This is a genomic window from Kribbella koreensis, assembly GCF_039525325.1.
Lineage (GTDB): Bacteria > Actinomycetota > Actinomycetes > Propionibacteriales > Kribbellaceae > Kribbella > Kribbella koreensis.
In genome coordinates, this window is sequence record NZ_BAAAHK010000022.1 from 1 (window position 1) to 54,927 (window position 54,927).

The following is a 54,927-nucleotide window of genomic DNA, read 5'->3' on the forward strand; positions in this document are numbered from 1 at the left end:
CTGGCTGCTCCCGCCCCGGCCGGCCCTGGCCCGGCTGCTCCCGCCCCGGCTGCTCCCGCCCCGGCCGGCCCCGCCCTGGCTGCTCCCGCCCCGGCCGGCCCTGGCCCGGCTGCTCCCGCCCCGGCTGGGCCTGGACCGGTTGCTCCTCCAGCCGCAGGGACTCCGGCCTCGGGCCCGCCGCCCGCAGCTCCTGCCAGGGTTGCCCCTGGGCAGCCGGCGGTGTCTGATCACGGGCAGGCGACTCGTGTGCTTTCTGTGCCTGCTGTCTCAGAGTCGGAGGTGTCCGCCGGAGCTTCCGTGGCCGGCCCACCAGTCGGGCAGGCGTCGGACGCGCCTCCTGCCGCGTCCCCGGCCACCCCGGCCACCCCGGCCGCCCCGGCCGCCCCGGCCGCCTCGGCTGTCTCGGCGGGGTCGGCTGGTCGTCGGAGGGGTGAGGCGCTTGTGGGGTTGGGGGTTTGTTTGGTGATAGCGGCCGGGATCGGTGCGTGGGTTGTGTTCGGGCCGGACGACGATCCTGGGCAGAGTCAGACGCCGGGCGCGGCGCCTACGGTCGTTGCGAGCACGCCGGCGCCACGTACTACACCGACAGCCTCTACGAAGAGCAGCAGACCCCCGAGCAGTGCGCCCTCGTCGACTTCGGTCCCGCCCAGCCGGTCCACGAAGGCGACCACCCAGCCGACTCGGTCGACGGGCGCCGCGGTACCGGCCGGCTTCGAGCGGCACACGGATTCGACGGGCTTCTCGGTGGCGATACCGAGCAACTGGACCGTGCAGCGCGACGGCGGGCGCGTGTACTTCCGCGAGCCCGGGGGATCGCGCTTCCTCCTCATCGACCAGAGCGATCAACCGAAGCCCGACCCGGTGGCCGACTGGCGTCAGCAGGAGAAGGCGCGACGCGGCGGCTATCCGGAGTACCGGCGGGTCCGGCTCGAGGCGGTCGACTACTTCGAGAAGGCTGCCGACTGGGAGTTCACCTATGCGGTTCGGGGCGGACGGCAGCACGTACTGAACCGCGGGGTCGTCACCAGCCCGCACCAGGCGTACGGGATCTATTGGTCGACCCCGGACGGTCAGTGGGCGTCCAGCCAGACCATGCTGCGCACGATCACCGCCAGCTTCCGTCCGGCTTCCTGACCCCTGACCGGCACCCGCTCAGGGGGTGGGCGGGGGAGTTGGGGGCGATCCCCGATTGGTTTCGGACCTTCCGGGTGCTGGACTGGGGTACATGAGCGATCAGAGCAGTCAGAGCGACTACGACCGACGGGTCCGAACCATCCTCGACCGAGTCGCCGCCGGCCACCTCACCACCGAAGAAGCCGCGACCCTGATCGCTGCCCTCCCCAGCAACACAGCTCCCACCACTTCCGCGCCCGCCGCCGACTCAGCTCCGAGCGACTCGGCTCCGGCTGACGGGAGTTTCGCCGGCCCAACGGCGGATTCCGCTCCCACCGACTCGGCGGCCGCTGATTCGACTGCTGCGGATGACTCGCCCTCGCCGTCCGTCTGGGCCGAGGTCGTCGACACTCCGACCCCCAACGGGTCGCCGAAGCACGCGGCTGAGCCGGCTGCCGACGCCACTGAGGGCGAGGGCAGTGTGGTGGACGAAGCTGCCGTAGTACCGGATCCCGCACCGGCCGCCGCCGAGCCTGCGCCCGCCGAGCCTGCGCCCGCCGAGCCTGCGCCCGCCGGGCCGTCGGCTGCTTCAGAGCCGGTGCGTGCTCCTGCCGCCGAGCCGGTGGCTGAGGAGGATGTGCTCCACAGTGATCTCGTGGTGCCTTCGGGGGTGCGGCGGGTGACTATCCGGGCGATCGGGCGGCGGGTGCGGTTGATCGGGGAGCCTGCGGTGACCGGGGTCGCCGTGGACGGGCCGCACGTGATCAAGCGCGACGGGGACACCCTGGCGATCAACAGCGAGGGGGACATGGGGGTCTCGATCGACGGGCTGAGCATGTTGCGCAACCCGACTGACCTCAAGTCGCACGTGAACGGCTTCGCCAAGGAGCTGTCGATCCGGGTGAACCCGATGCTCCAGGTGGAGATCGAGGTGACCGGCGGAAGCGTCACCGCCGAGCGTCTGCCGGGTCTGTCCCGGGTCCGCGTCACCGCCGGTACTGCGAAGGTGACCGACGTCGACGGCCCGATCGACCTGCTCGTCCAGGCAGGTACCGCCACCCTCGACGCTCAGATCACCAAGGGCCGCTCCCGCGTCCGGGTCGAGTCCGGCTCCGCCAACGTCACCCTCCGCCGGGGCTCCGACGTCCGCGTCCACACCGAAGCCCAACTCGGCCGGGTCTCCTGGACCGGCGCAGTCTCCGGCCAATCCAAAGACGTCGAGATCGGCCGAGGCCGAGCAGCTCTGGACGTAGAGGTCCTGGTCGGCTCAGCTCAGATCACCTCCGACTAACCGCGTCGCCCCGCCCTCCGGGCGGGACGTATGCGGGCTGCCGCAGCAGCAGGCGCGGAGCGCGGAGCGAGCTGTCGCCGGCTTGGAGCTAGCTGGTGGAGTGGGCGGGGGCTGGGAACGAGCGGAGTCTGCGTAGGGGAAGTAGCCAGCTTGCGCCGAGCAGGGTGGCTAGGCCGGCTGCGAGGAGGGTGGAGCGTAGGCCGACGGCGGTTGCGGTTAGGCCGCCTAGGAGGCTGCCTATGGGGGCGGCGCCCCAGCTGACGAAGGACATGGTGGCGCTTACCCGGCCTTGGAGGTCGGGTGGGCAGAGGCGTTGGCGGGCGCTGATGGCGACGATGTAGCTGACGATGATGCCGATGGCTGCCAGGAGAGTGCCCAGGACGTACCAAGCCAGGCCCCAGCCAGGAGTGGTCAGCGCCTGCAGGGTGAAGGCGACTCCGATGGCTACCGAGCCGAGTACTAGCGCCCGGGCGTCGCCGATCCGGGTGCTGAGGCGTTCGGTGAACCAGGAGGCGGCCAGGGCGCCCAGTAGGCCGGTCATGCTGAGCACGCCGATCAGGCTGGGCGACAAGTGGATCTCCCGGACCAGGAACACGATCATCACCGCACCGCTGGCCGCCTGGAACAGCATCGTCGTGGTCTGATTCAACGCGATCGGCCGCAGCAGCGGATGCGTGAACACATACCGCAGCCCCTCACCGATCTCGCGCCGCAGGTTCGGCCGCTCAGCCGGGGCCGGCCGCGGTTCCGGCGTACGGATCGAGCGGAGCCAGATCGCCGACCACACGAAGCTGAGCGCGTCGAGCCCGAGTGTGACGGCCGCACTCAACCACTGGACGAGGAACCCGCCCGCACCCGCTCCCACCACCGCAGCGACCGAGTGATTCGCGGCCAGCTTCGCATTGCCCGGCAGCAGTTGCTCAGGCGCGAGCAACCGCGGCGGATACGAGCTGTGCGCAACATCGAACAGCACCGTCAAGAGTCCGGTCAGCGCTAGTACGACGTACAGCTGGGCAAGAGTCAGTACTCCGAACCAGGCAGCGACCGGAATTGACCCGAGCAACAGCGCCCGCCCCAAGTCCGCAGCGACAAGCACTGGCAGGCAGCGGACGCGGTCGACCCAGGCGCCGGCGAACAGCCCGAGTACTAGCCAGGCGGCCGTCTCGCTGGTGCGCAGGAGGGAGACCTGCAGCGTGGAGGCGTTCAGGGTGAGGACGGCCAGCAGGGGAGCGGCCATCATGCCGAGGCGGCTGCCGAGCTGGCTCAGCAGGTCCGCGATCCAGAGGCGGCGGAAGTCGGGGTGGCTGAGGATGCCTGGGCTGGAGCTCATCTGGCGACGGTAGAACGCAGACTTGAGCCTTGTCGACTCAATGTCAACAAAGTTGAGCCCCTCAGACTCAAGGTTATGCCAGGCGCTAAACCTCTCGAAATTTGTCGGCCGGCTCCGACAGGATGACGTGCATCACATCTGGAAGGAGCGGCTGCGATGGCTGCAATCGAGGCGACCGGCCTCGTGAAGACGTTCAAATCCCGCAAGAACACGGTCAAAGCGCTCGACGGTATCGACCTCGAGGTCCCCGAAGGCAGCGTGCTCGGCCTGCTCGGGCCGAACGGCGCGGGCAAGACGACGACGGTCCGCGTGCTCACCACCCTGATGCGGCCGGACGCGGGCAGCGCGCGGGTGCTCGGCCATGACGTGGTGAAGGAGGCCGACACCGTCCGCGGCCTGGTCGGGCTCTCGGGGCAGTACGCCGCTGTCGACGAGCTGCTCACCGGCCGGGAGAACCTGTGGATGTTCGGCCGGCTGTACCGGCTGAGCAGTGAGCAGGCCAAGCGGCGGGCCGAGGAGCTGCTCGAGATCTTCGACCTGACCGAGGCGGCCGACCGGATCCTGAAGACGTACTCCGGCGGGATGCGGCGCCGGCTGGACCTGGCCGGGTCGCTGATCGCGCATCCCAAGGTGCTGTTCCTGGACGAGCCGACGACCGGGCTCGATCCGCGCAGCCGGCTCGACCTGTGGCAGATCATCCGCGACCGGGTCAGCGAAGGGGTGACGATCCTGCTGACCACGCAGTACCTGGAAGAGGCCGACGAACTGGCCGACAGCATCGCGGTGGTCGACCACGGCTCGGTGATCGCCCGCGGGACGGCCGACGAGCTGAAGGCGAAGGTGGGCGGCGAGCGGATCGAGGTCGTCGTGCACGAGCCGGACGAGACCTACCGGGCGCTCGAGTTGCTGACGGCGGCGCTGGAGATCACCGATCCGGAGTCGACCACGCTCGACAAGCACAGCAAGCGGCTGACGATGCCGGCGCCGGGTGGTTCGGAGGCGCTGGTCGGGGTGATCCGCACGCTCGACGGGGCCGGGATCCGGATCGCCGACATCGGGCTGCGCCGGCCGACGCTGGACGACGTGTTCCTCAGCCTGACCGGGCACGCGACCGAAGAGGACGGCCGGCCCACGGACGAGGCAGTCGGCAGTACCGATCCGAAGAAGGTGAAGGCATGAGCACGACCGGTACGCCGGTGAAGGTGAGCTCGATCGGACGGGCGGTGACGGACGCGGGCATCCTCGCCTGGCGCAGCCTGAAGCGGATCCCGCGGACGCCGGACATGCTGATCTACGCGACCATCCAGCCGATCATGTTCGTGCTGCTGTTCGCGTACGTCTTCGGCAACGCGATCCCGATCCCGGGCTTCCCCGGGGCGCGGGCGTATCGCGAGTTCCTGATGTCCGGGATCTTCGCCCAGACGATGGCGTTCGCGGTCGCCTCGGCGAGCGTCGGGCTGGCCGACGACATGTCGAAGGGGCTGATCGACCGGTTCCGGTCGCTGCCGATGGCGCGCTCCGGGGTGATCGCCGGGCGGGTGATCGGTGACGTCGTCTTCAACGCGTTCGTCATGCTGGTGATGGTGATCTGCGGCTTCATCGTCGGTTGGCGCTGGCACAACGGGATCGGCAACGCCCTTGCTGCGTTCGCGATCCTGCTGCTGTTCGCCTTCGCCATGCTGTGGGTGGGCGCCTTGATCGGATTGTCGGTGGGCGGTCCGGAGGTCGCCGCCTCGGCCGGCCTGATCTGGCTCTTCCCGCTGACGTTCCTGTCGAACGCCTTCGTCCCCACGCCCAACCTGCCCAGCGGCCTGCAACCGGTCGCCGAGTGGAACCCGATCTCCTCGATCGTGGCCGCCTGCCGTCACCTCTTCGGCAACCCCAGCCCCTTCGCCAGCCCCGACGGCTTCCCGGCCCAGCACCCGGTCTGGCTCTCCCTGATCTGGTGCACCGCCATCATCGCCGTCTTCGCCCCACTGGCGGTCAACAAATACCGCCGGGCCACCGGCCACTGACCCGCCAGAACTGGCGACCTTGAACACGAAACGGCGACCTTGAACAAGTAATAACGTGTTCAAGGTCGCCGCTGGGTGTTCGAGGTCGCTACAGGTGGATCAGGGTCAGCCCTTGAAGGGGACCGCGGCGACGATCTCTACTGTGACCGGCTTGCCGTTGGGGGCTTCGTAGGTGGCTTTTTCGCCCTTTTTCTTGCCCAGGATGGCTGAGCCGAGCGGGGACTGCGGCGAGTAGACGTCGATGTCCACCGAGGAGTCCAGGGCGAGCAGTTCGCGGGAGCCGAGCAGGAACGTCTCGACGTCGTCGTCACCGGCGAACTTGATCGAGACCTTCATGCCGGGCTCGACCTTGCCGCCGGCCTTCGGGGTCTCGCCGACCCGGGCGCGGCGCAGCATGTCCTCGAGCTGGCGGATCCGGGCCTCCATCTTGCCCTGCTCGTCCTTGGCGGCGTGGTAGCCGCCGTTCTCCTTCAGGTCGCCCTCGTCGCGGGCGTCGCTGATCCGCTGGGTGATCTCGGTCCGGCCGGGACCCTTCAGCTCCTCCAGCTCCGCCTTCAGCTGGTCGTAACCATCCTGTGTCAGCCAGACAACGCTGTCCTCGTCGATCTTCTGCGTCATGGCTGCTCCTTTGTCGATGGGATGGGGTGAGAAAAGGCTGAGGCCGCCGTCGTCGACGGCGACCAATCCACTGAGCGTAGCAAGACAGCGCTCAGAACCCCACAGTTCTTCGCTTTCTCAAACACTTGGCAAACGCTTACCGACGCCGGCGAGGCAATCGTTTACCTCGCCTGTGAAACGGGTATACGGGATTAATTCGGCCGATGTGCGTCAGCGGTCGTGCAACCGACCAGTACGACGGCCGTCGCGGCCCGCTGCGTCGTCACTGTGGCGTCGATCGTCTGCTGCCGCGCGGAGTCCGGCGCGACCGTCACGGTCAGCTCGCCGACGATGGAGAAGTCGGCTGCCTTGGCCTGCAACCGGCACTGCGCCTCGACCGATTTGCTCCGGTCGACCTGGAACGTCGCCGTCGCCGTCGTCGCCGACTCGATCTTGAAACCGATCATCCGCGACGAGACCGGCGGGTTCGACGCGATGAACGCGGCCCACAGCAACCACACCAGCCCGGCCAGCGCCAGCATGCCGACCACGGCGAAGATCAGCACCCTGCGGCTGCGCCCGGTCCGGCCGTACCGGGCGTCCAGCGCGGCCAAGGTGCCGGCGTCCGTACCAGTGCCCGTACTGGCCTTCGCGCTGGCGTCGGTACCGGCGGTTCGGACGGCTGGGTGTGGGTCGGTCACTGGTTCTCCTCGGGCTTGGAGGACCATTGTGTCTTGTGACTGAAGATCTTCGCCTACTGCATGTCCACGCACACCCTGACGACGAGTCCAGCAAGGGCGCCGCCTCGACCGCCAAGTACGTCGCCGAGGGCGTCGACGTGATGGTGGCCACCTGTACCGGCGGGGAGCGCGGCTCGATCCTCAACGCCAAGATGGATCGGCCCGAAGTACTGGCGAACATCACCGAGATCCGCCGCCAGGAGATGGACGCGGCCCGCGAGATCCTCGGCATCAGGCAGGAGTGGCTGGGCTGGGTCGACTCGGGCTTCCCCGAGGGCGACCCGCTGCCGCCGCTGCCGGAGGGCTGCTTCGCCTCGCTCAAGGTCGAGGACGCCGCGGCGCCGCTGGTGAAGCTGATCCGCGAGTTCCGCCCGCAGGTCGTCACGACGTACGACGAGAACGGCGGCTACCCGCACCCCGACCACGTGATGTGCCACCAGATCACGGTGGCCGCGTTCGAGGCGGCCGGCGCCCCGGACGCGTACCCGGAGCTCGGTGCGCCGTACCAGCCGCTGAAGCTCTATTACCACCACACTTTCCACCGCGAGCGGATGAAGGCGCTGCACGACGCGATGGTCGCCCGCGGCCTCGAGTCGCCCTACGCCGACCGGCTGAAGGACTGGAAGCCGGATCCGGAGAACGAGAAGCGGATCACCACCCGGGTGGAATGCGCCGAGTACTTCGCGATCCGCGACCGCGCCCTGCTCGCGCACGCGACCCAGATCGACCCCGACGGCGGCTGGTTCACCGTACCGTTGGAGGTGCACCAGCAGGCCTGGCCGACCGAGGACTACGAGCTGGCCCGCAGCCTGGTGGACTCCGAAGTGCCCGAGGACGACCTCTTCGCGGGGTTGCGCTGAGGGCGGGGACAGCCGGTGAGAGACTACAGAGGTGACAGCGATGACCCGACTTCTGACCATCAGCCCGCCGATGACCGAGATCGATCCGAACTCGGTCAAGCCCGGCTGGGTCGCGCTGCTGATCGTCCTGGTGCTTGGTGGCGCCACCGTCCTGCTCTGGCGCAACATGGGCAAACAGCTGAAGAAGATCGACTTCGACCCGGACGCGGGTGCGCGCGACCGAGCACCGTCCGACGTCCCGCCGACCACGGGCAGCTCAGCGGACCGGGCTGGCGCTGCCGGGCCGGCGGCGGCGACGACGAATGCTGCGGCCGAGACGCCGGATAAGTAGGCGCGCCGCAGCCGATCGGTGACGTGGGGTAAGGGGCCTCACGGGTAGATGCCTCTGGCAACGGGTTGGCTGCTGCGCGGGGTGGCGGCGGGACGTCGAGATCGCCGAAAGTCACGGCTGGGCAACCGTTTGGACCCGGCTGGTCACGAGATGGTGTCATGCGGGGACTCTGTTAGATAGCTCACCTATAGTGTGCGCGTGTCCATCCATGAGGCCGAGGGCGGGAACGCTCGGTGACGACGACCCGCGCCACGCGCGTCGCCCGGCATCGCGTGCCTGGCGGCCGGCTGGTCGCGGGAGGCACGCTCGCGGTCGGCGTCGCGGCCGTGACGATGGTGATCGCCCTGTACTCCGCCGGCAGCGAACCGAAAACCGCCGATGACGGGCTCGGCGGTCCGGGCCTGCTGGTCGAGTGGCTGCTGCCGTTCTTCCGGTTGCTCGCCACGATGGCGACCGTCGGCTGCGCCGGTGCGCTGCTGGCCGCGGTCGTGTTGCTGCGTACTGACGGCGGCCCGCTCGGGTTGCAGGGCAGACGGGCGATCCGCGACGCCAGCAACTCCGCGGTCATCTGGGCCGTCAGCTCCTTCGTCGGCGCGGTCCTCACCGCGGCGATCCTGCTGGCCACCCCGGTCAACCTGCTCCGCCTGCGGTTGGACGACGCGCTCGCCGTCCCTGAGGTGAAGTCGCTGCTGATCACCGGCATCCTCGTCGTCGCGCTGGCCATAGGCATCCGCCGCGCCGAGACCGCCTCCGCCGCAGGACTCGGCGTACTGGTCGCGATCGCAGCCCTGGTCCCCAATGCGCTGACCGCCTTCCCGCGCAACGAGTCGTACGTCGTTCTCGCGGGCGCGGCCCTGGTCATCCACGTCATCGCCGCAACCACCTGGGTAGGCGGCCTCGCAGGCCTGGTCCGCTACGGCCGAGCCAGCCGCACCGGCCTCCCGCTGGTCCTCGAACGCTTCAGCCAGGTAGCCCTGCTGTCGTCGATCGCAGTCCTCCTCAGCGGCCTCATCAGCGCCGCCGGCCGCCTGGCAGCCAAAGGCGGTGGCTTCGACAAAGCCCTCGACGTCCTCACCTCAGACGCCTACGGCGCCTTACTCCTCGCCAAAACCGTCGCCTTCCTCATCCTCATCACCGCCGGCTGGTTCCACCGCCGCCACACCATCGCCGACCTGGACACCCCCGGCACCCGCTTCTGGCAGTTGGTAGCCGGCGAACTCCTCCTCATGGCCATAGCCATAGGCCTCTCCATCGCCCTGGCCCAGACCATCTAGACCCGCTGCCGGGATCAGAGCGAGCCGAGGTCGATCTCCACCGGGAACGGCAAGGAGGTCTTGATGACGCCGGTGCAGACGTCGCCATCGCGGTAGACACCGCTTGCGGGGTCTAACACGTAGGTGTAAACCACCGGCACGCCGGTAGCTGCCCGCTCGACACGCCAGTAGAAGGCGATACCTGCCTTCGCGTACTGGCCCGCCTTAACGATCCTGTCTGTGGTCTCCGAGCCGGGCGACACGACCTCGACAATGAGCAGCACGCGTTCGGGCCTCATCGGCAACATGTCGATGCTGTCGGCACGATAAACCACGACGTCCGGACGGCGATTGGTCAGCGGGACATCCTGCAATCGAACGTCGAAGTCGGTATCGGCGTTCCATTCCGGACCTGCGGCGAGCTCCAGCCCGTTCGCCAGGAAGCGACCCACTCGGTTGTGCCGCGGGGCAGCGCTCGGCGTCACGACGACCATCCCATCCACAATCTCGATACCTGCACACTGCTCGGCGGACCAGGAGTCGTACTGCTCTGCGGTGATCTGGGAATGCATCCAGGCTGGAGCGATCATTTCCGCTGTCACGTGTCTACCTCCTTGGTGCAGCGACGGGCCGACTACTGGAGTCAGGATACTCGGGCCGACTGCCTAGGGTGGGTGTCATGGCCTCCAACGAGCTCGGTAAGTCCACTTCGCCCTATCTGCGGCAGCACGCTGACAATCCGGTGCACTGGCGGGAGTGGTCCGATGCGGTTTTCGCGGAGGCTGGTGAGCGGGATGTGCCGGTGTTCTTGTCGGTGGGGTATTCGGCTTGTCATTGGTGTCACGTGATGGCGCACGAGTCGTTCGAGGACGAGGTGACGGCTGCTTATCTGAACGAGAACTTCGTTTGTGTGAAGGTGGATCGGGAAGAGCGGCCGGATGTGGATGCGATCTACATGCAGGCGACGGTGGCGATGACCGGGCAGGGTGGGTGGCCGATGTCGGTGTTTCTGACGCCGGCGGGGGAGCCGTTCTTTTGCGGGACGTACTTTCCGAGTGAGCCGCGGCATGGGATGGCGACCTTCAGGCAGGTGCTGGAGTCGCTGGTCGGGGCTTGGCGGACCAAGCGCGAGGACATCGACAAGGTCGGGCGGTCGGTGGTCGAGCAGTTGGGGGCTCGTGGGGCGGTGGCCGAGGGGGCCATGGATGAGGCGACGCTGGAGCGGGCCGTTGCCTTGCTGAAGGTGGATTTCGATCCGGTGGATGCCGGGTTCGGGCGGGCGCCGAAGTTTCCGCCGTCGATGGTGCTCGACTTCTTGTTGCGGAACCATCGGCGGACTGGTTCCACGGAGGCGTTGGAGATGGTCGCGCAGACGTGTGAGCGGATGGCGCGAGGTGGGATGTACGACCAGTTGGCGGGCGGGTTCGCGCGGTACAGCGTCGACGGGCAGTGGGTCATCCCGCACTTCGAGAAGATGCTCTACGACAACGCGCTGCTGCTGGACGTCTACACGCAATGGTGGGCGATCACCGAGGAGCCGCTGGCTGAGCGGATCGCTGTCGAGACGGCTGACTTCCTGCTGGCTGAGTTGCGGACGCCGGAGGGCGGGTTCGCTTCGGCGCTCGACGCTGACACCGAGGGAGAAGAGGGCCGGTACTACGTATGGTCGGCCGCCGAGCTGCATGACTTGCTCGGTGAGGATGCCGACTGGGTTGTAGACCTATGCGACGTCACCGGGACTTTTGAGCATGGGACGTCTGTGCTGCAGCTCCGGCGGGATCCGGACGATCTGGGTCGGTGGCAGAAGGTTCAGGCGGTACTACGGGACGCACGGCGCGGTCGGACGTATCCCGGCCGCGACGACAAGGTGGTGGCCGCGTGGAACGGGTTGGCGATCACTGGGCTTGCGCGGGCGGGCGTCGTACTGGACAAGCCGGAGTACGTCGAGGCAGCTGTCGCCGCGGCTGAATTGGTCCGGGATGTGCACCTGGACGGCAACGGGATCTTGCGTCGGACGTCGCGGGATGGAGTGGCCGGGTCGGCGCATGGGGTGCTGGAGGACTACGCGGCGTACGCGCAGGCGTGTCTGACGTTGCTGGGTGTCACGGGGGAGCCGTCGTGGTTGGAGCTCGCACAAACCCTGCTGGACCGGGTTCTTGAACAATTTGTTGCCGATGGCATCTTCTACGACACGGCCGCGGATGCTGAGACGCTGATCTGGCGCCCGCAAGACGCCACTGACAACGCCAGCCCCTCCGGAGTCTCCCTGGCCGCCGAGGCTTTCACCACCCTCGCCTCCCTGACCGGATCGACCCGCTACGAATCCGCCGCCCAGCAAGCACTCCAACTGTCCGCTTCCATCGCCGGCAGGGCACCCCGCTTCGCGGGGCGAGCTCTGGCGGTAGCCGAAACCATCGCAGCAGGCCCCCTGGAGATCGCCATCATCAGCGGCCCCGCGGGCCGCGTCGATGGAAGTGAAGGCGAGGTGTCGCGAGGTGCGGGGGGAGGCGGGGATTTCGCTGGGCTGTTGCGGGTTGCGGTGAAGGAGTCGCCTTGGGGGACCGCTGTGGCTACTGGTCTGCCTGGGTCTCTGGTGCCGTTGCTCGAAGGGCGCGGGCTGGTGGATGGGCGATCCGCGGCGTTCGTGTGTCAGCGGTTTACCTGCCGGTTGCCGGTTGTGTTGCCGGAAGACCTTCGGGGTGAGTTGAAGACCACGCTCTGAGCCCTTGCAGAAGTGCGGGTTTTCCCTGTCATTTCGGCAGAATCGCTTGACTCCTGCTCCGGCGGAGGACAGAGTCCTCCCTCAGTCGGATGTAACAGAACTCGCATGTACTGACACACAGTGTCACAAGTAGGCAGTGGCACTGCTGGGCCAGAACATCCGGCGTCCCCCCAATGAATTGGTCGTTGCGCCCAAACAGCGACCACACCGTGAGGAGATGTTGTCTTGAAACGACTGACATCAGCAGGGGCGGTGGTCATCGTCGCGGCAGCGGGGCTGGCGATGTCGCCCGCAGGAGCCGCCAACCGTACGGCCCCGCTTCCGGCATCCGGCTTCAACCAGCCGGCCGCTGTCCAGGCAGAGTCGGCGCTGACCGCGCAGACCGCCACCGCTCTCGGTCTGGCCGGCGGTGAGGTACTCAAGGTTCGCGACGTCGTCAAGGACGCCGACGGGAGCGAGTACGTCCGCTACGACCGGACCTTCAACGGCCTCAAGGTGGTCGGCGGCGACCTGATCGTGAAGCGCGACGGCTCCGCGATCAGCCACGTCACCTACAACCGTGGCGCGAAGGCCGTCGGGGTCACCTCGACCAAGCCGACGCTGTCCCAGGCCGCCGCCCTGGCCAAGGGTGCGAAGTCCGCCGACTTCAAGGCCACCAGCAACAAGGGGACGCTGGTCGTCTTCGTCACGCCGACCAAGCCGGTGCTCGCCTACGAGGTCGTCACCACCGGGGTCAAGGCCGACCAGACCCCGTCGGTCCTGCACTCCTTCGTCGACGCCAAGACCGGCGCGGTGCTGGACTCCGACGACGAGATCAAGACCGGTACCGGTAACTCGATGTACTCCGGCACCGTCACCATCGGTACGTCCGGCAGCTCGGGCAACTACTCGATGACCGACACCGGCCGTGGCGGCAACTGGACGACGGACCTCAACGGTGCGACGTCGGGCAACGGCACCACCTTCACCGACCCCGACGACACCTGGGGCAGCGGCACCACCGCGAACCGCCAGACCGCCGGCGTCGACGCCCACTACGGCACGCAGCTGACCTGGGACTACTACAAGAACGTCTACGGCCGGAACGGCATCTTCAACAACGGCCAGGGTTCGCGCTCCCGGGTCCACTACGGCAACGCGTACGTGAACGCGTTCTGGGACGGCACCCAGATGACGTACGGCGACGGCTCGGGCAACACCCGGCCGCTGACCTCGATCGACGTGGCCGGCCACGAGATGAGCCACGGTGTCACCGAGGCGACCGCCAACCTGAACTACTCCGGGGACGCGGGTGGCCTGAACGAGGCGACCTCCGACATCTTCGGCACCTCGGTCGAGTTCTACGCCAACAACGCCTCCGACGTCGGCGACTACCTCATCGGCGAGAAGATCAACATCAACGGCAACGGCACGCCGCTGCGCTACATGGACAAGCCGTCGAAGGACGGTGCCAGCAAGGACTGCTGGACGACCAGCACCGGTGGGCTCGACCCGCACTACTCCTCCGGGCCGCTGAACCACTGGTTCTACCTGGCCTCCGAGGGTTCCGGCGCCAAGACGATCAACGGCGTCTCGTACAACAGCACCACCTGCGACGGCGGGACCGTCACCGGTGTCACCCGCGAGGTGGCGGCCAAGGTCTGGTACCAGACCCTGACCACCAAGCTGACCTCGGGCAGCACCTACAAGGACGCCCGTGAAGGCGCGATCTCGGTCGCCAAGGCCCTCTACGGCGCCAACTCGTCGCAGTGCCTCGGCATCCAGGCCGCGTTCAACGGCATCACCGTCCCGGCCGGTGCCGAGACCTGTGGCGCGGTCATCCCGCCGACCGGTTCCGAGCGTCTCGTGAACGGTGGCTTCGAGTCCGGCACCGCGAGCTGGACCGGTACCTCCGGTGTCATCGTCAACGGTGGCGCCAAGCCGGCTCACGGTGGTACCTGGAAGGCCGTGCTCGGCAACAAGGGCACCACGTCGACCGCGAACATCGGCCAGTCGGTCGCCATCCCGGCCGGCAACTCCTCGGCGCAGCTGTCGCTGTGGCTGCGGATCGACACCGCTGAGACCACCACCTCGACGGTGTACGACAAGCTCCAGGTGCAGATCGTGGACGGCTCGACCACCACGACGCTGGCGACGTACTCGAACCTGAACAAGAACACGACCTACACGCAGAAGACCTTCAATGTCGGCGCCTACTCCGGCAAGACGGTCACCGTGAAGTTCCTCGAGAACGAGGACTCCTCGCTGCAGACCAGCTTCGTCGTCGACGACGTGTCGCTGATCGGCTAGTCAGCACCCTGCTGGTCCCGAATCACCGGTCCGGGGGTGGGCCGCCGCCCTGGTCTGCCCCCGGATCGATCCCAGTTTCCTCCCGTTGCGCGGGAGTGATCCCTGCCGCGAAAGCACGTGTACCAAGCGAAAAACGATCGCTGCGCCCATTCAGCGACGAAACCGTGAGGAGTGCTGTTGTGAAGAGATTGACATCTGTAGGGGCAGTCGCCGTTCTGGCGGCCGCGGGCCTGGCCATCGCGCCGGCCGGCGCGTCTGTCCGCTCCGCCCCGTTGCCCGCGTCCGGCTTCGACCAGCCGGCCGCCGTCCAGTCCGAGCAGACGCTGTCCGCGAAGACCGCGGCCGCGCTCGGCCTGGGCAAGGGTGAGGTGCTCCAGGTCAAGGACGTGGTGAAAGATGCCGACGGCACCGAGTTCGTCCGGTACGAGCGGACCTACAACGGCCTGAAGGTCGCCGGCGGCGACATGATCGTGAAGCGCACTGGTGACGGCGCGATCAGCGGTGTCACCTACAACCGCAACGCGACCGGGGTGGGCGTCAAGTCGACCAAGCCCACGCTGTCGCAGTCGGCGGCGCTGGCCAAGGGTGCGAAGGCGGCCGGCTTCAAGGCCACCGGCAACCAGGGCACGCTGGTCGTGTACGTGACGCCGGCCAAGCCGGTACTGGCCTACGAGGTCGTCACCACCGGGGTCAAGGCCGACCAGACCCCGTCGGTGCTGCACTCGTTCATCGACGCGAACACCGGTGCGCTGCTGGCCTCCGACGACGAGGTCAAGACAGGCACCGGCAAGTCGATGTACGCCGGCACGGTGACGATCGGTACGTCGGGCAGCGCGCCCAACTTCGTCATGAAGGACACCTCCCGTGGCGGCAACTACACCACGGACCTGAACGGCGGCTCGTCCGGCGCCGGCACCACCTTCACCGACGCGGACAACATCTGGGGCACCGGTGCGGCCTCGAACCGGCAGACCGCCGGCGTCGACGCGCACTACGGGTCCCAGCTGACCTGGGACTACTACAAGAACGTCCACGGCCGGAACGGCATCTTCAACAACGGCCAGGGCGCTCGCTCCCGGGTGCACTACGGCAACGCGTACGTGAACGCGTTCTGGGACGGCACCCAGATGACGTACGGCGACGGCTCCGGCAACACGCACCCGCTGACCGCCATCGACGTGGCCGGCCACGAGATGAGCCACGGTGTCACCGAGGCGACCGCCAACCTGAACTACTCCGGCGACGCGGGCGGCCTGAACGAGGCGACCAGCGACATCTTCGGCACCATGGTCGAGTTCTACGCCAACAACGCCTCCGACGTCGGTGACTACCTGATCGGCGAGAAGATCAACATCAACGGCAACGGCACGCCGCTGCGCTATATGGACAAGCCGTCCAAGGACGGTCGCAGCAAGGACTGCTGGACGACCAGCACCGGCGGTCTGGACCCGCACTACTCCTCCGGCCCGCTGAACCACTGGTTCTACCTGGCCTCCGAGGGCACCGGCGCCAAGACGATCAACGGCGTCAACTACAACAGCACCTCGTGCAACGGCACCACGTTCGCCGGCGTCGGCCGGGACGTGGCCGCCAAGGTCTGGTACCGCACGCTGAGCACCAAGCTCAGCTCGGGCTCGACCTACAAGGATGCCCGCAACGGAGCGATCAACTCCGCCAAGGAGCTGTACGGCGCTGGATCCGCACAGTGCAAGGGCATTCAGGCCGCGTTCAGCGGCATCTCGGTTCCGGCAGGCTCAGCAGTCTGCTGACACTTGGTCCCGGCGCGGGTCTCATCAGGGCCCGCGCCGGGACCGTTCCTTTGTGAGGCAAAGGAGTATCCGCCCATGCTCAAGTCCCCCCTGTACGGCGTACTCGGCACCGCTCTGGTCGCCACCGCCGTCCTCGTCCCCGGCAGCCCCGCCCAGGCCGTCGACTCACCCGACATCTCCGTCACCAACACCAAGGCGCACCTGGACCAGCTCCAGTCGATCGCCACCGCCAACAGCGGCAACCGCTACACCGGCCGCCCCGGCTACCTCGCCTCGGCCAACTGGGTGAAGTCGAAGCTCGACGCGGCAGGCTTCACCACCACGCTGCAGTCGTTCTCGACCTCGGCCGGTACGTCGTACAACGTGATCGCCGAGTGGCCGCAAGGCGACGCGAACCACGTCGTGATGACCGGCTCGCACCTCGACAGCGTCAGCGCCGGCCCTGGCATCAACGACAACGGCAGCGGCAGCGCGGGTGTCCTGGAGACCGCACTGGCGTACGCCGCGAGCGGCCAGGTGCCCAAGAACCGCTTGCGTTTTGGCTTCTGGGGAGCTGAGGAACTGGGCCTGCTCGGGTCGAAGTACTACGTGAACAACCTGCCGTCGGCCGAGCGCGCCAAGATCGAGTTGTACATGAACTACGACATGATCGCGTCGCCGAACCCGGGTTACTTCATCTACGACGACAACCCGGCCGGCAACGGAGCGCGGGACGATCTGAAGAGCTACTTCACCGGGAAGAGCATCCAGACCGAGTACATCGACGTACAGGGCCGGTCCGACCACGCGGCGTTCCGGTCGCTCGGCATCCCGACCGCCGGGACCTTCTCCGGCGCCGAGGAGATCAAGACGTCGGCCCAGGCGACCAAGTGGGGCGGTACGGCGAACACCGCGTTCGACGCCTGCTACCACCGCTCGTGCGACACCATCAACAACCTCAACCTGACGTCGCTCGACCGGCAGATCGACGCGATCGGCCACATGGTCTGGAACTACGCGCAGAAGGACTACGGCGGCACCGTACCGCCGACCGGCCCGAACCTTATCCAGAACCCCGGCTTCGAGTCGGGCGCGGTGAACTGGACCGGTACGAGCGGGGTCGTCACCAACAGCAGCAGCAAGCCCGCGCACGCCGGCACCTACAAGGCCTGGCTGCAGGGCAACGGCAACACCAGCAGCGAGAACATCGGCCAGTCGGTGGCCATCCCGTCGACTGCGACCGCGGCAGCGCTGTCGTTGTGGATCCGGATCGACACCGCCGAGACGACCAGTTCGACGGTGTACGACACGGTGAAGGTGCAGGTGGTCGACGGATCGACGACGACCACGCTGGCGACGTACTCGAACCTGAACAAGAACACGACGTACACCCAGAAGACGTTCGACGTCCTTGCTTACAAGGGCAAAACGGTGACCGTCAAGTTCCTCGGCAACGAGGACTCGTCGCTGCAGACGAGCTTCGTGATCGACGACGTGGCCCTCACCACCGGCTGAGCTAGACCGGCTTGCACAGACCGCCGGGTTTGGTGGCTTCGGTGAGCAACGTGCCCACCGGGGCCACCAGCGGCTTCAGCTTCGGGTCGTCGAGCCGGGCCAGGCCGCCGCTCGCGGAGACCGCGATGATCATGTCGTCGGGGTGCCGGACGGTCGGCTTGGTGACGCCGACGGAGGCCCAGTCGACCTGTTTCACCGCGTCGGTCAGCGTGTTGAGGAAGCCGGTTTCCAGCTTGCACTTGCCGGGCGCCTTGCCCATCGAGCTGACGCTCGCGACGCCGTCGGTGCCGACCACGACCTGATCGTTGAAGCCGGCGAAACCACCTGTCCGGCTGACTGTCAGCGGGAGTCCGTTGCCGGTGGTGGTACTCGGCGATGGCAAGCTCGCGATCGGCGTGCTCGGGTTGGTGGAGGCGGACGGTGTGCCGCCCGCGCTGGAGTCGTCACCGCATCCAGTCATGATCAGACCGGCGGCGGCTGCCAGTAGTACGAACCGAATGTTTTTCACACCCCATGCATACCCAACTTCGGGGTGACGGCAGACTTCGTGCATGGGCTGGTACACGAATGTCATCCGCTCGTTAGGGCATCGGCAGTGGTTCGCGGTGGCAGGCCGCAATTTGGTACCAATAGACCGCTGGCTGCAACGAAAGACGAACGGCCGAATCACCATCCTCGGCCGATCCGCCTTGCCTACTTTGCTTCTGACGACGCGCGGGCGGAAGTCGGGGCTGCCCCGAACCGTCCCGCTGATCTATGCGCCGGACGGCGACGGCTTCGTCGTCACCGCGTCGAACTGGGGCCAGGAGCACCATCCGGCCTGGTCCGCAAACCTGCTCGCCTCCAGCGAGGCGACCATCTCCCTGGAAGGCGGTCGCGACGTCCCGGTCCGCGCCGCCCTCGCGGAAGGAGCGGAGCGGGACCGGGTCTGGCCACTCGTCACCAAGGTCTGGCCTGCTTACGACACGTACGTCGAACGCAGCGGCCGGGCGATCCGCGTCTTCGTGCTGACCCCCACTAGTTGATCGTCGACACCAGGTTGACCAGGGTGCGGGTCAGCCGGACCCGTTCCTCGAAGAGCTCGAGCCCGCACTCGCTGTACTTGCCGAGCTCTTCCAACGGCAACGCGGTGAAGGTCGCGCGCGCCATCAGCGAGCCGAGGTAGCCGTACAGGACCTCTTCCTTCGACACCGTCATCCCCTCCGCGGCCACTCCCTCCATGAACGCCGAGACGATGACCGTATGGATGGTCGGCAGCTCCTCCGGCGCGAGCTCGCCGGCGTGCGCGAGGCCGACCAGGAGCTGGCCGAGGTCGAACCCGATCGCCTGCGGGCAGTCGAAGCCCCAGTCGATCACGACGAACTCGTCCTGCTTGTCCTCCGGCACCAGCAGGTTCTGCGGACTCGCATCTCCGTGCTGATACGTCTGCGGCAGCGTGTCCAAGCGATCCAGTACGCCGGGCAGCCGGTTCGCCAGCTCGAGTAGCTCGTCCCGCAGCCCGTGGTCGCCGGTCGAGCAGATCGCCTGGGCCAGCAACGGGTGCTGCCAGGTCTGGTCGTCGGCGAGCAGCGGGACCGCTCCGTTCAGCACGCGGCCGCCCGTGTAGTACCGGAGTCCGATGCCGGGGATCTGGACGTTGCCGCGCGGGAACAGCGGCTCGACCAGGTGCATCTGCCGTCGGGCCGACAGCTGGCCGAGCAGGTACGCGGCGTGCTCGAAACGGCCGAGCGGCCAACAGCCCGCCGCCTGGTGGACGTTTTCCATCCACAGGGTCGCGCGATCGTCGTCGTACTCGTCGGCCCGGTACAGCGTCGGCAACCGGAGGCCGTCCGGGAGCACGGCCGCGATGTCGCTGCGGTGGACTTTGAGTTCGAGCTGCCAGGGGAGGTTCTGGATGAATGCCTCCTGGAACTCCTCCGGGACCACGTGGAGCATCGGCCAGTGCCGGACCGACGCGAGCTTCTTGACGAAGACGGACCACTCGACGGTCTCGCCGGAGTGCAGCTCGGCGGTGCCCAGGACGCGCAGCAGGGCCTCGGTGCTCGGCGTACCGATCTCGTAGTCGACCGGTTCGACCCGGGCCGAGGTCGGCACGGCGCCAGGCAGGCCAGTGAGGTCGCGGACCAGGCAGGCCAGCGCGCCCTCGTCGGGTGCGTCCCGGCCGAGCTCGCTCAGTCCGTCGCTGACGGTGGTGGTGTTCATGGGTCCCCCCGGGGTGTTCGGTTCTCCCTCGAATGCTGCCGTCGACCCTTCAGCTCACCTTAAGATCGCGCCGCGCCGAAGAAGTAAAGCAGCCTTACTACCGAGATAGTAAAGTTGCCTTATGACTTCCGTCAACGCCCTTTCGGGCCACGCTGAGGGCCTTCGTGGGCTGCACATCGCCGGGTTGCTCGGGCTCGCGCTCAAGCGGCTGCGCGAGGAGATCCTGGTCGACGGAGAGCAGCAGTTCCCGGGGTTGCGGGTGTCCCACTTCCGGTTGCTGGAGCTGATTCCGGACAGTGGGGCGCGGATCACCGACCTGGCCGAGATCGCCGGCATGACCAAGCAGGGGCTCGGGCAACACGTCGACTACCTGCAGGAGCGCGGGTACGCCGAATCCGAGCGGGTGGCCGGGGATCGGCGGGTCCGGCTGGTCCGGCGTACCGCTGAAGGGGACCGGGCGATGGAGTTCAGCCGGGCGTCGATCGACCGGGTCGAGCAGGAGTGGAAGCGGCGGCTGGGCGCGGAGAAGTTCGAACTGCTCCGCGAGACGCTGGTCGAGGTCTGCGGGCCCCTCGATGAAGAACTCGAGTGGCTTTCGAGGCCCTAGTCAGCTCCGGTACGTCGCGATGCTGACCGCGACGTAGTGGCAGATGAAGGCCGCCACCGTGCAGGCGTGGAAGATCTCGTGGAAGCCGAACCACAGGGGTGACGGGTTCGGCCGCTTGGTGCCGTAGATGACCGCGCCGATCGAGTAGAGCCCGCCGCCGATCGCCAGCAACGCCACCACGGACGCGCCGCCCAGGTGGTAGAAGTCGCCCATCCAGAAGATCGCGACCCAGCCCAGGGCCAGGTAGATCGGGGTGTAGAGCCAGCGCGGGGCGCCGACCCAGAAGATCCGGAACAGGATGCCGATCAGCGCGCCACCCCAGGCCAGGCTGAGCAGCAGGATCCGGTCGTCGCCACGCAGCAGCACCACGCCCAGTGGGGTGTAGGTGCCGGCGATCAGCAAGAAGATGTTGCTGTGGTCGAGCCGGCGCAGGATCGCCTCGCCGGTCGGGCCCCAGTAGAACCGGTGGTACAGCGCGGAGATGCCGAACAGCAACATCGAGCCGAGCGTGTAGACGGCGGCCGCCCAGCGGGCGCTCGTGCTCGGCGCAAGGCAGATCAGCACGATGCCGGCCGCGGTCGCGAACGGGAAGGTGCCGGCGTGCAGCCAGCCGCGCAGTTTCGGCTTCAGCGGCGCGAGCTTGTCCGCCAGCTTGTGCCCGAGCTCGTGGGAGGCGGCTTCCGTCGGGGTGCTGATCGCAGACTTGGCCGTCATCGCCATCCTCTCGTGCGGGCGGAGTTGTACCTACGCAACCGTAACCTACGGAACCGTAGGTTCAATCGTCCGGAAGGATGAATGTAGGCCAGATCACCGGCCTTCAGCAGGTGCCCGGAGTGTCCGACGCGCAAACTCCGGTAAAAGTTCGATCACTCTACGGCAGCGGAAATGTCGGCTAGCCTCAGAAGCCGGAGAGCTTTTGAGGAGAGCACCTGCCCATGCGGACACCTGGCAAGGCAAAGCTGCGCGACGTGGTCTACGGGCTGTACGAGCGCCGGCTGGCGCGCTCGCTGTCACCGGACCGGATGCCCCGCCACATCGGCGTGATCATCGACGGCAACCGGCGCTGGGCCCGGGCGACGGGTGATCCGGTGTCGCGCGGCCACGAGGCGGGTGCGACCAAGATCACCGAGTTCCTGCACTGGTGCGACGAGGTCGGCGTCAAGGTCGTCACGGTCTGGATGCTGTCCACCGACAACCTGACCCGGCCGGCCGAGGAGCTCGAGCCGCTGCTGCGGATCATCGAGTCGACGGTCGAGGAGCTGACCACGATCGGCCAGTGGCGGATCCACCCGGTCGGCGCCCTCGACCTGCTGCCGGCCGCGACGGCCGAAGTGCTGAAGGGCGCCGAGACCGCGACCCAGAACGTCGACGGCATGCTGGTCAACGTCGCGGTCGGGTACGGCGGCCGGCGCGAGCTGGCCGACGCGGTCCGGTCGTTGCTGCTCGAGGAAGCCGCGAAGGGCATCTCGATCGAGGAGCTGGCCGAGCGGGTCGACGTCGAGCACATCGCCGAGCACCTCTACACGAAGGGCCAGCCCGACCCGGACCTGGTGATCAGGACATCGGGGGAGCAGCGGCTGGGCGGCTTCCTGCTCTGGCAGAGCGCGCTGAGCGAGTTCTACTTCTGCGAGGCGCTCTGGCCGGACTTCCGGCACGTCGACTTCCTCCGCGCTATTCGGAGTTACGCCCAACGAGAGCGCCGCTTCGGGACGTGAGTACCGCGGCCTCTGGCGCACCCCGGCCGCACCGGCGGCACGTAGTACGGCGTCTGAGGTAGTACGCGTAGGTAGCTGCGCCTAGGGCTGCGCCCCAGACGACCCAGAGGGTGCCGGGGAGTGCCAGGCCCCACTCGGAGCCTGCGTTGTCGCCGGGGAGGCGGATGTTCATCAGGCCGGCTGGGATCAGGACGACCGCGACGATCGACGCGGGGATGAGGGCCAGCAGGGGTGGGACGCGGCGGCCGGCCTTGAACCAGATCCAGCGGGGGTAGACCTCGCCCCAGCGGTGGACCAGGCCGTGGGTGAGGATGCTGCCGCCGATGCCTAGCGTGGCCATGGCGAGGCCCATCTCGAGCATGCCGGGCGTGTCGACCATCATCTGGTGGAACTCGTGGGTGATGCCGAGTTCCCAGCCGAAGTACCAGGCGACGCGGGTGAACTCGTAGGGGATGTTGGCGACGACGGCGATCAGCACTGCGCGGCGTCCCCAGCGCAGGGCGCCCTCGGGGGTCTGCCAGGCCCTGGGTGGCCTGTCGTCGCGTCCGCAGCTGGCGCAGGCGTTACGGAGCCGCCGGTGGTAGCTGACGGCCGTAGCGGCCCACAGGAGGCCGCCGACGAAGATGATCAGGATGTTCACCCGGTGCCAGTACAGGATGTCCCCGACGCCGTCCTGCGCACCGGGCACCCCGGTGAACGCGAACATGACCAACGCCGGGGACAGGGCAAGCATCGCCAACGGGGTGTAGTCCGGAATGACCAGCGCCAGCAGTACGGCCATCGTCACGGCAAACCCCAGGAACACCCGCCCACTGCTCCGCCTCGTCATCAGCACAGCTACCACCGCGCCGAGCAGGCCTAGGACAACCATTCCTGGGCCAACAACACCTACAGGAGCGCCCTCCAGCAGGGACGCGGTGCGGTGGTCGTCAACAACTGGGGCGAAGGGGTAGCTGGAGCCGCCTGCGGTCCAGTAGATGCCCAGGGCTCCGTAGGTCAGCGACCACAGTGCGGTGGCGTAACCGAGCGTGGTTTTCAGCATGCGAACAGCGTGCGGCGGCGGGCCGCAGTACCGGCTCACCCGGCGGGGTGAACGGCGTCGCCCGGTAGGGGGAAACGTGTAACAAGCCGTTAACCCCGTGGCCGGGCGTGTCGGGCTGCGGGGTTTGCGCGACAGACCTACAGTCCTTAGTGACGGTCGGAGGGGAAGCCGGCTGTCCGGGAGGCCCGATCAGATGAGACGTAATTGCTCGCCGGTAGCCCCATGAGGCGCCGAACGGAGTGCCCGAGACCCACGGTCTCACCCTCACTGATTTCCGGTTCCGCGCGTGCTGCGGGACGGAGGGGGTCTGCACCAGACCTCCGGGTCCGGACCCGGTCCAACACCTAACCACTGGTGGGCCGGGCGTGGTGCACGCTGCGGTCCGAGAGGACGTGCGACATGGCTGCCACCCACGCCAAGGCGTCAAACCCCTCATCCACGCCGGACCAGCGCACTTTCGTGCTGGACACCTCCGTGCTTCTGTCCGACCCGCACGCGATGCTGCGGTTCGACGAGCACGAGGTGGTCATCCCGGTTGTCGTCGTCACCGAACTGGAGGCAAAACGGCATCACCCTGAGCTCGGCTACTTCGCTCGCACCGCGTTGCGCTTGATGGACGAGCTCCGGATCCAGCACGGACGATTGGACGCCCCCCTGCCAGTGGGGGAGAAGGGTGGAATGCTCCGGGTCGAGCTGAATCACACCGATCCCGAGAGCCTGCCGGCCGGTTTCCGGCTCGGCGACAACGACAGCCGGATCCTCGCGGTGGCCTGCAACTTCCAGGCCGAGGGCCGCGACGTCACGCTGGTCTCCAAGGACCTGCCGATGCGGGTCAAGGCCTCGGCCTGCGGCCTGGACGCGGAGGAGTACCGCGCCGAGCTGACGCTGGAGTCCGGCTGGACCGGGATGGACGAGATCGAGGTGCCGACCAGCGACGTCGACTCGCTCTACGAGGACGGCGTACTGGACATCCCCGAGGGGCGGGACTTCCCCACCCACACGGGACTGGTGCTGCTGTCGGAGCGTGGCAGCGCGCTGGGCCGGGTGATGCCGGACAAGCGGATCCGGCTGGTCCGCGGCGACCGGGAGGCCTTCGGGCTCCGGGGCCGCTCGGCCGAGCAGCGGGTCGCACTGGATCTGCTGCTGGACCCGGACGTCGGGATCATCTCGCTCGGCGGCCGCGCCGGTACCGGTAAGTCGGCGCTGGCCCTGTGTGCCGGACTGGAAGCGGTGATGGAGCGGCGCCAGCACAAGAAGGTCGTCGTCTTCCGGCCGCTGTTCGCGGTCGGCGGGCAGGAGCTCGGTTACCTGCCCGGCTCGGAGTCGGAGAAGATGGCGCCCTGGGCGCAGGCGGTGCACGACACGCTGGGCGCGCTGACGAGTCCGGACGTGATCGACGAGGTGATGGACCGCGGCATGCTCGAAGTGATGCCGCTGACCCACATCCGCGGCCGGTCGCTGCACGACGCGTTCGTGATCGTCGACGAGGCTCAGTCGCTGGAGCGCAACGTGCTGCTCACGGTGCTGTCCCGGATCGGCGCGAACTCGCGGGTGGTGCTCACCCACGACGTCGCGCAGCGCGACAACCTGCGGGTCGGCCGGCACGACGGCGTGGTCGCGGTGGTGGAGAAGCTGAAGGGTCACCCACTTTTCGCGCACGTCACGCTGACCCGGTCGGAGCGCTCGCCGATCGCCGCGCTGGTGACCGAGATGCTGGAGGACGTCCAGCTCTAGCGGCCGGTCTGTAAAACAGAAGTAAGACTTTCGCGCTACCCGGTGCGGCCACACGCCATGTGGCCGCACCGTTCATTGTGACGTTGTTGTGATCACGCTCTGATTAGGCCAGAGTATGTTCCTGTTGCAGCCGACGGGGGTCGGGTAACTCGGAAGGACAGATGAAAGCCAAGCGCTCCGTCGCGATCCTCGCGGTCAGTGGGATCGTCGTCGTCTCCGTTGTCGCAGGCCTCGACCTCTTCGCCTCCCCCGGGAGCGCGACCGCGTCCGACCCGGTCTCCGGGCGCGCCGAGATGGCCGTGCTGAACAGTGAGCGGGCCCAGGCGGCCAAGTCGCCGAAGCCGAAGGAACTGAGTCCCGCGGAGCAGGCCCAGGAGGTCATTCAGCTCCGCAACCAGATCGAGGCCGTCGAGTCGGCCCGCAAGGCCGCGCAGGACCAGTCGGACCTGCGGCAGAAGGCCAAGAACACCGCGATGGCCCGGTACAAGGCGCTGCAGAAGACCCAGCGCAGCTCGAGCGAGGAGCGCGCCAGCCGCGACGCCGAGCGGAAGAAGTTCGAGGGCACGCCGAAGCAGATCGCGAAGAACCTGCTCGCCGACCACGGCTGGAAGGACAGCCAGTTCGGCTGCCTGGAGAGCCTGTGGAACAAAGAGTCGCGCTGGCGCGTCGACGCCGACAACCCGAGCTCCACGGCGTACGGCATCCCGCAGGCGCTGCCCGGCAACCGGATGGCGGCGTACGGCAAGGACTGGCGCACCAACCCGGTCACCCAGATCAAGTGGGGCCTGGACTACATCGACAACACCTACGGCTCCCCCTGCAGCGCCTGGGCGCACTCGCAGAACAAGGGCTGGTACTAACCGCCCTGAATCCTTACGTCCGAAGAACTAGTGGGACGTCTGCTCCACTTCTTCGGACGTAGCGGGGCCACGCCATCCTCGGGCGAGGAGGGCGGTGCGGATCTGGGTGACGAACCTGGCGGGCTCGGTGCGAAGGGCCAGGACCGGGATTCTCAGGACGGTCGAGCGGTTGTTGGTGAGGTCGTTCTGGCGCAACGCGTCGGCGATCAAGGCCGGTGCCTCGGCATGATGGATTCCGTCGATCTCGACGATCAGTCCGTACTCCGTCCACTCGGCATCGAACGAACGCCTTGCCGTGCGGTCGATCGTGCAGCACCTGGCGGTCGGGCTCGGGCAATCCGGCGTGCCGACACAACCGGGCGAAGTCCAGTTCACCGAGGGACTCGGCTCCATCGCGGAGGTCGCGCAGTACCGTCAGCAGAAGCGGCCGGCGGCGATGTCTCTTCACATCGTCCATCGCTGTCGTCAAAGCATCTACCTTGACCAGCCGTTGCTGCACGGCCATTACCAGCACCAGTGCCGCCTGACGGTCGGAAACGGCCCACAAGGCGCCGCGCACGGCAGCGATCGCAGGCCTGGTGCGGGGGAGTCCGGCCCCAGTCAGATCCCCTGGCCGCCGCCTCCTGGTTTCGTGGATCCGGGCACCCGGCCAGCTCCTCGGCCTTCCGGATTTCGGCATCGACACATGAAGCACAGGTTCGTCGAATCCTTTGAGACCAGCAGCCTGTAAGGCAGTCACGCCATCCAGCGCGGCCTGCGAGCCAACCTCGAGTACGGCGGTCCACCACAGCCCTCGCTGGTCGAGAGTGCCGGTCTTGCTGCTGACCGTCTGTGGGCCGGTCAGGCGCCAGCGCCCAGCCTTCACTTCTGCCCGCACGTCCCAGCGGCTGAGGCCGGCGGCGTACAACTGGCGCCTGCTCGCCACGCCGTACTGGTCCGCGAACAGCTGTCTCGTCAGGCGCGCCCGCTCCGCGCGGGCAGCTCGCGCAACCTCCCCCGGCTTCCGCCGCCCCTCCCAGTCACTCCCCATCCCCAGAGCATCCCTCCCGCCCCCCTCCCCCCACCACTCCCACCCTCTCCCCCTGTGGACAGCCCATCTCTTACGTCCGAAGAAGTGTGGTTGACGTCCCTCCGCTTCTTCGGACGTAAGCGTGCGGGAGGATGTTGGGGTGAGCGAGGTGGCGCGGGCGGTCAGTGAGCGGGGCGAGTTGTTACTGCGGCGGCGCGGAGACGGGGCGCTGGAGTTGCGGGTCAACGGCGTCTTCGTGATGGACGACGTCGAGACGTCCAGCGAGGAGTTGCTGGCGTCTGCGGCGCTGGATGCGGTACTGCGGCCTGCGCGGGTGCTGGTGGGTGGGCTGGGACTCGGGTACACCGTGCGTTCTCTGTTGGCCGACTCGCGGGTGTCGTCTGTCCTGGTCGCCGAGATCGAGCCGGCTGTGGTCGAGTGGATGCGGTCGGGGCTGGTGCCGTCGGTGCTCGACGATGCGCGGGTCTCGGTGGTGGTGGGGGATGTGCGGGACGTCGTACTGGCTCAGCCTGCGGCGTCGTTGGACGGGGTGCTGCTCGATGTGGACAATGGGCCGGACTTCCTTGTCCACAACGAGAATTCGGCGCTCTACGAGAGTGAATTCCTGGCTGAGTGCCGCGGTCGGCTGGCCCCCGGCGGGGTGCTGACGGTGTGGTCGTCGTCGGCCTCTGCCGCTTTGGAAGCGGTGATGCGCGAGGTCTTCGGTGCGTGCTCCGTGCGGCCTGTTCCCGTTGTTCTGCAGGGACGAGACGAGATGTACTACGTCTATCAGGGTGGCTCCTAGCCTCGACGTACTCTGCAGGTATGGGAGACAACGTGGAATTCAGGATCGAGCACGACACGATGGGCGAGGTCAAGGTGCCCCGCGACGCGTTGTGGCGGGCGCAGACCCAGCGCGCGGTGGAGAACTTCCCGATCTCCGGCCAGCCGCTGGCGCCGGCCCTCGTGCACGCGCTCGCCCAGATCAAGGCCTCGGCCGCGGTGGTGAACGCGGAGCTCGGCGTGGTGGACGGCAAGCTTGCCGACGGCATCGTCGCGGCGGCCGACCGGGTGACGGCCGGCGAGTTCGACGCCGAGTTCCCGATCGATGTGTTCCAGACGGGGTCCGGCACGTCGACCAATATGAACGTGAACGAGGTGCTGGCCACGCTCGCGACCCGGGCGCTGGACGCCGAGGTGCACCCGAACGATCACGTGAACGCCAGTCAGTCGAGTAACGACACCTTCCCGTCGGCGATCCACGTCGCGGCGACGGCCGGGGTTGTGCAGGATCTGTTGCCGGCGCTGGAGCACTTGGTGGAATCCCTGTCTCGTAAGGGATCTGAGTTCGCGTCGGTGGTGAAGTCCGGGCGGACGCACTTGATGGACGCGACGCCGGTGACGCTGGGGCAGGAGTTCAACGGGTACGCGGCGCAGATCAGCCGGGGTGCGGACCGGGTTCGGGCGACGCTGCCCCGGGTGACCGAGTTGCCGCTTGGTGGGACAGCGGTCGGGACGGGCATCAACACGCCGGCCGGTTTTGCGGGGAAGGTGATCGCCGAGCTCAATCGGCGTACCGGGCTCGAGCTTCGTGAGGCTGCTGACCACTTCGAGGCGCAGGGGGCTCGCGACGGGCTGGTGGAGTTGTCGGGGCAGCTGAAGACGATCGCGGTCAGCTTGACGAAGATCTGCAACGACCTGCGCTGGATGGGGTCCGGGCCGCGCGCGGGGCTGGGTGAGATCGCGCTGCCGGATCTGCAGCCGGGGTCGAGCATCATGCCGGGCAAGGTGAATCCGGTGATCTGTGAGGCGACGCTGATGGTGGCCGCGCAGGTGATCGGCAACGACACCACGATCACGGTGGCCGGGGCCGGCGGCAACTTCGAGCTGAACGTGATGCTGCCGGTGATCGCGCGCAACCTGCTCGAGTCGATCCAGCTGCTGAGCAATGCGTCCCGGCTGCTTGCCGATCGGTGCGTCGACGGCATCACCGCTCACGTTGAGCATGCCCGCGCGCTGGCCGAGTCGTCGCCGTCGATCGTCACGCCGCTGAACAAGTACATCGGGTACGAGAACGCGGCCGCGGTGGCGAAGAGCGCGCTCAAGCAGGGCAAGTCGATCCGGGAGGTCGTGATCGAGAACGGTCACGTCAGCAACGGCGACCTGACCGAGGAGCAGCTCGACGCCGCGCTCGACGTGCTCTCGATGACCCGGCCGGCCGGGTCGTGACGGCGGAGACGACGACCGGGGTCGAGCTGTACTGGGCGCCCGGCACGAGGATCGAGTGGGTTTACGAGGGGACCGGACGCTTCAGCGAGCTGCCGAACGTGCGGCCGATGACGGTGGTGCGGGACGACGAGGACGGCTTGGTCGCCTGGCTGGCGCCCGGTACTCCGGTGATCAAACCCGTGCTGCTGGACGGACGCGAGACGCGGCATGCGGGTCCGGAGGGCATGTTCACCGAGGACCGGGTGCTCAAGCTCGACATCTGGCACGGCACCGGCATCCTCAAGGTCGCCCCGGCCGGGAAACCCTGGTCGGTCTGGCACTTCTGGTCGTCCGACGAGACGTTCCTGGGCTGGTACGTGAACCTCGAGTCCGAGCACCAACGCGACCTCGAGGCCAAGCGCACCACCTCTCAGGACTACGTCCTGGACCTCTGGATCCACCCCGACCGCCGGATCGAGTGGAAGGACGAAGACGAGTTGGAGGGCGCCGTCGCCGCCGGCCGCTACACCCAGGCGGAGGCCGACCGCATCACCGCGAGCGCCCACACCGCCATCCAGGACATCGAGGCCTGGACCACCCCCTTCTCCGAAGACTGGCAATCCTGGCGCCCAGACCCCCACCTACGCCTCCCCGAAGCCCCCACCGGCCACGCCGTAACCCACATAGCCAAGGAGCTCCTGGGCTGACCCCCCGAGCCACCGGCGAGTGCGTGGCGCGCGCAAGCCGGCTGTCGTTGGGCGACGTGCGCGCCTGCTCGTGTGGTTCGTGCGTGCCTGTGAGGTTGTCGAAGCTCGGCCGGATTTGGTTGCTGATGGCAACCGGTGATTGCCGGTGCATGCCTAACTCGGACGGGCAATCGCTTACCCCGGCGTGTCGAGGCTGATCCCGGGAGTTGTGCGTGCGTGGCGGTCCGCCGATGCCCTCTGACGCGTGACAGTCGTTGGGCAGGGCGCGACCGCCTGCGGGACGGCTGGCGGGAGGGCTGAAACCCGTTGGAGTTCGACCGCGGTAGGTGCTGGAGTGGGCGGGTGGAGAGCGATGGGGTTCGGCGGGCCGATGGATCGGCGACGGCGCATGCGGAGCGGTTGGGGCGGGTTTATGGGCCGGTGACTTGGGATGTGTACGAGCAGTTGGATCGGAGTTTGGGGCCGCGCGGGCCCGAGTGGTTGGTGGAGCGGGCGGCTGGGTGGTTGAGGGCGGGGGATTCCGTGCTTGATGCGGGGTGCCGGGATGGGGCTCAGCTCATTCGGTTGGTGGGGGAGCGGGATGTCACGGGGTACGGGATCGATCCGGTGGAGCTTCATGTGCGGCAGGCTCGGGAGGCGGTGGAGGCTGCTGGGCTGGAGGAGCGGATCAGCGTTGAGCGGCTCGGGATGGAGGAGCTGGCCGGGAGTGAGCGGTGGTTCGATCTGATCTGGTGTCGTGAGGTGGTGCCGCAATTGGAGGATTTGGCTGGGGCGTTGGCGGGGGCTGCGTCTGTGCTCAAGGCGGATGGGCGGATGGTGGTGTTCACCCAGACGGCGACGGAGCTGCTGACTGCCGGTGAGGCCGAGATGATGAGTCGGCATCTGGGCAATGTGATCGCCAACCTGGACGAAGCGACGCTCGAGACGGCCTTTGCCGGCGCCGGGCTGGTGGTCGACGAGAAGGACGTGATCGGGACGGAGTGGCGGGAGTACGCCGAGGAGCGCACGCAACCCGTCTCGCGGGCGCTGCTGCGGCTGGCGCGGCTTCGGCGTATCAGGGAAGCGGTGGTCGCCGAGCATGGTGCGGACGTCTATCAGCATGTGGAGGCGAACCTGCACTGGGAGGTGTATCAGTTCCTCGGGAAACTTCGGCCGACGGTTTATGTCCTCAAACGCGGTGATCGCTCCTAACCTGGACAGATGGCGATCATGGACACCGGCTGCCGGGCGTTGTTGATCAACGGCGGCGGGGGAGCCGGCAAGACGGCGGTCGGGCAGGCGATCGGGCGGATCCTCACCGATCGGATGCTGCCGACGGCCGTGATCGACCTGGACGCGCTCGCGCAGTACGGGCCGGCGCCGGCGCATCAACGGGGATTCCACGACCGGCTGAAGGTGCGCAACCTCAAGGCCGTCTGGGCGACCTACCGGGCGGCGGGTGCGCGGTTCGTGCTGGTCAGCGGGGTGATCGAGACGGCTGAGCTGCGGGAGGGTTACACGGCCAGCCTGACCGGGTGCGACGTACAGATGGTGCGGCTGGAGCGGGCGCGGGTGGAGTACGACGGGCATGCCGCGGTCGAGGACTTCACCGTGGTGAACGACCGCAAGCTGCCGAAGGTCGCCAACGAGATCCTGGAGATCGCCGGCTGGCCCACCAGCTGACCGCGGCCGCCCGACGCAACGGCTCGATCACGACCGGCGCTTTCTGGCGGCGGCGGGTTTACCGTGAAAAACATGCACACCATCGAACTGAACGACGAGGAGCTCCGGCTGCTGCGATCCGCCCTGCGCTCCTACCTCCAGGCCTTCGGTCACAACGAAGCCGACCTGCTCCGTGCCGCCAAGCACCTGATGATCAAACTCCCCGACCCGGCGACAACCGCCGCCAACGCCAGCTAGCCAGCCGGCCGACGGCCGGCCGGCGCGCTGCGAGGGCGCCTCCGGGCGAACACCTTCGCCGGTATCAACCGGCGAAGGTCGAGCCGATTTCCGCCAGGGCGCCTTCGAGAAGGCGGACGGCCTTCGGCCCGATGCCGTGCATGGCGAGCAGTTCCCGGCGGCTCAGCCCGGCGACCTGCGCCAGGCTGGTGACCCCGGCGGCCATCAGCGCGCTGGTCGCCGGCCGGCCGATCGCCGGCAGGTCGCCGACCTGGGCCGGGCCGTCCTCGGTGCTCATCCTCAGCTGCGGGGGCGGACGGTCAGCGGGACCGGCTTGCGGGTGTCGGTGAAGAAGTCGTTGCCCTTGTCGTCGACCACGACGAAGGCGGGGAAGTCCTCGACCTCGATCTTCCAGACGGCTTCCATCCCGAGTTCGGCGTACTCGATCACGTCGACGGACTTGATGCAGTCCTGCGCCAGCCGGGCCGCGGGCCCGCCGATCGAGCCGAGGTAGAAGCCGCCGTGTTCCTTGCAGGCCTTGGTGACCTGGGCCGAGCGGTTGCCCTTGGCAAGCATCACGAAGGAGCCGCCGGCGGCCTGGAACTGGTCGACGTACGCGTCCATCCGGCCGGCCGTGGTCGGGCCGAAGGAGCCGGAGGCGTAGCCCTCGGGGGTTTTCGCGGGGCCGGCGTAGTACACGGCGTGGTCCTTCAGGTACTGCGGCATCGGCTCGCCGGCGTCGAGGCGCTCCTTGATCTTGGCGTGCGCGATGTCGCGGGCGACGACGAGCGGCCCGTTCAGCGACAGCCGGGTCTTCACCGGCAGCTTCGACAGCTCGGCGCGGATCTCCGCCATCGGCCGGTTCAGGTCGATCCGTACGACGTCGGAATCGTCGGAGAGATGCTCGTCGGTCGTGTCCGGCAGGAAGCGGGCCGGGTCGCGCTCGAGCTGCTCCAGGAAGACGCCCTCCGGGGTGATCTTGGCCAGCGCCTGCCGGTCCGCCGAACAGGAGACCGCGATCGCGACCGGGCAGGACGCGCCGTGCCGCGGCAGCCGGATCACCCGGACGTCGTGGCAGAAGTACTTGCCGCCGAACTGCGCGCCGATCCCGAACTCCTGGGTCAGCTCGAAGACCTTCTGCTCCAGTTCCAGGTCGCGGAACCCGTTGCCCAGCGGCGATCCGGTCGTCGGCAGCGCGTCGAGGTAGTGCGCCGACGCGTACTTCGCCGTCTTCAGCGCGTACTCCGCGGAGGTGCCGCCGACCACGATCGCCAGGTGGTACGGCGGGCAGGCGGCGGTACCGAGCGAGCGGATCTTCTCGTCCAGGAACTTCATCATCCCGTCCGGGTTGAGCACAGCCTTGGTCTCCTGGAACAGGAACGACTTGTTCGCCGAGCCGCCGCCCTTGGCCATGAAGAGGAACTTGTACGCCGGGTCCGCGGCGGCCGAGCCGGGCGTCGAGTACAGCTCGATCTGGGCCGGCAGGTTCGAGCCGGTGTTCTTCTCGTCCCACATGGTCAGCGGCGCCATCTGCGAGTAGCGCAGGTTGAGCTTGGTGTACGCGTCGTACACGCCGCGGCTGATCCACTCCTCGTCGACCGCGCCGGTCAGCACGCCCTCGGACTTCTTGCCCATCACGATCGCGGTGCCGGTGTCCTGGCACATCGGCAGCACGCCGCCGGCCGAGATGTTCGCGTTCTTCAGCAGGTCGAGCGCGACGAACCGGTCGTTGCCGGACGCTTCCGGGTCGTCGATGATGCGCCGGAGCTGGGCGAGGTGCGCAGTACGGAGGTAGTGCGAGATGTCGTGCATCGCTTCGGCGGTGAGCTGCTGCAGCACCTCGGGCTCCACCTGCAGGAAGGTGCGCCCGCCCGCGGTGAACGTGCTGACCCCCTCGGTGGTGAGGAGCCGGTACTCCGTGTCGTCGGCACCCAGCGGGAGCAGTTCGGAGTAGTTGAAGTCGGCGGACACCGGTCGTACCTCCAGGGCAAGTGGTCTCAGAACCCCATAAGCCTAGTTCCGTGCCCTGGAGACCGCAGCGACGGGCCGGTACCGGAGTACCGGCCCGTCTTGTGACCGGGGCTCAGTACCAGTCGGTGCTGGCGACGAGGTTGCCGCTGGTGGCCGTGTTGCAGACCAGCAGCGCGCGGGCGAGCCGGCCGTTCAGGTTGTTGGCGATCCGGGTGTAGGCGAAGTTGTCACCGGGGTCGACGGTCTCCCACATCCGTCCCTCCTCGCGGCGGTCGCCGTTGGCGTCGCGCTGGATCGTCGCCTGGCAGCTGCCGGGCGCGTTGCTGATCCGCGCGTAGGCGCCACAGCGGCTGGAGTAGTAGAACTCCAGCTTCACGTGGTGGCCTTCCCAGTCGCCGTACTGCACGGGGCCGCCGGGCATATCGGACGGGAGCGAGAAGGTGCCGGAGCAACCGGCCACGGTCGGGTAGGAGTTCTCGTTCGGGTAGGCGCCGAAGTCGCCTTGGACGAAGGGCGCCGCCTGGGCGGCGGTCGGGGTCAGGAGAACGATGAAGGCCGCGCTCGCCGCGACGAGCGCCGTCAGAAGTCGCTTCAAGAAACTGCTCCTCGTTGCCGGGGTCAGGATCGCCATCCACGGTGGTTGTGGTCGCGCTGCGTTGTCAACGATTTACTTTCGGTCTAAGTGTTCAGGCGAGTCAGGGGCGTGATCAGGGTCGATTCGGGGATCTGACGTATCCGCGGCGGGCCGGTGCCGCGCGTAGAGTTTTGGTGTGGCCGACAATGAGTTCCCGCAGCCGAACCGTCCGCAGGACACGCCTCGCCAGGACAGCGTGCCGGCGCCGACCGGGGACGAACTGGCGCTGCGCAGACGGGTGTCGGATCTCGAGCGGGAAGAGGTCGCCGACGTACTGCGGGAAGCCGCGGGCGAGGGCCGGCTGAGCTACACCGAGCTCGAGGATCGGCTGGAGACGTTGTACTCCGCCAAGACGTACGGCGAGCTGGTCGAGATCGCCTCCGATCTCCCCAACGGCCCGACGCTGGCAGCCGGCGCGGCCGCCGTCGCGCCGATCAGCCACACCAGCCCGGGCCCCGGGATGACGGTGCACGCCCCGGTCATCAACGTCTTCCTGTCCGACCAGAAGCGCATCGGCAACTGGATCGCACCCGAGCGCCAGGAGGTCAACGCGGTCCTCGGCGACGTCACCCTCGACTACACCGAGGCGCACGTCCCGTACAACGAGATCTTCATCGACGTGAAGTCGATCCTCGCCGACGTGAAGATCCGCGTCCCCCGCAACGCGATCGTCCACCTCGACAGCAACCCGATCCTCGGCTCGGTCTCCGAGCAGGACTCCGCCCTGGGCGCCGTCGAGGAACCGCAGTCGGCCCCCAAGGTCTTCCACATCCGCGGCACCGCCATCCTCGGCGAAATCAAAATCAAACGGGGCCCCCGCCTCACCAAACGCCTCGGCCTCACCTGACCCAGCCGAGGGCGGTTGAGCTGGGTTGCTGTGCGGCAATGCCGGCTGGACCCGGAGGGGTAGACACTTCGGGGTATGACGCGTTGGGGCGCTGGGCGGCAGGGGGTGCTGGGCAGGCATGCTGCCACGGGCGCCGGTGGGGCAGTGGTGGCGTTCTTTGGGTTGATGCTGTTGTTTTTCGGGGTGCTGGCGGGGCATCAGTGGCAGGTATCGCGTGGCTGGGATGAGACGACTGCTGTCGTTGACGGGGTAGTGGTCGGGGTGCGTGAGCCGGCCTGGTATGACAACGGGTCGGGGAGTGTGGAAATCCGGTATGTCGTCGGCGGAGCGGAGTACCGGTTCGAGACGGACCGGGACCCGGGCGACTACTTCTTCCGGGTGAACGACATATTGCCGGTCGAGTATGCGGTCGCGCGGCCGGAGCGAGGGCGTGCGGTATGGGCGGTGGAGGCGGCGCGTGACGATCTGAGGTTCTGGGGCGGGCTGACCGGCCTCTGCGCAGTACTCGGGGTCGCCTCCGGCGTCGCCTGGCTGGTCGGACGCAGGCGGGTCAGTCGTCGGTAGGCTGCGTTTGCCTGGTGTGGAGGGTGCGGAGCCAGGTTGAGAGTTCGTCCAGGTTCACGACGTTGTCGTGGGTGATGCCGAGGGCGGTCGAGCGGTGGCGGTCGACCGGTTGGACCTGGACGCTGCGCAGACCTAGACCGCCGGTGAGGCCGAAAACGCCCGAGGGGTCGTCGATGCTGGCGATCTGCTGCCAGGTGTAGCCGTTCTTGGTGTTCTTGCCACGGCGGATGCCGGTGTGGTCGACGGTCAGTGTCGGGCGCCGGGTGATGAGCTGCCAGATGGTGATGGCGAGCAGGTAGACGAAGGCGCTTAGGGACGTGATTCGGAGTACTGCGATGACGCCGGTCATGTCGTCGGCTTGGATGTGGGCGATGAGGGACCACAGGGAGTTGCCGAAGAGGAGGGCTGCGATTGCGCCGCGGATCCAGAGGCGTTTGCGGCGTTGGGGGAAGACGACCTGGCCGGTGGATGCTAGTTCGGCCGACCAGGTGTCGGCGGTGCTCAAGTGGTCAGCCCCAGGTGGCGGTGTGTTCGGCGGCGGTCGGTGGGTCGGCGCCGTGGCGGGTGCAGGTGATGGCGGCGGCCTTCACGGCGTAGTCGACGACGTCGTGGAGGGTTTGCGCGTCCAGGCCGTTGAGGCGTACTTCGCCGAGCAGGCCGCGGGATTGCAGGCCGGCGATCAGGGCTGACATGAAGGAGTCGCCGGCGCCGACGGTGTCGACGACCTTGATCGCGGGGGCAGTCACCTCGACCCGCGCGGAGCGGCTGATACCGATCGCGCCTTCGCCGCCGCGAGTGATCACGACGCATTGAGTCCGGTCGACCGACAGCAGCTCGGCCGCGATCTCGTCCGGCGTCATCCCGGGTCGCAGGAACTCGCAGTCCTCGTCGCTCAGCTTCACCAGATCGGCCGATGCCGCCAGCACCCGTACGGCGGCCCAGGTGCTCTCCGCGTCGGGAGTGATCGTCGGGCGCGCGTTCGGATCGAGCGTCACGGTGACGGGCTGGTCGGCCAGTGAGGCGAGGAACGTCCGGATCGCTGCCGCACCCGGTTCGAGCACCGTCGCGATCGAGCCGGTATGGACGGCAGGGCAGCCGCGTCGCAGCGACAGCGCCGGCGGCTCCCAGGCGATGTCGAACCGGTACGACGCAACGCCGGCCGCGTCGAGCGTGGCCGTCGCCGTGCTGGTCCGGAACGTCGGGTCGACCGAGCCGGGGGAGAGCTGGACCCCGTTGCCGAACAGGTGAGCGCCGAGCTGATCGCCGTACGGGTCGGTGCCGAAGCGGGTCACCAGCTCGGTCGGCAGCCCGAGCCGCGCCAACCCGACCGCCACGTTGGCCGGCGACCCACCGGGCGTCGCCTTCGAGCCGTTCTTCCCGTTCCGCCCGGACCCGTTGCCGTTCCCGCTGGAGACGATGTCGACCAGAGCCTCGCCGATCACGAGGACGGGTGCCGTCATCGGGCGTGCTCGAAGTCGATGGCGGAGTAGGCGCGCAGCTTGGACAGCTGGTGTTCGCTCTCGATGCTGCGGATCGTGCCGCTGCGCGAGCGCATCACCAGCGAGTGGGTGCGGGCGATCGAGCTGCGGTAGCGGACGCCGCGGAGCAGTTCGCCGTCGGTGATGCCGGTGGCGACGAAGAAGCAGTCGTCGCCGCTGACCAGGTCGTCGGTCGACAGCACCCGGTCGAGGTCGTGGCCGGCGTCCAGAGCCTTCTGCCTTTCGTCGTCGTCCTTCGGCCAGAGCCTGCCCTGGATCATCCCGCCCATGCATTTCATCGCACAGGCGGCGATGATGCCTTCCGGCGTACCACCGATGCCGATCAGCATGTCGAGGCCGGTGTCCGGCCGCGCAGCCTCGACGGCGCCCGCGACGTCGCCGTCGCTGATGAACTTGATCCGTGCGCCGGTCGCCCGGATCTGCGCGGCCAGGTCGTCGTGCCGCGGCCGGTCGAGCAGTACGACGGTGACGTCGTCGACCGATGAGCCCTTCGCCTTCGCGACCAGCCGGATGTTCTCGGCGACGGGCAGCCGGATGTCGACCACGTCGGCGGCCTCGGGACCGACCACGAGCTTCTCCATGTAGAAGACCGCGGACGGGTCGTACATCGTGTTGCGCGGCGCCACCGCCATCACGGCGATCCCGTTCGCCATCCCCTTGGCGACCAGCGTCGTACCGTCGACCGGGTCGACCGCGACGTCGCACTCCGGGCCCTCGCCCGAGCCGACCTGCTCGCCGTTGTAGAGCATCGGGGCGTTGTCCTTCTCGCCCTCGCCGATCACCACCACGCCGTTCATCCCGACGGTGCCGATCAGGGTCCGCATCGCGTTCACGGCCGCGCCGTCGGCGCCGTTCTTGTCACCGCGGCCGACCCACCGGCCCGCGGCCATCGCGGCCGCCTCGGTGACCCGGACCAGCTCCAGGGCCAGGTTGCGGTCGGGGGCGTGCTCGTCGACCTCGAGATGGGCAGGGGGAGTGGACGGGTCGTTCATGCCACGGATCGTAGCCAACGACCGGTGTCGGCCGGTTGGCGGTCTCGGGGGACACTGGTGCCATGAGTTCGACGAGTGACGGGCCGACGCGCGAGCAGGCACTGGCCCAGGCGGAGAAGGCGCTGGCCCGCGAGGAGGCGCTGGCCTACCGGGCGCAGAACAAGGTCGACCGGGCCAAGGCGCGGACGCTGACCAACATGTTCTGGGCGCTGCTGGCCTGCTTCATCGTGGTCGCGTTCCTGATGATCGTCACCTGGCGGCCGAAGGAGGAGAAGGTCCGCGAGGTCGAGTACACCGCGCAGCTGGCCGACGCCCGCAAGGTCGCCTCCTGGATCCGCGGGCCGGAGCCGATGCCGGCCGGCTGGAAGGCGACCAGCGTCGAATTCCGGGCGCCGCAGCAAAGCCCGATCAGCTGGCACCTCGGAATTGTCACCGATCAGCTGAAGTATGTCGGGCTGGAGCAGTCCAACGTGACCAGCAAAGGGTTTCCGGCCGACAAACTCGGCCGGACCGCCGACGACGGCACCTCGACGGTGAACGGCGTGGTCTGGCAGCGCAAAACGCTGACCGACCGCGAGGGCGAGCAGGCCCTGCTGCTGGTCGGCTCCGGGGTCACCACGATCGTCACCGGAAATGCCGGATATCAAGCACTTGAAACGTTCGCCGCGACCTTGAAGTGAATTCACCGAACTTATTCAGCCGTTGACACAGCGTTGTCCCGCGTTGTGAAATCGTCGGATTGGCGCCGGCGAAGGGACCTGGGATGAGTACGTCGTGCCAGGTCGAGGGTTGAGGCAGCCGTGTTCGTCACCGGTCTGGTGCTCGCCGCCGAAGGGTCGCCGCGGCTCGGCGTCCCCAAGCAACTGCTCGCGTACCAGGGTGAGACGCTGCTCGGCGCGTCGCTGGAGACGGCGCGGGAGTGTGGGTTCGACCAGCTGATCGTGACGCTGGGGACTGCTTCGGAGCAGGTACGTGAGCGCGTCGATCTGGAGGGCGCGCGGGTGGTCGAGTCGCCGCATGCAGACACGGGCAGCTCGTCGATCGTGCCGGCGCTGGACGTGGTGGACCGGCGTACCGACGGCCTGGTGATCATGCTCGGTGATCAACCCGGAGTGACATCGGCCACTGTCTGGTCGCTGGTCGCCGAGGTGGCCGGGCCGTCGACGCCGATCGGGGTCAGCCGGTACGAGAACGGCCGTGGCAATCCGTGCTGGTTCGGGCGGGAGCTGTTCGGCGAGCTGCGGCAGCTGCGCCACGACCAGGACATCTGGTCGGTGATCGGCACCGGCAACCATCCGGTCACCGATGTCGATGCCGTCGGCAACATTCCGCTGCGGGTGGACAGCTGGGACGACTACCAGTCCCTGGTCGCCCAGCCGGACTCCCTCGGCGTCGATCCCCCGGTCGTCCCACCCGCCGCCGTCCCCACCCGAGGCCGCATCACCCGCCGCTCCCTCCGCCGTCGCCGCGTCTAGTCGGCGCCGGCCAGGCGGAGGCCTACGACGCCCGCCACGATCAGCGCGATGCAGGCGAGGCGGGTCGGGGTGATTGATTCGTGGAAGAACAAGACGCTGAGGGTGACTACGCCGATCGAGCCGAGGCCGGTCCAGACGGCGTACGCCGTGCCGACCGGTAGCCGGTCCAGGGTCTTGGAGAGCAGGACGACCGAGATGACTCCGAAGACAAGGACGCCAGCGGTCGGCCAGAAGCGGCTGAAGCCTTCGCTGGGTTTGAGGCTCAATGCGAAAGCGATCTCGAACGCGGCCGCCGCGATCAGTACGAGCCAAGCCATCAGGCCGCCAGCGATCCGCGCTGGTGCCGCAAGGTGACGGTGGCGACCCGGGCGCCGAGCGCTGCGGCGGTACGGAGGTCCGTCTCCGGCGGCGCCTTCTCCGCGGACAGGTCGGCGTCGGACTGCGCCATCGCGCCCAGCCAGCTGCCGAGCCGGTTGAGGTCCTCGATGCTCGCGGTCGACTCGGCCCAGCCCGGGTAGATGTCCAGGCCGACCCAGATCATCCCGTGCTGGGCGGCGAACACGGCCAGGTCGACGATGCTGTTCAGCTTGTCGCCCGACATCGCCTTCGAGTTGGTGAAGCCGGCGGCGATCTTGTCCCGCCAGCCCAGGTCGGCGGCCCAGACCTTCACGCTGGCCTCGGCGAACGCCTTGAAGACGGCGCTCGGGCTGCCCATGTACGTCGGGGTGCCGAAGATGATCGCGTCGGCGGCCTCGAGCCGCTCCCACACGTCATCGGTCAGCTCGTCGAGCGGTACGAGCTCAGCGACGGCTCCCGGTACTGCGGCCGCGCCCGCCGCGACGGCCTCGGCCTGCCGAGCGGTGTGGCCCATGCCGGAGTGGTACGCGACCGCGATCCGGGCGGTGGTGTTGCTCATGGTGCTTCCTCCAAGGTCTTGAGCGGACTACAGTCCGTCTTATGAACGACCATAACGGACCACGGTCCGTTTCTCAAGGAAGTCTGCCGATCGTCGGTGAGCCGCGCCCGGAGCGGGCCGACGCCCGGCGCAACCGGCTGAAGGTGCTGGAGGCGGCGGAGCGGCTGTTCGCCGAGCACGGGGTGAAGAACGTGTCGTTGGATGCGATCGCGCTCGAGGCGGGCGTCGGCAAGGGCACCGTGTTCCGGCGCTTCGGAGACCGGGCGGGGTTGGCGGTGGCGCTGCTCGACGAGCGGGAGGTCGAGCTGCAGGGCAAGTTGCTGAGCGGTCCGCCGCCGCTCGGGCCGGGAGCGCCGGCCATCGAGCGGGTGACCGCGTTCCTGACGGCGTACACGGAGCTGCTCGATCGGCACGTCGAACTGTTCGCCGACAGCGAGAACGCTTCAGACGGCGCGCGGTACCGGATCGGGTCGTACCGGTTGTGGCATCGGCATGTCGCGATGCTGGTCGAGGAGGCGCGGCCGGAGCTGGATGCCGACTACACGGCGCATTTCATCCTCGCTCCGCTGGCCGCCGACCTCCACCAAGCCCTGCGCTCGGAAGGCTTTGACCTCCCGCGCATGCAGGCAGGTCTGGTCGCTGCGGCCACCGCCTTGTTAACGGCCTAGTTGGGCTTTTCTTCGTGGGCGGCCTGGGCTTCGGCGAGGCGTTTGCGGGCGCCGTCGAGCCATTGCTGGCAGGTGGTGGCGAGGGTTTCGCCGCGTTCCCACAGGGCCAGGGACTCTTCGAGGGTGGTGCCGCCGGCTTCGAGTTTGCGGACCACCTCGACCAGTTCCTCGCGGGCCTGCTCGTAGGAGAGCTCGGGGCGGGCTGCCGGCTCGGCGTTCTTGGTCATTTGCTGTCCTTTACCTCTACGTCGAAACGGCCGTCGCTGACCCGGGCGTTGAGGACATCGCCGGCCGATACCTGCGCGATCTCCCGTACTGCGGTGCCGTCGGCCAGTTGGAGCACGGAGTACCCGCGCTCGAGAGTTGCCTTGGGGGACAGGGCCCGTACGCTCGCCAGGCGGTGAGCCAGGTCGTCGCCGGCGCGGTCCAGCCGATGGGTGAGCGTGCGGCGGCTGCGGTCGACCAGGGCGGCGATCTCGTCGGCCCGGCGTTGCAGGTCCGTCGTCGGTGCGGCGAGCGATGGGCGACTGCGGATGGCGGCCAGCGCGTGGGTCTCACGGTCGAGCCAGCCGCGGATGGCGCGCAGACCGCGCTCACGCAGGAGCCGTACGCCGTCGAGCTCTTCGCGGACGTCCGGGACGATCCGTTTGGCGGCGTCGGTCGGGGTCGATGCGCGGAGGTCGGCGACCAGGTCGAGCAGCGGCGAATCGGGCTCGTGGCCGATGGCGCTGACGATCGGAGTACTGGCCTGGGAGACCGCCCTGATCAGACCCTCGTCGGAGAACGGCAGCAGGTCCTCGAGCGAGCCGCCGCCGCGGGCGATCACGATCACCTCGACCGACTCGTCGCCGTCGAGCTTGCGGAGCGCGTTCATCACCTCGCCGGCCGCTGCCGGACCCTGCACCGACGCATACTCGATCCGGAAGGCGACGGCCGGCCAGCGGCGCTTCGCGTTCTCCAAGACGTCGCGCTCGGCGGCCGAGTCGCGGCCGCAGATCAGGCCGATCGTGTGGGGGAGGAACGGCAGCTTCTTCTTCCGGTACGACTCGAAGAGGCCTTCGGCGGCGAGCAACTGCTTCAGCCGCTCGATCCGGGCGAGCAGCTCGCCGATGCCGACGTGGCGGATCTCGCTGACCGCGAGCGCGAGGGTGCCGCGGCGGGCGAAGAAGTTGGGCTTGGCGTTCACCACCACGCGGGAGCCGTCGGTGACGGGCGGGTCGACCGCCTCGAAGACGCGCCGGTTGCAGGTGAAGCGCAGCGAGATGTCGGCGTCGGTGTCGCGCAGGGTGCCGAAGACGGTCGTCGTCCCGCGCCCGATCGAGACGTCCGTCAGCTGCCCCTCGACCCAGACGGCGCCGAGCTGGTTGATCCAGCCGGCAATGCCGTTCGCGATCGTGCGAACGGCTGCAGGCGCTTCCGGCGAGGTCTCCAATGCCACCCGGCGACTCTACGGTGCCCGACCGACAATCCCCGCCAACCCCCAGTACATTGCGTGACATGCCCCGCCCGTACCTCCTCCTGGACGTAGACGGCCCCCTCAACCCGTACCGCGCGAAGACGGTCCCGCCGGGTTACCGCCTGGAGGAGATCGAGGAGGGCGAGAAGACTTGGCGGCTGTTGCTCAATCAGCAGCACGGGGCCGAGCTGACCGCACTGGCCGACACCTTCGAACTGGTCTGGGCGACGACCTGGGAGGACGGCGCCAATCGGCTCATCGCACCGAGGATCGGGCTGCCGGCCGACCTGCCGGTCATCCGCTGGCCGGCGGGTGCACGAGAGGGCGCAGAGCGCAGTCGGCGTTCGTGGAAGACCCCACATGTCGCGCGCTGGGTCGGCAGCCGGCCGTTCGTCTGGATCGACGACGAGATCAACCGGTACGACCGGATGTTCCTCGAGTCGACGCCAGGGCTGGGGTCCTTCCGGGTGCATCGGGTCGAGGCCAACCGTGGACTGGCACCGGCGGACTTCGCCGTGATCAGGGCGTGGGGCGAGGCGAACGTCTGAGCGGCGTAAATCCTTTGCGGAGAAGGTTGACGAGGCGCATTCTTGAGGGGTGTGAACACCTCCTTGAAAGGAGTCGCCCGGATAGGGCGGGCGACTCCTTTTGCTTGCTGTAGGCAATGAACCGACCGATCGGCTGATCCGGACCCTCAGCTGGTCGGTTGGCCTGCGTTACGGCGATTTGGCCGATGTGCTGGGCAGGCGTTGGCTGCCAGGCTCGGGGTATGGATACAGAGCTTGCGGCGACGCACAGCGCCGCGTTCCGGGTTGTCAGGGCGTTGGCCGGTGGGTATCTGGCGTTGAGTGTGGCGACCGTGGTGGCGGTGTTCGTTCTTCGGCATCACGCGTCGGTTGTGACTGATGCGGTCTGGGTGCGGACGGTCATCGTCGTGGCGAGTGCGGCGGTGATGACGAGCTTTGCGGCGAGGGCGGCTCGGGGGCATGGGCGGTCGTTTCTGCGGTTGCGGATCGTTTCGGCCGTCATGCTGGTGGCGATCGCGGTCATCATCGCGATCCCTGGGGACTTCCCGGTGTGGTTGAAGGTCGAGCAAGGTGTTTGCGGACTGCTGCTGCTCGGGGTCGCGCTTGTTGTCAATGGCAAGCACCTGCGCAGCGCCTTCGACCGCGGGTAAGGTGCGAAGGGTGGAGGAGCGTCGCTGGCCAGCGTTGGTCACCGTCGTGCCGTATGTCCTACTGGGCGTTCTGGCGGTCGGCACCGTGATCATCAAGCACGATGAGCCGCGCTCGCTCGCGATCGACCTGGGCCTCTGCGCCCTGGCCGCGCTCTGGATGCTGGGCGTCTTCACCCTGCACCCGCAGTGGCGGGACCGTACGCCGCACATGCTGGTCTTCGTCGCCGGACTGCTGGTCGTCATCGCGATCCTCGTCCATCGCGACCCGTGGTTCGGGTTCTTCAGTCCGGCCGCCTACTTCTACGCCTTCGGCGTCCTGCCCTGGCCCTGGGAGTTGCCCGGCGTCGCGGCGGTGGCAGCAGTCGCCGGCAGCGCGCAAGCCTCCACGGTCGACAAGACGACAGCGGCCGGCCTCGCGATCTTCGTCGCCGTGCTGCTCGCCAACATCCTGCCGATGACCGGGTTCGCCTGGATCAACCGGCAGCGGGATCAACGCAACGACGCCCGCAAGCATGCCCTGCAAGACGTCAGCGAGGCCAACCGCAAACTCGAGGCGACGCTGGCCGAGAACGCGAAACTCCACCAGCAACTACTCGACCAGGCCCGCGAGGCGGGCGTACAGGATGAGCGGCAGCGGATGGCGCGCGAGATCCACGACACCCTCGCGCAGGGCCTGACCGGGATCATCACCCAACTACAGGCGGCCGAGAACGAAACCGCCGACGGCGATCAACAAGCGAGGAACCGTCACGTCGGGGCCGCGATCACCCTGGCCAGGGAAAGCCTCAACGAGGCAAGGCGATCCGTGCACGCGCTCCGCCCCGGCTCGCTCGACAGCGCCCGCCTCAGCGACGCACTGGCCGACGTCGCCAAGCGATGGACAGCACTGCACGACATCGAAGTACAGGTCACTACAACCGGTACTACGCTCCCGCTTCCGCCCGACGCCGAGTTGGCCCTGCTCCGTACTGCGCAGGAGGCGCTCGCCAACGTCGCCAGGCACGCGCAGGCGAGCCGGGTCGGCCTGACACTGTCGTACCTGGAGGACAAGATCGCCTTGGACGTCCGCGATGATGGCAAGGGATTCGTGGCTGGTGAGGTCGACGGGGAAGGCGGGTTCGGGTTGATCGCGATGCGGCAGCGGATCGAGGCCCTGGACGGCCGTCTCCAGATCGAGTCGGAGCCGGGCGCCGGTACTGCGATCTCCGCGAGCATCCCGGTGCTGGCGGGCGACCGATGAGCGGGCCGATCAAGCTGCTCATCGCCGACGATCACCCGGTCGTACGCGACGGGTTGAGCGGGATGTTCGCGCGCGACCCCGATTTCGAAGTACTGGGTGAGGCCGCTGACGGTGCCGAGGCGCTCGCACTGGCCAAGGAGCTGCGGCCGGACGTGATCCTGATGGATCTGCGGATGCCGGGGATGGACGGGCTGACCGCGATCACCGAGCTGGCCAAGCAGGGGAGTGCGGCGCGGGTTCTGGTGCTGACGACGTATGACACCGACACGTACGTAGTACCGGCGATCGAGGCGGGGGCGACCGGGTATCTGTTGAAGGACGCGCCTCGGGATGAGCTGCTGCGCGCGGTGCGGGCGGCTGCGGCGGGGGAGTCCGTGCTGTCGCCGAGTGTGGCGAGCAGGTTGGTCAGCCGGGTCCGTACGCCGGACACAGGGCCGCTCACCCAGCGTGAGATCGAGGTGCTGGAGCTGGTTGCGGCGGGCAACACGAACCGCGAAACGGCGGTCAGATTGTTCATCAGCGAGGCGACCGTGAAGAGTCATCTGCTGAATCTGTACCTCAAGCTCGGCGTGAACGACCGGGCCGCCGCGGTCGCCGAGGGCTTCAAGCGGGGCCTGCTGTCAGGACCGTGACGTCCACCACGGCGGGTGGGGTGTTCAGCGACGCCCCGTACGATGGGGGTCGTGACTGCCCAGCCTGAGACGACCGGTACGCCCACTTCCCTGAAGACCAAGCGGGTGCTGCTCGCGGCGCCGCGCGGGTACTGTGCGGGGGTGGACCGGGCCGTGGTGGCGGTCGAGAAGGCACTCGATCTGTACGGCCCGCCGGTCTACGTGCGCAAGGAGATCGTGCACAACAAGCACGTCGTCTCCACGCTGCAGGCGCGCGGCGCGATCTTCGTCGACGAGACCGACGAGGTGCCCGAGGGCGAGACGGTGATCTTCTCCGCGCACGGCGTCGCGCCGATCGTGCACGAGGAGGCGGCCGCGCGGCAGCTCAAGACGATCGACGCGACCTGCCCGCTGGTCACCAAGGTGCACCACGAGGCGAAGCGGTTCGCCGCGATCGACTACGACATCCTGCTGATCGGCCACGACGGGCACGAAGAAGTGATCGGTACCGCCGGTGAGGCGCCCGAGCACGTGCACCTCGTGGACGGCCCGGGCGACGTGCCGAACATCGAGGTCCGCGACCCGGAGAAGGTCGTCTGGCTGTCGCAGACCACGCTCTCGGTCGACGAGACGATGGAGACCGTACGCCGGTTGCGCGAGCGGTTCCCGAAACTGCAGAACCCGCCGAGTGACGACATCTGCTACGCCACCCAGAACCGCCAGGTCGCGGTCAAGAAGATGGCGCCGGACGTCGACCTGATGATCGTGGTCGGGTCGCGCAACTCCTCGAACTCGGTCCGGCTGGTCGAGGTCGCGCTCGAGCACGGCGCCCGCGACGGTCACCTGGTCGACTTCGCCACCGAGATCGACGAGGCCTGGCTGGCCGGCGTCGACACGGTCGGCGTGACGAGCGGCGCGAGCGTGCCGGAGATCCTGGTCCGCGACGTGCTGAGCTGGCTGGCCGAGCGTGGGTACGGCGAGGTGCAGGAGGTCACGACGGCGGAGGAGAGCCTGGTGTTCTCACTGCCGCGCGAGCTGCGTACCGACCTCAAGGCCGCCGGGATGGCGACGACGGGCACCTCCGACCACGCTTAACCAACGACGATCGGCATGCTTTTCTCGACCTTGAAAACGGCGCCGTTCGAGCCGCAGTAGCGGATGCGGTAGAGGAAGGTGAAGGTCCCGGCCTTCTGATAGGTGTGCGGATCGAGTAGCTGGTAGGTCTCGGTGCCGGTCCGGCGCGTCTTCGCGCCGGCGCAGGTCATCCCACCGCCGTCCGATCCGCCACGCTGGGAGCCGTCGCCGTAGCCTTCCTCGGTTCCGAGGCTCAGGTTGACGAAGCTCGTGTCCTTGGGTGCGTCGGTGCCGGTCTCGGGGTCCTTGGGGGCGAGGACGGTGCCGGAGACGGTCACCTTCATCGTCAGGGTGCGGCCCTTGAGGGTCGGGACGAGGACGATGGTCGCGCCGATCGGGGCGATCGCCGGGGCGGTGATCGTGGGGCTCGGCGGGTTCGAGATCGGCGGGTTGGAGTGGATGTCGGTCAGGTTCCCGGCGACGACTGCGACGACGGCGACCGCTGCGGCGGCGAGTACGGCGACTCCCGTCGTACGGCGGCGGCGGACCGTACGGACCCGGGCGAAGACTGCCTCGCTCGGTACCGCGGTCGGGGGCGGCGGGTCGGCGACCAGTTGCTGGAAGCGTTCCTTGAGTTCATCGGTCATTGGTCAGCCCTCCTCGCAGGCCGGGGCGGTCAGGGGATGTGGCGATCAGGGGGTCGGTGAAGAGGCGGTGTTCGCGCAGCTTGGTCAGGCCGCGGGAGATGTTGCTCTTCACCGTGCCGAGCGAGCAGCCCATGATCTGGGCGATCTCGGCTTCGGGCAGGTCTTCGAAGTACCGCAGGACCAGCGTCGCGCGGGTTCGTCGCGGGAGTGTGGCGAGGGCCCGGAGCAGCAGGTCGCGGTCGTCGATGGTGCCGAACTCCGAGGTGGTGCTCTTCTCCGTCGCGGCGGCTGCGGCCGGTTCGGGGAGTTCTTCGGTGGGGGTCTCGCCCTTCCACTTGCGGCGCCACCATTGGGAGCTCGTGTTCACCATCGTGGTCCGGGTGTACGACTCCAGCGCGGCGCTGTTGCGCAGGGACTTGCGGTGGAACCAGACCTTGGTGAGTGAGGTCTGCACCAGGTCCTCGGCCAGATGCCACTCGCCGGTCAGCAGGTAGCCGAACCTCTGCAGAGCGGTGAACCGCCCGTCCACGAATGCGGCGAACTCCGCGTCCAGCCCTGGATCCATCGTCTCGCCCCCAGCGAAGGTCTTCTTACTCGGTCAGCATTGTGATGACCGAGTGGGGGCGAAAGGTTGAGTCGAGATCAGGCGTTGTCGAGGTCGTAACTGTTCTGCGCGGCGCTGATGGCCGGTACGTGCTCCTCGGCCCAGTCGCTGACCGCCCGGATCGGGGTGATCAGGGACTCGCCCATCGGGGTCAGCGTGTAGACGACGCGGGGCGGGACCTCGGCGAAGACCTCGCGGCTGATCAGGCCGTCGCGCTCGAGTCTTCTGAGGGTCTGGGTCAGGACCTTGGGCGCCACCCGGCCGATGCCGTCGCGGAGCTCGGTGAACCTGAGCGGGCCCTTGCTGAGCAGCAGCAGCGCCAGCACCGTCCACTTGTCGCCGATCCGGTCGAGGATCAGCCGGGTCGGGCAGTCCGGATCGAACACGTCGCCACGGTCGAAGAACTTGGCGGCCAGGTGTTCTCCATTAGTAACCACAAGGTACTTATAGCACGTTGAAGTAGCCAGTTACCAATGGTTACTGTCGGCGGTGTCGAGATTGCTGCCGAGGATTTGGAGAGTTCGTCGTGAAGATCGCGGTTTATGGTGCGAGCGGGATGATCGGGAGCCGGATCGCCGCCGAGGCGGCCGGGCGTGGGCATGAGGTTGTCGGTATCACCCGGTCCGGCGGTTCGACGCCGGCCGGTGTGCAGGCTGTCACCGGGTCGGCGAACGATGCCGCGTCGGTGAAGGAGATCGCGTCCTCGGTCGACGTCGTGGTGTCGGCGATGGGGCCGAGCCGGACCGGCGGGGATCCGCAGGACTTCGTGGACGCGATCGACACGCTGATCGCGTCGGCCGGTGGGACCCGGCTGGTGGTGGTCGGTGGCGCGGGCAGTCTGCTCGCCGGTGGGCAGCGGCTGGTGGATTCACCGGACTTCCCGGAGATCTACAAGCCCGAGGCGCTGGTCGTTGCCGGGGTGCTCGACACTCTGCGTGCGACGCCGGCCGATGTCGACTGGACGCTGCTGTCGCCGGCTCCGGTGATCGCGCCGGGCGAGCGCACTGGGGTGTTCAAGCTGGGCACGGATGAGCCGGTCGGTGACCAGGTTTCTGCTGAGGACTACGCCGTCGCGCTGGTGGACGAGCTCGAGCAGCCGGCCCACCGTCGTGGCCGGTTCACGGTCGCCAACTGACTCCTTTCCTTTACTGAGTAAGACTTTTGCCCAGGTAACCCCTGGCGAGCATGGTGACCCACTGGTAGACGGCGTCCTCGGCCGGCGCCAGGGGGCCGGGGCGGAAGTGCGGGGAGTCGGCGCCACGCTGGACCGACTCGCAGGCCGACCAGTCCTCGCGGTTGGTGATGTCCCAGAAGTCGACGGCGTACGACGGGTCGTCTACCTCCGCGGGGAAGTACCAGGAGCACTCGATCGCCGTCAGGCGCGGAGTACGGGGTTCGAGGCGGTGCGTCATCACGTAGTCGGGGTGCAGGGAGATGAGCAGGTTGGGGAACAGGCCGACGTAGTTGACGGTCCGTGGATCGACGCCTGGCAAGGGGATTCCGTGGGACTTGCCGTCGAGGGACATCGTCTCGGCGTCGGGCCGGAGGTCCATCAGGCCGCCGACCCAGGCGCCGGGCAGGTTCCAGTTGTCGCCTGAGGTCGGGGGCGAGACCTTGCAGAGCTCGGGGTGGATCAGCGGGCAGTGGTAGCACTCGTGGTAGTTCTCCACGATCGTCTTCCAGTTCGACGCGACGTCGTAGCTGTGCCGCGCCTTCAGGGTCAACGCCTCCGGCCGGTACGGCGCGACCAGGTCCTCGAGGCCGCCGACGTGCTCGCTGAACGGTGGGGCGGTACCGAGTGCGTTGACGAACAGCCAGCCTTGCCAGACCTCGGTGGGGAGCTCTGTGAGTCCGTACGGGCTCGGGTCGAAGGTGTCGCCCATGCGTGGGGCTGCCTTGACTGCGCCGTCCAGGTCGTAGGACCAGCCGTGGTACGGGCAGACGACGGCTCTGCGCTCACTGGAGTCGCCTTGCGGGAGTAGCTCGTGGCCGCGATGCCTGCAGGTGTTGGCGAAGGCGCGGGGCTTGTCGCTGAACGTCAGTAGTACTCCGATGTCGCCCACGGTCGTCGCGAAGTGCGTAGTACCGGCTGCTAGTTCTTCTGCTCGGCCCAGGCAGGTCCAGGTGCCGGCGAAGAAGTTGCGGCGCTCCCATGCCAGTACTGCGGGGTCTGTGTACGCCGCCTGCGGCAGCATCACAGACTCCCCGTGAGGGCGGAGAGAGGCGGCTAGGGCAGTGGGGTCGACCGGAGCGTTCGCCATCCGCCCACTATCGGCTGTGGCTCACGTAGAAGTCGAGCACGTAGTCCCAGCCGGTGTTGTAGTTCTCACGGGCTTCGGCGCCGTCGGGGCGACGGTCCCAGCCGCTGTGGACCAGTTCGACCGCTGTGCCGTCGTCCAGTGGGGTGAAGCTGACGGTGATGCTGCCGGCTTCCTTCGGGTCGCTGCCGGGGTGCCAGGTGAACGAGAGGCTGTTCGGCGGGTCCCAGTCCGACACTGTGCCCCAGTAGCCGAGTGGGCCGTCTTCGCCGTACTCGACGATGCGGCCGCCGACGGCGCCTTCGAGCTCGACGGTGGTCGCCTTGTCCGCGCCGATGGAGTGGGTCTTCAGTGGCCACCAGGCGCCGAGATGCTTGGTGAACAACTCGAAAGCGCGTTCCTGGGTGGTCTTGACGACCACCTGCTTCACCAGTGGCGCGATGCTCATTGTTGCTCCTCCTCGGTCTTTCGGACGTACTCCGCGAACGCGTCCAGCGCATCGCCCCAGAACTGGTCGAGCCAGTCCCGTACTTCGTCGAGGCCGGCGCGGTCGAGACGGTAGATGTTGCGGGTGCCCTGTGCCTCGTGGTCGACGAGGCCGGCTTTGCCCAGGACCTTGAGGTGCTGGGAGATGGCGGGGCGGCTGACCGGGACACGTTCGGCGAGGCCGGCGACCGAGCTGGGGCCGGTGCGGCGCAGGGTCTCCAGGATGGTGCGCCTGGTCGGATCGCCGAGGGCGTCGAGGACGGCGCCGGCTTGGTAAGTACCCACGAACGGTAAGTTGCCACTAACCATTGACGATGTCAAGACGTGGAACACCCCGGGTCCCCCGCGGGCAGCTGCGGGGACCCGGGGCGGGTCGGTGGCGATCGGTGGGCCGGGGAGCGGGCTCGCCCGGCGTACCGGCGTACCGGTTAGCTGAAGGGGTCGAGGGTGATGTAGGCCTGCTGCGGGTTGCCGTCGTGGACGAGGGCCTCGTGGTTGCCGACGTCGTCGAAGGCGAAGCCGTACGCCTTGCCGTCGGCCATCTGCGCGTGGATCTTGCGGGAGTAGTGGTTGGTGACGTTGTCGAGGTAGAAGCCGGAGTCGTTCGGGTCGGGCTGGTTCGGGTTGCTGATCAGCGTCGACCGGTTGTAGCCGGCGCACAGGGTGCGCGAGATCGGGCCGCGGACCAGGTCGTTGGGGGCGTCGAGCAGGCCGGCGCAGCCGAAGATGCTGGCCGAATTGGGCTTCTGGAAGCTGGTGACGACCTGGCCGGAGGTGTTGGTGAAGTTCATGACGTTGCCGGAGACGCGGCCGAAGTACTTGATGTTCGGCTGGTCGCCGAACGGGGTGACGGTGAGCGTCTGCGAGCTGTACTTCGACCAGACCCGGTTGACGTAGTCGTCCATCACGTTCGACGGCAGTGCGCCGGTCTCGACGCCGTAGGTGGGCGCGAGCGCGCGGAGTACGGTGCCGTTCGGTGCTGTCTGGATCAGGTTCGCCCAGCCGCCGGGCTGGCCGCGGAGCGCGTTGAAGAAGTTGTTGTAGCCGCCTGGCTTGAGGTGGCCGGTGGTCAGTACGGTGCCGTTGCCCTGCTGGACGCCGACCGCGTACGGGACCGAGAACATGTCGACCTGGGTGCTGTTGATCCACAGGCCGGAGTCGTTCAGCGTGTACTCGGTCCAGCTGAACAAGATGTTGCGGTTGGGGTCGCTCGGGTTCTGGACCGCGGGCTGCACCAGGCCGCCGGTGGTCAGCTTGAAGACCAGCTTCTGCCCGTACGAGAAGTAGACCCGGCCCGAGAACTTCGGCATCCGGATGGTGATCGACCCGCCGTTGCCGGGGCCGGCGATGGAGGCGTCGGGTGCCGGGGTCGGCGGGTTGCCGCCGGCCGGCCAGGCGTGGAAGTTGCCTGCCGCGTCGGCCCAGCCCTGTTGGCCGGTCTGCAGGTTGGTACCGAGGTTGTAGATGTAGACCGCGTCGCCGCGGCCGGAACTGTTGGTGATCTTCAGCGGAATGGTCGCCGGCACCGCTTGGGCCGGCATCGCGACGCTCGCGACCAGCCCGGCGGCGACGGTACTCGCGGCGGCCAGAACCGCCAGCAGTTTGTGTTTGATGCGCACAACTCCTCCTCAGGTTTGTCCCGTGCGAGAGAAGGCGGAGCACCGGACGACCACGAAGAGACTGCGATACCAGGACACAGTCACCGCTGGGGGCGAGCGGTACCCACTGCTCATCCGACGAGGGACGGTGGATCACCGGATGAGTGAGAGCGCTCTCATACTTGGCCGCCCCATCACCCCTGTCAACACCCAACCCCTGTCGGCTTTCCGACGCTTGATATGCCCACCCACCCCAGACATGCCAACCAAGCCAGCCATCCACCAACTGCCATCGGACCCAGGAAGCAAGAGCAAGAGCAAGAACAAGAACAAGAACAAGAACGAGGGAGCCGGCTGCCGCTGTGGTCGCCGCGGTGCCGGCGCTCAGGCTGGGCAGGGCGTGGATAGACGACGCAGAGGCAGTCACCGTCAGAGCAAACGTTGCGGCTGACGTGGGGCTTTCCGGCGGTGGGTGGTTAGCCGCTTGGGTGTCGAAAGCCTGGGAGTGGGGTGGTTCTCGGTGGGTTGGTCGAGGGTCGGGGGGCCAGCGGTGGGTGTCTAGGGCTTCGTCCAGGCGCGGCGTCCTCGTCAGTCGCGCCCGAGGTCGGCAGGCTGTAGGTCGGACGGTCAGCTCGGCGAAGCAGGCCAGGTTTGTCTTGCCATGGCATGCGGCGCTAGACGGGATGCGGTCGCCTAAGCAGGCGACGGTGGAGCCTGCGCCCGGGGTGGGCGGGAGCCTGCGAACGCGGACGCGACGAAGGAGCGGACGGGCGGAGCAGGCGTGGGGTCTTTGGTTGGGTGGTTAGCCGGTTTGGGTGTCGAAGCCGGGGAGGGGTGGGGGTTCTCGGTGGGTTTTGTCGATGGTGGGGCCGGGGAGCCAGCGGTGGGTGTCGGGGGTGTCTTCGACGGCCAGGAATTCGGGGGCGGTCAGGGGGCGGGCGGAGGCTTCGATGGATTCCATGGCGGTTAGTTCGGCTTCGGTGACGTGGAGGTCCCGGAGTTTGCGGGCGGTGGTGAAGACCCGGCGTTCGAAGGAGCCGACGGTGCTGTTGTAGGCGTCTACGGCCGAGGTCAGGGAGCGGCCTACCTTGTTGAGGTGGTCGCCCATGGTGCTCAGGCGTTCGTAGAGTTCCCGGCCCAGTTCGAAGACCTGTTGGGCTGATTCCGTCAGGGCTGATTGGTTCCAGGCGTAGGCGGCGGCGCGCAACGTCGCGATCAGGGTGGTGGGGGTCGCCAGGATGACGCGGCGCTCGGCGGCGTACTCGAGGAGGGACGGCTCGATGTCCAGGGCGGCGGAGAGGAAGGACTCGCCGGGGACGAAGAGGATGACGAACTCGGGGGTTGACGGGAGCCGCGACCAGTAGGCCTTCGCGGAGAGTTGGTCCACGTGGGTGCGGAGATGGCGGGCGTGCGCGCGCAGACGTTCCTCGCGGAAGTCGGCGTCGTCGCTCTCGGCCGCCTCCAGGAACGCGGCCAGCGGGACCTTCGAGTCGACGACCAGGTTCTTGCCCTCGGCAAGTCTCACCACCATGTCGGGGCGCAGCAGGCCGTCGTCGCCGACCGTCGTGGTCTGCTCGGTGAAGTCGCAGTGGGCGACCATGCCGGCCAGTTCGACCGTACGCCGCAAGTGCAGCTCACCCCATCGCCCCCGCACCTGCGGTTTGCGCAGCGCGGTCGACAGTGAGGCGGTCTCCCGTCGCAGTGCCTCGCCGCTCATGCGCACCTCGTTAACCTGTTGGTGCAACTGGCTCTGCCAGGCGGCGCGGCCCTTCTCCAATTGGTTGAGCTGGGCATGCAATCGGTCGAGCGACTCCTTCACGACCGCCTGCCCGGACATCTGTTGCCCGACCGTCGTCCGCTCCTGCGTCAGCTCGACCACCCGGTCCTCGGCCGCGTCGCGCTCAGCGGTGATCCGCGCGAGCGACGCGCCGTCGCGTCCCCGCGACCAGAGCAGGCCGAAGACCCAGCCGAGCCCGAGCCCGACCAGCAGGAAAACCAAGAGCAGCAGAACCGCGGTACCGGTCATGTCACAGACAGTCGCAGACCCCGCCGACAATTTCCGCGCGACAAGCCCGTACCACCGAACCTCAGTGTGTGAGCTGCGGCGCGTCGGCCTTCCGGGCCACCCCGGACCGAACGATCCGCCAGGCGGGGAAGGCGCCGAGAAGGGCAACAATGGCGAAGACCGACAGCAGCAAACGAGCGGACGACAGGACCGAGGGCTCGCCCAGCTTGACCAGTACGCCGGCCAAGGCCGCACTGAACGCACTAGCCATCAAGAAGACCGTGTTGATCCCCGCCGAGGCCTTGGCAGCCTCCTCCGCGTCCTCGACGCTACTGAAGGCCGCGACGGCCAGGTGGGGAAAAGCGACCCCGATCCCCGCCCCGGCCGCGAACAGCGTCACGAACCACAAAGCCACCACCCAAGCGGCCGGCCCATCAGC

62 protein-coding genes (1 of these 62 only partly in view) are annotated in these 54,927 nt (G+C 68.0%); 33 read left to right on the forward strand and 29 right to left on the reverse strand.

All coding sequences use genetic code 11. From position 1 onward, the window contains the following. Positions 1-524: 524 nt before the first annotated feature. Entirely contained in the window at positions 525-830 is a 306-nt protein-coding gene (locus tag ABD116_RS37825) for a hypothetical protein (RefSeq protein WP_343982266.1), read from the reverse strand. A gap of 31 nt (positions 831-861) precedes the next feature. Here ABD116_RS37825 and ABD116_RS37830 point away from each other — a divergent pair, with 31 nt between their 5' ends. Beyond that, entirely contained in the window at positions 862-1,134 is a 273-nt protein-coding gene (locus ABD116_RS37830; RefSeq protein ID WP_343982268.1) for a hypothetical protein, read from the forward strand. A 91-nt stretch (positions 1,135-1,225) separates the two neighbouring features. Then, the gene (locus tag ABD116_RS37835; protein WP_343982270.1) at positions 1,226-2,404 is read left to right on the forward strand and encodes a hypothetical protein; all 1,179 of its coding nucleotides are present in this window, start codon (positions 1,226-1,228) and stop codon (positions 2,402-2,404) included. Positions 2,405-2,492: 88 nt separating this feature from the next. Here ABD116_RS37835 and ABD116_RS37840 read toward each other — a convergent pair whose 3' ends face one another. Next, entirely contained in the window at positions 2,493-3,734 is a 1,242-nt protein-coding gene (locus ABD116_RS37840; RefSeq protein WP_343982272.1) for an MFS transporter, read from the reverse strand. Positions 3,735-3,890: 156 nt separating this feature from the next. Between ABD116_RS37840 and ABD116_RS37845 the strand changes: the two genes are divergently transcribed. Beyond that, positions 3,891-4,913: an ATP-binding cassette domain-containing protein gene (locus ABD116_RS37845; protein WP_343982274.1), complete on the forward strand. Its 1,023-nt coding sequence runs from the start codon at positions 3,891-3,893 to the stop codon at positions 4,911-4,913. Beyond that, positions 4,910-5,749 (forward strand): ABC transporter permease, encoded by an 840-nt coding sequence (locus tag ABD116_RS37850; RefSeq protein WP_343982277.1) that lies wholly within the window; start codon positions 4,910-4,912, stop codon positions 5,747-5,749. The genes ABD116_RS37845 and ABD116_RS37850 overlap by 4 nt, the downstream gene beginning before the upstream one ends. A 105-nt stretch (positions 5,750-5,854) precedes the next feature. Here the strand turns inward: ABD116_RS37850 and greA are convergent, their stop codons facing one another. Together greA and ABD116_RS37860 are read right to left on the reverse strand one after the other, a co-directional pair. Next, entirely contained in the window at positions 5,855-6,367 is a 513-nt protein-coding gene (greA, locus tag ABD116_RS37855; protein ID WP_343982280.1) for a transcription elongation factor GreA, read from the reverse strand. Positions 6,368-6,558: 191 nt separating this feature from the next. Further along, positions 6,559-7,047: a DUF4307 domain-containing protein gene (locus ABD116_RS37860; protein ID WP_343982282.1), complete on the reverse strand. Its 489-nt coding sequence runs from the start codon at positions 7,045-7,047 to the stop codon at positions 6,559-6,561. Positions 7,048-7,082: 35 nt separating this feature from the next. Here ABD116_RS37860 and mca point away from each other — a divergent pair, with 35 nt between their 5' ends. The 3 genes from mca (at position 7,083) to ABD116_RS37875 (ending at position 9,551) form a co-directional block, all read left to right on the forward strand. Then, positions 7,083-7,946 carry a mycothiol conjugate amidase Mca gene (gene mca, locus ABD116_RS37865; RefSeq protein ID WP_343982285.1) on the forward strand — a complete coding sequence of 288 codons (864 nt, stop codon included), beginning with the start codon at positions 7,083-7,085 and terminating at the stop codon, positions 7,944-7,946. Positions 7,947-7,986: 40 nt separating this feature from the next. Further along, entirely contained in the window at positions 7,987-8,277 is a 291-nt protein-coding gene (locus tag ABD116_RS37870; RefSeq protein ID WP_343982288.1) for a hypothetical protein, read from the forward strand. 233 nt (positions 8,278-8,510) lie between these two features. Further along, entirely contained in the window at positions 8,511-9,551 is a 1,041-nt protein-coding gene (locus tag ABD116_RS37875; RefSeq protein ID WP_343982290.1) for a copper resistance D family protein, read from the forward strand. A gap of 14 nt (positions 9,552-9,565) precedes the next feature. Here the strand turns inward: ABD116_RS37875 and ABD116_RS37880 are convergent, their stop codons facing one another. Next, positions 9,566-10,132 (reverse strand): Uma2 family endonuclease, encoded by a 567-nt coding sequence (locus tag ABD116_RS37880; RefSeq protein WP_343982292.1) that lies wholly within the window; start codon positions 10,130-10,132, stop codon positions 9,566-9,568. A 77-nt stretch (positions 10,133-10,209) separates the two neighbouring features. On the opposite strand from ABD116_RS37880, the gene ABD116_RS37885 reads away from it, so the two are divergent. From ABD116_RS37885 to ABD116_RS37900, 4 genes are all read left to right on the forward strand, one after another. Further along, a complete protein-coding gene (locus tag ABD116_RS37885) occupies positions 10,210-12,252 on the forward strand; it encodes a thioredoxin domain-containing protein (protein ID WP_343982295.1) in 2,043 nt (680 codons plus the stop codon). A gap of 225 nt (positions 12,253-12,477) precedes the next feature. Next, positions 12,478-14,541: a M4 family metallopeptidase gene (locus tag ABD116_RS37890; RefSeq protein ID WP_343982298.1), complete on the forward strand. Its 2,064-nt coding sequence runs from the start codon at positions 12,478-12,480 to the stop codon at positions 14,539-14,541. A 179-nt stretch (positions 14,542-14,720) separates the two neighbouring features. Then, positions 14,721-16,310 (forward strand): M4 family metallopeptidase, encoded by a 1,590-nt coding sequence (locus tag ABD116_RS37895; protein ID WP_343982301.1) that lies wholly within the window; start codon positions 14,721-14,723, stop codon positions 16,308-16,310. Positions 16,311-16,385: 75 nt separating this feature from the next. Further along, positions 16,386-17,804, forward strand: coding sequence for a M28 family peptidase (locus tag ABD116_RS37900; protein WP_343982303.1), 1,419 nt, complete (start codon positions 16,386-16,388; stop codon positions 17,802-17,804). A gap of 1 nt (position 17,805) precedes the next feature. Here the strand turns inward: ABD116_RS37900 and ABD116_RS37905 are convergent, their stop codons facing one another. After that, positions 17,806-18,312 carry a hypothetical protein gene (locus ABD116_RS37905; protein ID WP_343982305.1) on the reverse strand — a complete coding sequence of 169 codons (507 nt, stop codon included), beginning with the start codon at positions 18,310-18,312 and terminating at the stop codon, positions 17,806-17,808. 43 nt (positions 18,313-18,355) lie between these two features. On the opposite strand from ABD116_RS37905, the gene ABD116_RS37910 reads away from it, so the two are divergent. After that, entirely contained in the window at positions 18,356-18,829 is a 474-nt protein-coding gene (locus ABD116_RS37910) for a nitroreductase family deazaflavin-dependent oxidoreductase (protein ID WP_343982307.1), read from the forward strand. On the opposite strand, the gene ABD116_RS37915 is transcribed toward ABD116_RS37910, so the two are convergent. Further along, positions 18,822-20,006, reverse strand: coding sequence for a phosphotransferase (locus tag ABD116_RS37915; protein ID WP_343982309.1), 1,185 nt, complete (start codon positions 20,004-20,006; stop codon positions 18,822-18,824). The two genes, ABD116_RS37910 and ABD116_RS37915, sit on opposite strands and share 8 nt — an antisense overlap. 121 nt (positions 20,007-20,127) lie before the next feature. Between ABD116_RS37915 and ABD116_RS37920 the strand changes: the two genes are divergently transcribed. Continuing rightward, positions 20,128-20,613, forward strand: coding sequence for a MarR family winged helix-turn-helix transcriptional regulator (locus ABD116_RS37920; RefSeq protein ID WP_343982311.1), 486 nt, complete (start codon positions 20,128-20,130; stop codon positions 20,611-20,613). On the opposite strand, the gene trhA is transcribed toward ABD116_RS37920, so the two are convergent. Beyond that, on the reverse strand, positions 20,614-21,327 hold the full coding sequence (trhA, locus tag ABD116_RS37925) for a PAQR family membrane homeostasis protein TrhA (RefSeq protein ID WP_343982313.1): 714 nt from the start codon (positions 21,325-21,327) through the stop codon (positions 20,614-20,616). A gap of 221 nt (positions 21,328-21,548) precedes the next feature. Between trhA and ABD116_RS37930 the strand changes: the two genes are divergently transcribed. Beyond that, positions 21,549-22,328 (forward strand): isoprenyl transferase, encoded by a 780-nt coding sequence (locus ABD116_RS37930; protein WP_343982315.1) that lies wholly within the window; start codon positions 21,549-21,551, stop codon positions 22,326-22,328. Here the strand turns inward: ABD116_RS37930 and ABD116_RS37935 are convergent. Continuing rightward, positions 22,285-23,370, reverse strand: a complete 1,086-nt coding sequence (locus tag ABD116_RS37935; protein ID WP_343982317.1) for an NYN domain-containing protein — start codon at positions 23,368-23,370, stop codon at positions 22,285-22,287. The genes ABD116_RS37930 and ABD116_RS37935 overlap by 44 nt on opposite strands. Before the next feature lie 399 nt (positions 23,371-23,769). Here ABD116_RS37935 and phoH2 point away from each other — a divergent pair, with 399 nt between their 5' ends. Next, on the forward strand, positions 23,770-25,104 hold the full coding sequence (gene phoH2, locus ABD116_RS37940; RefSeq protein WP_328328195.1) for an RNA 5'-3' helicase PhoH2: 1,335 nt from the start codon (positions 23,770-23,772) through the stop codon (positions 25,102-25,104). Between the two features lie 161 nt (positions 25,105-25,265). After that, positions 25,266-25,964, forward strand: a complete 699-nt coding sequence (locus ABD116_RS37945; RefSeq protein WP_343982321.1) for an aggregation-promoting factor C-terminal-like domain-containing protein — start codon at positions 25,266-25,268, stop codon at positions 25,962-25,964. 27 nt (positions 25,965-25,991) lie between these two features. Here ABD116_RS37945 and ABD116_RS37950 read toward each other — a convergent pair whose 3' ends face one another. Further along, positions 25,992-26,339: a hypothetical protein gene (locus ABD116_RS37950; RefSeq protein WP_343982323.1), complete on the reverse strand. Its 348-nt coding sequence runs from the start codon at positions 26,337-26,339 to the stop codon at positions 25,992-25,994. A gap of 794 nt (positions 26,340-27,133) precedes the next feature. Between ABD116_RS37950 and ABD116_RS37955 the strand changes: the two genes are divergently transcribed. The 6 genes from ABD116_RS37955 (at position 27,134) to ABD116_RS37980 (ending at position 31,787) form a co-directional block, all read left to right on the forward strand. Beyond that, positions 27,134-27,778 carry a spermine/spermidine synthase domain-containing protein gene (locus ABD116_RS37955; RefSeq protein WP_343982327.1) on the forward strand — a complete coding sequence of 215 codons (645 nt, stop codon included), beginning with the start codon at positions 27,134-27,136 and terminating at the stop codon, positions 27,776-27,778. Between the two features lie 20 nt (positions 27,779-27,798). Then, positions 27,799-29,202 (forward strand): class II fumarate hydratase, encoded by a 1,404-nt coding sequence (locus ABD116_RS37960; RefSeq protein ID WP_343982330.1) that lies wholly within the window; start codon positions 27,799-27,801, stop codon positions 29,200-29,202. After that, entirely contained in the window at positions 29,199-29,888 is a 690-nt protein-coding gene (locus ABD116_RS37965; RefSeq protein ID WP_343982333.1) for a DUF402 domain-containing protein, read from the forward strand. Before ABD116_RS37960 ends, ABD116_RS37965 begins: the two co-directional genes overlap by 4 nt. A gap of 342 nt (positions 29,889-30,230) precedes the next feature. Next, a complete protein-coding gene (locus ABD116_RS37970; protein WP_343982335.1) occupies positions 30,231-31,079 on the forward strand; it encodes an SAM-dependent methyltransferase in 849 nt (282 codons plus the stop codon). 9 nt (positions 31,080-31,088) lie between these two features. Continuing rightward, on the forward strand, positions 31,089-31,550 hold the full coding sequence (locus ABD116_RS37975; RefSeq protein ID WP_343982338.1) for a hypothetical protein: 462 nt from the start codon (positions 31,089-31,091) through the stop codon (positions 31,548-31,550). Positions 31,551-31,622: 72 nt separating this feature from the next. Continuing rightward, positions 31,623-31,787, forward strand: a complete 165-nt coding sequence (locus ABD116_RS37980) for a hypothetical protein (RefSeq protein ID WP_328328179.1) — start codon at positions 31,623-31,625, stop codon at positions 31,785-31,787. 64 nt (positions 31,788-31,851) lie between these two features. Here the strand turns inward: ABD116_RS37980 and ABD116_RS37985 are convergent, their stop codons facing one another. From ABD116_RS37985 to ABD116_RS37995, 3 genes are all read right to left on the reverse strand, one after another. Further along, a complete protein-coding gene (locus ABD116_RS37985; protein ID WP_343982341.1) occupies positions 31,852-32,064 on the reverse strand; it encodes a helix-hairpin-helix domain-containing protein in 213 nt (70 codons plus the stop codon). Between the two features lie 2 nt (positions 32,065-32,066). Beyond that, positions 32,067-33,737, reverse strand: coding sequence for a fumarate hydratase (locus ABD116_RS37990; protein WP_343982343.1), 1,671 nt, complete (start codon positions 33,735-33,737; stop codon positions 32,067-32,069). A gap of 112 nt (positions 33,738-33,849) precedes the next feature. Continuing rightward, complete coding sequence (locus ABD116_RS37995; protein ID WP_343982346.1) at positions 33,850-34,332, reverse strand: hypothetical protein; 483 nt, start codon at positions 34,330-34,332, stop codon at positions 33,850-33,852. 175 nt (positions 34,333-34,507) lie between these two features. Between ABD116_RS37995 and ABD116_RS38000 the strand changes: the two genes are divergently transcribed. Together ABD116_RS38000 and ABD116_RS38005 are read left to right on the forward strand one after the other, a co-directional pair. Continuing rightward, positions 34,508-35,218 (forward strand): DUF1707 SHOCT-like domain-containing protein, encoded by a 711-nt coding sequence (locus tag ABD116_RS38000; protein ID WP_343982349.1) that lies wholly within the window; start codon positions 34,508-34,510, stop codon positions 35,216-35,218. 75 nt (positions 35,219-35,293) lie between these two features. Continuing rightward, the gene (locus ABD116_RS38005; protein ID WP_343982351.1) at positions 35,294-35,782 is read left to right on the forward strand and encodes a hypothetical protein; all 489 of its coding nucleotides are present in this window, start codon (positions 35,294-35,296) and stop codon (positions 35,780-35,782) included. Here the strand turns inward: ABD116_RS38005 and ABD116_RS38010 are convergent. The 3 genes from ABD116_RS38010 to glpX are packed head-to-tail and all read right to left on the reverse strand — an operon-like array spanning position 35,769 to position 38,273. Then, a complete protein-coding gene (locus ABD116_RS38010; RefSeq protein ID WP_343982353.1) occupies positions 35,769-36,287 on the reverse strand; it encodes a hypothetical protein in 519 nt (172 codons plus the stop codon). The genes ABD116_RS38005 and ABD116_RS38010 overlap by 14 nt on opposite strands. A gap of 4 nt (positions 36,288-36,291) precedes the next feature. Next, on the reverse strand, positions 36,292-37,242 hold the full coding sequence (locus ABD116_RS38015) for a carbohydrate kinase family protein (protein ID WP_343982355.1): 951 nt from the start codon (positions 37,240-37,242) through the stop codon (positions 36,292-36,294). After that, positions 37,239-38,273 (reverse strand): class II fructose-bisphosphatase, encoded by a 1,035-nt coding sequence (gene glpX / locus ABD116_RS38020; RefSeq protein WP_343982358.1) that lies wholly within the window; start codon positions 38,271-38,273, stop codon positions 37,239-37,241. Before glpX ends, ABD116_RS38015 begins: the two co-directional genes overlap by 4 nt. Positions 38,274-38,335: 62 nt before the next feature. Here glpX and ABD116_RS38025 point away from each other — a divergent pair, with 62 nt between their 5' ends. Then, complete coding sequence (locus tag ABD116_RS38025) at positions 38,336-38,953, forward strand: DUF4245 domain-containing protein (protein ID WP_343982360.1); 618 nt, start codon at positions 38,336-38,338, stop codon at positions 38,951-38,953. A gap of 120 nt (positions 38,954-39,073) precedes the next feature. Then, the gene (locus ABD116_RS38030) at positions 39,074-39,748 is read left to right on the forward strand and encodes a nucleotidyltransferase family protein (RefSeq protein WP_343982363.1); all 675 of its coding nucleotides are present in this window, start codon (positions 39,074-39,076) and stop codon (positions 39,746-39,748) included. Here ABD116_RS38030 and ABD116_RS38035 read toward each other — a convergent pair. Together ABD116_RS38035 and ABD116_RS38040 are read right to left on the reverse strand one after the other, a co-directional pair. Next, the gene (locus tag ABD116_RS38035; RefSeq protein WP_343982367.1) at positions 39,745-40,065 is read right to left on the reverse strand and encodes a DMT family transporter; all 321 of its coding nucleotides are present in this window, start codon (positions 40,063-40,065) and stop codon (positions 39,745-39,747) included. The two genes, ABD116_RS38030 and ABD116_RS38035, sit on opposite strands and share 4 nt — an antisense overlap. Continuing rightward, the gene (locus ABD116_RS38040; RefSeq protein ID WP_343982370.1) at positions 40,065-40,664 is read right to left on the reverse strand and encodes a flavodoxin family protein; all 600 of its coding nucleotides are present in this window, start codon (positions 40,662-40,664) and stop codon (positions 40,065-40,067) included. Before ABD116_RS38040 ends, ABD116_RS38035 begins: the two co-directional genes overlap by 1 nt. 41 nt (positions 40,665-40,705) lie before the next feature. Between ABD116_RS38040 and ABD116_RS38045 the strand changes: the two genes are divergently transcribed. After that, entirely contained in the window at positions 40,706-41,332 is a 627-nt protein-coding gene (locus ABD116_RS38045) for a TetR/AcrR family transcriptional regulator (protein ID WP_343982373.1), read from the forward strand. On the opposite strand, the gene ABD116_RS38050 is transcribed toward ABD116_RS38045, so the two are convergent. Both ABD116_RS38050 and xseA read right to left on the reverse strand, forming a co-directional pair. Next, positions 41,329-41,559 (reverse strand): exodeoxyribonuclease VII small subunit, encoded by a 231-nt coding sequence (locus ABD116_RS38050; RefSeq protein WP_343982376.1) that lies wholly within the window; start codon positions 41,557-41,559, stop codon positions 41,329-41,331. The two genes, ABD116_RS38045 and ABD116_RS38050, sit on opposite strands and share 4 nt — an antisense overlap. Continuing rightward, a complete protein-coding gene (xseA, locus tag ABD116_RS38055; RefSeq protein WP_343982379.1) occupies positions 41,556-42,770 on the reverse strand; it encodes an exodeoxyribonuclease VII large subunit in 1,215 nt (404 codons plus the stop codon). Before xseA ends, ABD116_RS38050 begins: the two co-directional genes overlap by 4 nt. Positions 42,771-42,829: 59 nt before the next feature. Between xseA and ABD116_RS38060 the strand changes: the two genes are divergently transcribed. The 5 genes from ABD116_RS38060 to ABD116_RS38080 all read left to right on the forward strand — a co-directional run bounded on the left by ABD116_RS38060 (position 42,830) and on the right by ABD116_RS38080 (position 46,911). Then, positions 42,830-43,336 carry an HAD domain-containing protein gene (locus tag ABD116_RS38060; protein WP_343982382.1) on the forward strand — a complete coding sequence of 169 codons (507 nt, stop codon included), beginning with the start codon at positions 42,830-42,832 and terminating at the stop codon, positions 43,334-43,336. Between the two features lie 221 nt (positions 43,337-43,557). Next, on the forward strand, positions 43,558-43,965 hold the full coding sequence (locus tag ABD116_RS38065; protein ID WP_343982386.1) for a hypothetical protein: 408 nt from the start codon (positions 43,558-43,560) through the stop codon (positions 43,963-43,965). 10 nt (positions 43,966-43,975) lie between these two features. After that, positions 43,976-45,205, forward strand: coding sequence for a sensor histidine kinase (locus tag ABD116_RS38070; RefSeq protein WP_343982389.1), 1,230 nt, complete (start codon positions 43,976-43,978; stop codon positions 45,203-45,205). Further along, a complete protein-coding gene (locus ABD116_RS38075; RefSeq protein ID WP_343982392.1) occupies positions 45,202-45,837 on the forward strand; it encodes a response regulator in 636 nt (211 codons plus the stop codon). Before ABD116_RS38070 ends, ABD116_RS38075 begins: the two co-directional genes overlap by 4 nt. Positions 45,838-45,879: 42 nt before the next feature. Then, positions 45,880-46,911 (forward strand): 4-hydroxy-3-methylbut-2-enyl diphosphate reductase, encoded by a 1,032-nt coding sequence (locus tag ABD116_RS38080; protein ID WP_343982395.1) that lies wholly within the window; start codon positions 45,880-45,882, stop codon positions 46,909-46,911. Here ABD116_RS38080 and ABD116_RS38085 read toward each other — a convergent pair. The 3 genes from ABD116_RS38085 to ABD116_RS38095 form a co-directional block, all read right to left on the reverse strand. Beyond that, on the reverse strand, positions 46,908-47,537 hold the full coding sequence (locus ABD116_RS38085) for a hypothetical protein (RefSeq protein ID WP_343982398.1): 630 nt from the start codon (positions 47,535-47,537) through the stop codon (positions 46,908-46,910). The two genes, ABD116_RS38080 and ABD116_RS38085, sit on opposite strands and share 4 nt — an antisense overlap. After that, positions 47,527-48,102: a SigE family RNA polymerase sigma factor gene (locus ABD116_RS38090; protein WP_343982401.1), complete on the reverse strand. Its 576-nt coding sequence runs from the start codon at positions 48,100-48,102 to the stop codon at positions 47,527-47,529. The genes ABD116_RS38085 and ABD116_RS38090 overlap by 11 nt, the downstream gene beginning before the upstream one ends. Before the next feature lie 77 nt (positions 48,103-48,179). Beyond that, positions 48,180-48,578, reverse strand: coding sequence for a winged helix-turn-helix transcriptional regulator (locus tag ABD116_RS38095; protein WP_343982404.1), 399 nt, complete (start codon positions 48,576-48,578; stop codon positions 48,180-48,182). 89 nt (positions 48,579-48,667) lie between these two features. Here ABD116_RS38095 and ABD116_RS38100 point away from each other — a divergent pair, with 89 nt between their 5' ends. After that, on the forward strand, positions 48,668-49,276 hold the full coding sequence (locus ABD116_RS38100; protein WP_343982407.1) for an NAD(P)-dependent oxidoreductase: 609 nt from the start codon (positions 48,668-48,670) through the stop codon (positions 49,274-49,276). A 10-nt stretch (positions 49,277-49,286) separates the two neighbouring features. Here the strand turns inward: ABD116_RS38100 and ABD116_RS38105 are convergent, their stop codons facing one another. The 6 genes from ABD116_RS38105 to ABD116_RS38130 form a co-directional block, all read right to left on the reverse strand. Further along, entirely contained in the window at positions 49,287-50,336 is a 1,050-nt protein-coding gene (locus tag ABD116_RS38105) for an aromatic ring-hydroxylating oxygenase subunit alpha (RefSeq protein ID WP_343982410.1), read from the reverse strand. A gap of 73 nt (positions 50,337-50,409) precedes the next feature. After that, positions 50,410-50,847, reverse strand: a complete 438-nt coding sequence (locus tag ABD116_RS38110) for an SRPBCC domain-containing protein (RefSeq protein WP_343982413.1) — start codon at positions 50,845-50,847, stop codon at positions 50,410-50,412. Beyond that, the gene (locus ABD116_RS38115; protein WP_343982416.1) at positions 50,844-51,170 is read right to left on the reverse strand and encodes an ArsR/SmtB family transcription factor; all 327 of its coding nucleotides are present in this window, start codon (positions 51,168-51,170) and stop codon (positions 50,844-50,846) included. Before ABD116_RS38115 ends, ABD116_RS38110 begins: the two co-directional genes overlap by 4 nt. Before the next feature lie 143 nt (positions 51,171-51,313). Beyond that, positions 51,314-52,504 (reverse strand): glycoside hydrolase family 64 protein, encoded by a 1,191-nt coding sequence (locus ABD116_RS38120; RefSeq protein ID WP_343982418.1) that lies wholly within the window; start codon positions 52,502-52,504, stop codon positions 51,314-51,316. A 781-nt stretch (positions 52,505-53,285) separates the two neighbouring features. Next, positions 53,286-54,509 (reverse strand): DNA recombination protein RmuC, encoded by a 1,224-nt coding sequence (locus ABD116_RS38125; protein WP_343982420.1) that lies wholly within the window; start codon positions 54,507-54,509, stop codon positions 53,286-53,288. A 61-nt stretch (positions 54,510-54,570) separates the two neighbouring features. Beyond that, on the reverse strand, positions 54,571-54,927 hold the 3' end of the coding sequence (locus tag ABD116_RS38130; RefSeq protein WP_343982422.1) for an MFS transporter. The gene runs 1,059 nt beyond the window's last position; only the last 357 of its 1,416 coding nucleotides appear in the window; its start codon lies beyond the right edge, outside the window — the gene reads right to left on this strand; the stop codon is at positions 54,571-54,573.

Coding starts and splice junctions, on each gene's coding strand:
- ABD116_RS37825 (WP_343982266.1), bottom strand. CDS start 830: ATGAGGAGGAAGCGCGATCCCCCGGGCTCGCGGAAGTACACGCGCCCG.
- ABD116_RS37835 (WP_343982270.1), top strand. CDS start 1,226: ATGAGCGATCAGAGCAGTCAGAGCGACTACGACCGACGGGTCCGAACC.
- ABD116_RS37840 (WP_343982272.1), bottom strand. CDS start 3,734: ATGAGCTCCAGCCCAGGCATCCTCAGCCACCCCGACTTCCGCCGCCTC.
- ABD116_RS37845 (WP_343982274.1), top strand. CDS start 3,891: ATGGCTGCAATCGAGGCGACCGGCCTCGTGAAGACGTTCAAATCCCGC.
- ABD116_RS37850 (WP_343982277.1), top strand. CDS start 4,910: ATGAGCACGACCGGTACGCCGGTGAAGGTGAGCTCGATCGGACGGGCG.
- greA (WP_343982280.1), bottom strand. CDS start 6,367: ATGACGCAGAAGATCGACGAGGACAGCGTTGTCTGGCTGACACAGGAT.
- ABD116_RS37870 (WP_343982288.1), top strand. CDS start 7,987: ATGACCCGACTTCTGACCATCAGCCCGCCGATGACCGAGATCGATCCG.
- ABD116_RS37885 (WP_343982295.1), top strand. CDS start 10,210: ATGGCCTCCAACGAGCTCGGTAAGTCCACTTCGCCCTATCTGCGGCAG.
- ABD116_RS37900 (WP_343982303.1), top strand. CDS start 16,386: ATGCTCAAGTCCCCCCTGTACGGCGTACTCGGCACCGCTCTGGTCGCC.
- ABD116_RS37910 (WP_343982307.1), top strand. CDS start 18,356: ATGGGCTGGTACACGAATGTCATCCGCTCGTTAGGGCATCGGCAGTGG.
- ABD116_RS37915 (WP_343982309.1), bottom strand. CDS start 20,006: ATGAACACCACCACCGTCAGCGACGGACTGAGCGAGCTCGGCCGGGAC.
- ABD116_RS37920 (WP_343982311.1), top strand. CDS start 20,128: ATGACTTCCGTCAACGCCCTTTCGGGCCACGCTGAGGGCCTTCGTGGG.
- trhA (WP_343982313.1), bottom strand. CDS start 21,327: ATGACGGCCAAGTCTGCGATCAGCACCCCGACGGAAGCCGCCTCCCAC.
- ABD116_RS37930 (WP_343982315.1), top strand. CDS start 21,549: ATGCGGACACCTGGCAAGGCAAAGCTGCGCGACGTGGTCTACGGGCTG.
- ABD116_RS37935 (WP_343982317.1), bottom strand. CDS start 23,370: ATGCTGAAAACCACGCTCGGTTACGCCACCGCACTGTGGTCGCTGACC.
- phoH2 (WP_328328195.1), top strand. CDS start 23,770: ATGGCTGCCACCCACGCCAAGGCGTCAAACCCCTCATCCACGCCGGAC.
- ABD116_RS37945 (WP_343982321.1), top strand. CDS start 25,266: ATGAAAGCCAAGCGCTCCGTCGCGATCCTCGCGGTCAGTGGGATCGTC.
- ABD116_RS37960 (WP_343982330.1), top strand. CDS start 27,799: ATGGGAGACAACGTGGAATTCAGGATCGAGCACGACACGATGGGCGAG.
- ABD116_RS37975 (WP_343982338.1), top strand. CDS start 31,089: ATGGCGATCATGGACACCGGCTGCCGGGCGTTGTTGATCAACGGCGGC.
- ABD116_RS37980 (WP_328328179.1), top strand. CDS start 31,623: ATGCACACCATCGAACTGAACGACGAGGAGCTCCGGCTGCTGCGATCC.
- ABD116_RS37985 (WP_343982341.1), bottom strand. CDS start 32,064: ATGAGCACCGAGGACGGCCCGGCCCAGGTCGGCGACCTGCCGGCGATC.
- ABD116_RS38005 (WP_343982351.1), top strand. CDS start 35,294: ATGACGCGTTGGGGCGCTGGGCGGCAGGGGGTGCTGGGCAGGCATGCT.
- ABD116_RS38015 (WP_343982355.1), bottom strand. CDS start 37,242: ATGACGGCACCCGTCCTCGTGATCGGCGAGGCTCTGGTCGACATCGTC.
- glpX (WP_343982358.1), bottom strand. CDS start 38,273: ATGAACGACCCGTCCACTCCCCCTGCCCATCTCGAGGTCGACGAGCAC.
- ABD116_RS38025 (WP_343982360.1), top strand. CDS start 38,336: ATGAGTTCGACGAGTGACGGGCCGACGCGCGAGCAGGCACTGGCCCAG.
- ABD116_RS38035 (WP_343982367.1), bottom strand. CDS start 40,065: ATGGCTTGGCTCGTACTGATCGCGGCGGCCGCGTTCGAGATCGCTTTC.
- ABD116_RS38040 (WP_343982370.1), bottom strand. CDS start 40,664: ATGAGCAACACCACCGCCCGGATCGCGGTCGCGTACCACTCCGGCATG.
- ABD116_RS38045 (WP_343982373.1), top strand. CDS start 40,706: ATGAACGACCATAACGGACCACGGTCCGTTTCTCAAGGAAGTCTGCCG.
- ABD116_RS38050 (WP_343982376.1), bottom strand. CDS start 41,559: ATGACCAAGAACGCCGAGCCGGCAGCCCGCCCCGAGCTCTCCTACGAG.
- ABD116_RS38060 (WP_343982382.1), top strand. CDS start 42,830: ATGCCCCGCCCGTACCTCCTCCTGGACGTAGACGGCCCCCTCAACCCG.
- ABD116_RS38065 (WP_343982386.1), top strand. CDS start 43,558: ATGGATACAGAGCTTGCGGCGACGCACAGCGCCGCGTTCCGGGTTGTC.
- ABD116_RS38075 (WP_343982392.1), top strand. CDS start 45,202: ATGAGCGGGCCGATCAAGCTGCTCATCGCCGACGATCACCCGGTCGTA.
- ABD116_RS38080 (WP_343982395.1), top strand. CDS start 45,880: ATGGGGGTCGTGACTGCCCAGCCTGAGACGACCGGTACGCCCACTTCC.
- ABD116_RS38085 (WP_343982398.1), bottom strand. CDS start 47,537: ATGACCGATGAACTCAAGGAACGCTTCCAGCAACTGGTCGCCGACCCG.
- ABD116_RS38090 (WP_343982401.1), bottom strand. CDS start 48,102: ATGGATCCAGGGCTGGACGCGGAGTTCGCCGCATTCGTGGACGGGCGG.
- ABD116_RS38105 (WP_343982410.1), bottom strand. CDS start 50,336: ATGCTGCCGCAGGCGGCGTACACAGACCCCGCAGTACTGGCATGGGAG.
- ABD116_RS38110 (WP_343982413.1), bottom strand. CDS start 50,847: ATGAGCATCGCGCCACTGGTGAAGCAGGTGGTCGTCAAGACCACCCAG.
- ABD116_RS38125 (WP_343982420.1), bottom strand. CDS start 54,509: ATGACCGGTACCGCGGTTCTGCTGCTCTTGGTTTTCCTGCTGGTCGGG.